Below are 56,550 nucleotides of genomic sequence, written 5' to 3'. Positions count from 1 at the left end.
CCACTCTTTGTCGAGAATAGAAAACCAGTCGGTATCCCGGTTACGGCCTTTTATGACCAGCGCCTGGCGAAAGCGCCCCTCAAACTGAAAGCCCAGACGCAGCGCCGCTTTACGGGAAGGCTCGTTCAGGCTATTGCACTTCCATTCATAACGTCGGTAGCCCAGGGTATCGAACACGTACCGCATCAGCAGATATTGCGCCTCTGTCGACCCTGGCGTGCGGCTTAACAGAGGAGAGAAGTGAACGTGCCCCACTTCCACGACCCCGTTTTTAGGATCGATCCGCATCAGGGACAGCGTCCCGACAGGAGACTCGGTCTGGTTATCCATAACGGTAAAGTGGATGGGATCGGATAACTCACTTACGCTCGCCACCCATTTGGCAAACTCTTCTGCGGTGGCATCGGGTTCACGCAGTAGCCACGTCCAGCTGCGGGTATCTTCGGCCAGGGAATAGGCGGAGAACAACGCGTGGGCATGCTCCACGCGCAGCGGCTCAAGCCGACAATAGTGACCCTGAAGGACCACCCGGGACGGGTGTTGACGAGGTTGCCAGTCGATAAGGGCTTCGCCTACAGGCTGTCCAAACTCATTGAATGTATTCATGTTTATTTCCATGTCGTTGAAAAGAACTCCAGATTAGTGAATTGCTGGTTCCTTAAAAAGAACCACCAGGCTATGTTTTTCTGGTACCACTAGGAGGAAAGATGAATATACCGGGTGATGAGCTTTACACTTTGCTCCATGCTGCGCTGAAAAAGCGTGGGCAAGAGACGCTCCAGCGCACGCTCTATCATGCTTTGCGGGAGGCGATACTGTGCGGCAGGCTTCGGTCCGGCAGCCAGCTGCCCGGTTCGCGAACGCTGGCGCAGCAGATCTCGGTTTCCCGAAACACCGTCAATGCGGCGCTGGACCAGCTCACGCTCGAAGGTTATTTGCTGCGTAACCGTCAGGGGACACGGGTGGGGCAATTCGCTCATCGTACGATTGCCCGAACGCTGCCGGAGCCTGACGTCAGGCTGACAAAACGTGTCGCCCTGCTGCCCGCCCCTGTGCCGCGCGATACCCCTGTGATGGCGTTCACGCCGGGAACGCCTGCCATTAACTATTTCCCCTTGCCGCTGTGGCGGCGATTGTACGATCGTGTTCTGCGCGAGGAGGGAAGTGCCCTGTTAGGCTATGGTGACCCGGCCGGTGAACCGTCTCTGCGGGCAGCGATTGCCCGGCATCTCGCCTTGTCCCGCGGTATCGACTGCGACGCCAGCCAGATTGTGCTCACCGAAGGTGCGCTCGAGGGGGTCAATCTCTGCACGATGATGTTAAGCGAGCCTGGCGATGTCGCCTGGGTAGAAAACCCGGGCTATAGCGGGGCAAAGAGTGCGTTTGTTAAAACCGGCCTGGCGATGACGGGGATACCGGTTGATGACGAGGGAATGTGCTGGGAAGGGCTGGATGCGCCTGCCCCCTCAATGATCTTTACATCGCCTTCGCATCAGTTCCCTTACGGGAGCGTGCTCAGCGCGCGGCGGCGGCTGGCGCTGCTTGACCTGGCCCGGCAGCACAACGCGTGGATCATTGAAGATGATTACGACAGCGAGTTCCGTTATGCCGGTGAGCCCGTACCGGCGATGCTGGGAATGGTCAACAATGCGCCCGTTGTGTATCTGGGGACGTTCAGTAAAACGCTGTTTCCGTCACTTCGCATGGGGTTCATGGTGTTACCGCCAGCGCTGGCTAAGGCGGTTCGTCCGGCCATCGGCTCGCTGTTGCGGGGTGGGCATCGTGCCGAACAGCGCACCCTGGCGCTGTTCATTGAAGAAGGTCATTACGCCCGCCACCTTGCCGCCATGCGTCGGCTGTACCGTAAACGCTACCGCCAGCTGCGGGAGGTGCTGGGCGCCGAGCTTCATACTCCGCACCGCATTCTGGCAGGCGAAGGTGGGATGCATCTGACGCTGGCGATAGACGGTATTGACGACCAGAGGCTGGTGGCGAAGGCGAGAGCGTTTCAGCTGGCACCCGCTGCACTGAGCGGGTATTACCTGGAGGCGAAGCAGGGGCAAACCGGGCTGGTTTTAGGTTACGGTAATACCTCTGCTTCTCAGTTTGCGCCGGGGATCCGACGTCTGCAGGCGTTAATTACGCAGCAGCAGGGCGAGAAAGGGTAAAGACATCATAGAATGAGAGCTGTCCTTTGGTGGAGACCATTTTCTGCAGCTTCTCTTTTTGCCCGGCTTCAACTGCCGGAGAGTGCATGATGTTTTCGATCAGCTCCTCTGGCACGTAACGCGTGTTGTACCATTCGCCGTTATAGCAGACCCGAAAATCGAGCACGTCGATATCTTCGTAACGGTAGCGCGGATTCACGTCGAAAAAGAAAAAGGCGTTAAAGACGACAAACAGTACAACCAGCAGCCAGACGGAGTCCACCAGCGTTTCGGACTTCAGCATAACAATAAGCGTCGCCAGCCAGGCGGCATACATGGCGACAAACAGGCCAGGATGTTTGCGAATAAAGCTAATGCTAAAGCGCGGGCGATTATCGCGCTTTTCGCGGAGGTTAAGATCGTCGATGGTGGCGGTAAGCAGGCGCTGTATCTCGGTCATTTTTTGCCTTCATGAGAGTTGACAATACAGGGTGTCTGCCAATTTTAGGGGAGCCATCAGGCTGAAAAAAGTAACAGTCTGGCGCTAAAAGACTATAACAGTTGACTCCCCGCGACTTCACAGCGCTTTGATAATTTTTGCCGGGTTGCCGCCAACGACGACGTTAGCCGGGACGTCTTTCGTCACGACCGCGCCGGAGGCCACCACCACATTATCACCAATGGTGACGCCAGGGTTAATGACCGCCCGGCCACCAATCCAGACGTTATTTCCAATATTGACGGGTTTTCCAAACTCCACGCCGCTGTTTCGCTCCTCCGCATCCAGCGGGTGGGTTGCCGTATAAATATGAACACCCGGCGCGAGCATACAGTTATCGCCAATATGAACAGGGCAGACATCCAGCATTACGCAGTCGAAGTTAGCGTAAAAGTTTTTGCCCAGATAAATGTTATATCCGTAGTCGCAGCGGAAGCTCGGCTCTATATAAGCGCCTGCGCTTTGTCCGAGAAGTTCCGCCAGAATGTTCTGGCGTTCTGTTTTTTCATCAGGCGCAGTGTGGTTATAGCGGTAAACCAGATGGCGGGCCCGCAGTCGGTCAGCCCGTAATGTCTCATCGCCGGGGCGATAATGTTCACCGGCAATCATTTTCTGTTTTTCTAAGCTCACTGGAAACCTCTCTGGATGTTATTACCGCAGATTAATCGGAACTGGCCAGAAGGGGAACGTTCCCGGAAAGCCGATGTGACCATCGTCACAACATTGCTGTTGTTGAACGCGTTTTACACGGAGACCTGGCGTACGCACAGGGGGCATAACGGGATAGGTAAAACTCAGAACGAGGCGTAGAACTCTACAGACACCCTTCAAAGATTAACGGACAAATTTCCACACAGAAGTAGGGATTTTGTCATACAGCTTATTCATTGTTAGTTCAGCAAGACGATGGTCAGCGGCTGAATAAAATACCGCCAGTTCATTATCAGAAAGCTCGTATTTATTCTTTTCAATGACGCGTTCAAGCGTGTCAATTGACTGACAACGTCGTAAGCGCATCAAATAATCGATCTTTGTGAGTGGTTTATCAGACATAAATTCACCTTAGTAATTGTAATAATTTTAACAGGAAAGACTCACCGGGTTAGCTCTGCTCACGTTGACGAAACAGCGGAATAGCCGATTTCCCGATTTACGCCATTTTTGCAAATCCTGAGCGTTAATGCCGTAACTACTGAACAACATAAAGGTGTCGTCCAGGTATTCATCAATTTGCTCGATGAGCTTATTATCTTCATTGTACTTAATTTTATAATTAAGTGCGAAGGTTGCGATATGCTCTATCAGCTCATTCAACTGTAAATTGATGGCAGACGTTGGATCGTTTACCCAGCCATGGTTACTTTCATCAAGATTGGCAAGGCAGTCATGGTACAAGGATTCGCAGAGAAATTTCAACTGCGCGATATCATGCCTTTTTGGCGAGTACTCGTCCATAGCGCATCCCCTTCTGAGTGATTTCTTACTCACCGAACATCATTGTCGGGATGGATACAACTGACTTAGCTACATGAGTGCTGTGTTCCTGATAACCTAACTATAAGCCACTCCTTCCTGGATTTCATCGCGCTATTACGAAAAATTACAAATAAAACCGCAGGCTGGGGGCTTGAACGCAAATGGTCGTCCTGGACTCAACGTTTTTATCCAAATTAACGACGGTGCTTTATCGCTTCCTTACGTTTCATTGGCTTAGCAAAAATGATGAGAAAAGTTCAGATTAAGACTTATCTTTGTAAGAACTTCTTATTAGGAATATTCCTAATACTTTAAGCGGGGAAATGAAATTAAAAAAATCCCGATTTCACCGATTAAGTTATCAGTTAATTATGATATGTCTATTTAAGATGGCAGAAAATAAATTGAACCACAATAAGCGTAATTTATGATTTTTTCTGAAAATGAAAAAGGCCGCTAATGCGGCCTTTTTATCATGTGAAACCGGTATCAGTGAGGTTCTACCGAATGACTGTGTTCAACATCTTCATTCTTTCGGCTAAAGCGGCGGCGAACCACCACGAAGAACACCGGTACGAAGAAGATGGCCAATACGGTCGCGGTAACCATACCGCCCATAACACCAGTACCTACTGCGTTCTGCGCACCGGAGCCCGCTCCGGAACTGATAACCAGCGGCAGTACGCCGAGGATAAACGCCAGTGACGTCATCAGGATCGGGCGCAGACGCATACGAACCGCCTCAAGCGTCGCCTCAATAAGACCTTTGCCTTCTTTCTCCATCAGATCTTTGGCGAATTCAACGATAAGTATCGCGTTCTTCGCCGACAAGCCAATGGTTGTCAGCAGGCCTACCTGGAAGTAAACGTCGTTGGTCAACCCACGGAACGTCGCCGCAAGCAGCGCACCGATAACCCCGAGTGGAACCACCAGCATAACGGAGAACGGAATCGACCAGCTCTCGTACAGTGCCGCCAGACACAGGAAGACCACAATCAGTGAAATGGCGTACAGAGCAGGGGCCTGGTTACCGGACAGACGTTCCTGATAGGACATACCGGTCCAGTCATAGCCGATACCCGCAGGCAGTTTGCTCGCCAGCTCTTCCATCAGGTTCATGGCTTCACCGGTGCTTCGGCCCGGTGCAGCCTGACCCAGGATCTCCATCGATGGCAGACCGTTATAGCGTTCCAGACGCGGTGAACCGTATTCCCAGCGTGACGTTGAGAACGCCGAGAACGGAACCATCTGACCATTGCTGCCGCGCACGAACCAGCTGTTGATATCGTTCGGCAACATACGGTACTGCGCCTCTGACATCACGTACACTTTCTTCACACGACCGCGGTCGATGAAGTCGTTAACGTAGCTACCGCCCCAGGCTGCGCCCAGCGTGGTGTTGATGTCACTGATGGATACGCCAAGCGCTTGGGCTTTCTCCTGATCGATGTCGATTTTGTACTGCGGCGTATCTTCCAGGCCGTTTGGACGTACGCCGACCAGCAGGTCAGGGTGTTTAGCGACTTCACCAAACAGCTGGTTACGCGCCTGCGTCAGTTTCTCGTGACCGAGGCCACCCTGGTCAATCAGCTGGAAGTCGAAGCCGGTCGCGGTACCCAGTTCAACAATCGCTGGCAGGTTAAAGGCGAAGACCATCGCATCTTTAATCTGCGAGAAGGTGCCCATTGCACGGCCGGTGATGGCTTCAACCTTGTTCTTTTCGCCCGGACGTTCAGACCAGTCTTTCAGAGAAACGAAGGCAATACCGGTGTTCTGACCACGACCCGCAAAGCCAAAGCCGTTAACCGCAAACACGGATTCAACGTTGTCTTTCTCTTTGGTGAGATAGTAGTCCGTCACTTCATCCAGCACTTTCTGGGTACGCTCTTGCGAGGCACCTGCCGGAAGCTGCGCCATCGTCAGGAACACGCCCTGGTCTTCATCCGGCAGGAACGAGCTTGGCAGACGAACGAACAGGAAAGCCATGCCCACCACGATGATGATATAGAGCAGCAGGTAACGACCGGTGCTGCGCAGGATGTTACCCACGCTGTCGGTGTAGTGGTGCGTGCTTTTATCGAACATGCGGTTAAACCAGCCGAAGAACCCTTTGTGCTCGCCGTGACCGCCTTTCTGAATCGGCTTCAGCATGGTGGCACACAGGGCAGGGGTCAGGATCAACGCCACCAGCACCGACAGCGCCATCGCGGAAACGATGGTAATGGAGAACTGACGGTAAATCGCACCGGTAGAGCCCCCGAAGAAGGCCATCGGAATGAATACCGCAGACAGCACCATCGCGATACCAACCAGCGCGCCCTGGATCTGACCCATCGATTTACGGGTCGCTTCCTTCGGCGGTAGACCTTCTTCTGCCATGACACGCTCGACGTTCTCGACCACCACGATGGCGTCATCCACCAGCAGGCCGATGGCGAGCACCATCCCGAACATCGTCAGGGTGTTTATCGAGTAGCCAAATATCGACAGGATCGCAAAGGTCCCGAGCAATACCACCGGCACGGCAATCGTTGGGATAAGCGTCGCACGGAAGTTTTGCAGGAACAGGTACATAACCAGGAAGACGAGGATGATCGCCTCAACCAGCGTCTTAACCACTTCGTGAATCGAAATTTTGACGAACGGCGTGGTGTCGTACGGGTAAACGATTTTCAGACCTGACGGGAAGAACGGCTCCATCTTCTTCAGCTCTGCGCGGATCGCCGTGGCGGTGTCCAGGGCGTTAGCGCCTGTCGCCAGTTTGATACCCAGACCGGAAGCCGGCTTTCCGTTAAACTTCGCGATGATGTCGTAGTTCTCACCGCCCAGCTCGACTTTCGCCACGTCGCGCAGGCGAACCTGCGAACCGTCCTGATTCACCTTCAGCAGAATTTTGCTGAATTCATCGGCAGAGGTCAGACGGGTCTGCGCGATGATCGAGGCGTTAAGCTGCTGGCCCTTCACCGGCGGCGTACCGCCTAACTGACCGGCCGCTACCTGGGCGTTCTGCGCTTTAATCGCGCTGATCACGTCAACCGGGGTCAGCTGGAAGTTGTTCAGCTTGTTCGGATCCATCCAGATACGCATCGCGTACTGGGAACCGAAGAGCTGCACGTCACCCACACCGGAAGTACGGCTGATGGCGTCCTTCATGTTGGCGCCCACGTAGTCGGAAATATCCTCCTGCGTCATGGTGCCGTTGGTGTTGATAACCCCGACAACCATCAGGAAGCTGCTGGACGATTTCTCGACGCTCACGCCCTGCTGTTGTACTTCCTGCGGCAGCAAAGGCATCGCCAGCTGCAGTTTGTTCTGCACCTGAACCTGCGCAATGTCAGCATCCGTACCTGACTGGAAGGTCAGGGTGATCTGCACCGTACCGGTAGAGTCACTGTTTGAGGACATGTACATCAGGTTATCGATACCGTTCATGTTCTGTTCGATAACCTGGGTGACGGTGTCCTGCACCGTTTTCGCATCAGCCCCCGGGTAGGTTGCGGAAATTGTCACCGCCGGTGGCGCAATCGTTGGATATTGCGCGACAGGCAGCTTCAGGATCGCAAGTCCCCCGGCCAGCATGATGATAATGGCGATCACCCATGCAAATATGGGGCGATCGATAAAGAAATTAGGCATGTCTTAACGGCTCCTGTTTAAGTTAAGACTTGGTTTGTTCTGACTGGCCAGCGGCCGAAGCTTGTTGTTTATCGTCAGATTTCACTTCCTGTGCTTTAACCTGCGCGCCAGGACGAACTTTTTGCAAACCAGTAACAATAACGCGATCGCCATCTTTCAGACCTTCCGTCACCAGCCATTTATCGCCAATCGCCTGGGTGGCGGTGATATTGCGCGTTTCGACTTTGTCATCAGCCCCAACAACCAGCGCGCTCGCATCGCCGCGTGGCGTACGGGTCACACCCTGCTGTGGAACCAGAAGTGCGGTTGGATTTGTTCCTTCCTCCAGACGTGCGCGAACGAACATACCTGGCAGCAGATTTTTGTCAGGGTTCGGGAAAATCGCACGTAAGGTGATGGAACCGGTGGTCTGGTCGACCGTCACATCAGAGAATTCCAGGGTACCTTCCTGCGGGAACTTGATACCGTCGTTGGTAATCAGCTCCACTTTTGCTTTGCCGTTTTCCTGTTTCAGGGTGCCGTTAGCCAGCTCCTGTTTCAGGCGCAGGAAATCGTTGCTGGACTGCGTCACATCAACGTAGATCGGATCGAGCTGCTGCACGGTCGCCAGCGCAGTGGTCTGACCGTTCTGCACCAGAGCCCCTTCCGTGACGGAAGACTTACCAATACGTCCGCTGATAGGGGAGGTCACTTTGGTATAGGCCAGGTTAATGCGCGCGGTTTCGACGGCCGCTTTGGCTGCCACCACGGCTGCGTTAGCCTGCTGTGCATCTGCCAGGGCGGTATCGTAATCCTGTTGGCTGATGTACTTAGTGCCGAGCAGTTTTTGGTAGCGGTTCAACGTCAGCTGAGCAATTTTAGCCGCGGCCTGTGCTTTAGCCAGATCGCCTTTCGCGCTTTCATAAGACGCCTGATAGGTTGCGGGATCAATCTGATACAGAGACTCACCGGCCTTCACATCACCGCCTTCGGTGAAGTTACGCTTCAGGATAATGCCGCTAACCTGAGGACGCACTTCCGCAATGCGGTAAGCATTTGTACGGCCTGGTAATTCGGTGGTGATTTGTAGAGGTTCAGATTTGAGCGTCACGACGCCTACTTCTGGCGCCTGCTGAGCTCCTTGTTGAGCCGGTTTGTCGTCACATCCTGTTAGCGCTAAGCTGCCTGAGAGCATCAGAACGACCGCCAGAGGCGTTAACCCTCTGTTTTTGTTCATATGTAAACCTCGAGTGTCCGATTTCAAATTGATCAAGGGTCCTGAGTCTAAAACCCATTGCTGCGTTTATATTATCGTCATGCTATGGTACATACATTCACAAATGTATGTAAATCTGACTCCTGTAAATTCACCCACCTATGGCACGAAAAACTAAACAACAAGCGCTGGAAACCCGACAACACATTCTGGATGTGGCAATACGTTTGTTCTCTCAGCAGGGTGTTTCTTCTACCTCGCTGGCGCAGATTGCTCAGGCTGCCGGTGTGACGCGAGGAGCGATTTACTGGCATTTTAAAGATAAGTCAGATCTGTTCAGTGAAATCTGGGAGCTTTCAGAGTCCAGCATTAGCGATCTCGAGAGTGAGTATCGGGCAAAATTCCCTGACGATCCACTCTCAGTATTGAGAGAAATATTAGTATATATCCTTGAAGCAACGGTAGTTGAAGAACGTCGCAGATTAATGATGGAGATTATTTTTCATAAATGCGAGTTCGTGGGCGAGATGGCGGTTGTGCAGCAGGCACAGCGCAGCCTAAGCCTGGAGAGCTATGACCGTATTGAACAGAACCTGAACCTTTGTATGCAGGCAAAACTATTACCGGCCAATCTCTTGACCCGACGAGCGGCAATCCTGATGCGCAGCTACATTTCAGGTCTGATGGAGAACTGGCTTTTCGCGCCGCAATCCTTTGACCTTAAAGAGGAAGCCCGCAGCTACGTGGCGATTTTACTGGAAATGCTGCAGCTCTGCCCCACGCTGCGCAGCGACGCGCCTTCGCTAACGCCCTGATCCCTTTCCAGGATTTATCTCAGAGGATAACGTTCGCGCTATTCTGCTTTCGGCGAGCGTGATATTCTTCACGCCGGACTATTTTCGGTCATCTTCTGACATCATTCACAACTATGCTGCCCATCAATCGCTCGCAACATCCTGTTTTTGCATTGCTCTTTGCGATGCTATTTTTCTTCGCCACGGCGCCGCTGACCTGGGCCCGCGCCGATAACAGCAACGATATTCCCTCGCGCGGCGATGTTCAGTCGCAGCTCGACACGCTGAACAAACAAAAAGATCTCTCCCCTCAGGAGAAACTCATCCAGCAGGATCTGACAGAAACGCTGGAAACGCTGGATAAAATTGAACGCGTAAAAGCAGAAACCGTCCAGCTTCGCCAGAAGGTGGCGCAGGCACCTGAAAACATGCGTAAGGCCACCGAAGCGCTGAATGCCCTCAGCGATGTGGATAACGACGACGAGACGCGCAAGACGCTCTCGACGCTCTCCTTACGTCAGCTCGAGTCCCGCGTGGCTCAACTGCTCGACGACCTGCAAACCGCACAGTCGGATCTCGCAACGTATAATAGCCAGCTTGTCTCTCTGCAGACCCAGCCCGAGCGCGTGCAAAACGCGATGTACGCTGCGTCTCAGCAGCTGCAGCAGATCCGCAACCGTCTGAACGGCACGACGGTCGGCGAAGGCACGCTGCGCCCGACGCAGCAAACCCTGCTGCTGGTTCAGCAGACCTTGCTCAATGCGCAAATTGAACAGCAGCGTAAAAGCCTGGAAGGGAATACGGTGCTGCAGGACACCCTGCAGAAACAGCGTGATTACGTCACCGCGAATATCAATCGCCTCGAACACCAGCTTCAGCTGCTGCAGGAAGCGGTTAACAGCAAGCGCCTGACGCTAACGGAAAAAACCGCCCAGGAGGCCGTATCGCCTGACGAAACCGCCCGCATTCAGGCGAATCCGCTGGTGAAACAGGAGCTCGAGGCCAACCACCAGCTTAGCCAGCGCCTGATACTGGCAACGGAAAACGGCAACTCGCTGGTTCAGCAAAATATCAAAGTGAAGAACTGGCTGGATCGCGCCCTGCAGGCTGAACGCAACATCAAAGAGCAGATCGCGGTCCTGAAGGGCAGCCTCCTGCTGTCGCGTATTCTCTACCAGCAGCAGCAGACGCTTCCGTCCGCCGACGAGCTGGAGGACATGACCAACCGCATTGCGGATTTACGTCTGGAACAGTTTGACGTCAACCAGCAGCGCGATGCCCTTTTTCAGAGCGATACCTTTGTCGCCAAAATTGAAGAGGGGCATTCCAGCGACGTGAACCCGGAAGTGCACGACGCGCTGCTCCAGGTCGTGGATATGCGTCGCGAGCTGCTGGACCAGCTCAATAAACAGCTGGGCAACCAGCTGATGATGGCCATTAACCTGCAAATCAACCAGCAGCAGCTGGTGAGCGTCTCGAAAAGTCTGCAGGAAATCCTGACCCAGCAGATTTTCTGGGTGAACAGCAACAAGCCGATGGACTGGGACTGGGTCAAATCCTTCCCTGAGACGCTGAAAACGCAGATCAAGAGCATGAAGATCACCGTAAACTGGGAGAAAGCCTGGCCTGCGGTAATGATTGCTTTCCTGGCCGGTTTACCGCTGCTGCTGATTGCCGGCCTGATCCGCTGGCGTCTGGGCTGGCTGAAAAAATACCAGGCGAAGCTGGCCTCCGAAGTAGGGCAGCTGCGCAACGATAGCCAGCTCCATACGCCAAAAGCGATTCTGATCGATCTTATCCGCGCCCTGCCGGTGTGCCTGATTATTCTGGCCGTGGGCCTGATTCTGCTCACCATGCAGCTCAACGTCAGCGATCTGCTGTGGGCGTTCAGTAAAAAACTGGCGCTGTTCTGGCTGGTGTTTGGCGTTTGCTGGAAGGTGCTGGAAAAAGACGGCGTGGCGGTGCGTCATTTCAACATGCCTGCGCAGCTGACCAGCCACTGGCGTCGGCAGATTGTGCGCATCAGCCTCGCGCTTCTGCCGCTGCACTTCTGGTCGGTTGTTTCTGAACTTTCCCCGCTACATCTGATGGATGATGTGCTGGGCCAGCTGGTGATCCTGCTGAACCTGCTGCTGATTGCGATCCTGATGTGGCCGATGTGCCGCGACAGCTGGCGTGATAAAGAGTCCCACAATATTCGTCTGGTCACCGTGACGGTGCTGGCGATCATTCCGCTGGCGCTGATGGTGTTGACGGCAACGGGTTACTTCTATACCACGCTGCGCCTGTCCGGGCGCTGGATTGAAACAGTCTATCTGGTGATCGTCTGGAACCTGCTTTATCAGACCGTGCTGCGCGGCCTGAGCGTGGCGGCCCGCCGCATTGCCTATCGCCGCGCCATCGCGCGTCGTCAGCATCAGGTGAAAGAGGGGGCCGAAGGCGCGGAGCCACAGGAAGAGCCGACCATCGCGCTGGAGCAGGTTAACCAGCAGACGCTGCGCATTACCATGCTGGTGATGATCGCCCTGTTTGCGGTGATGTTCTGGGCTATCTGGTCCGATCTTATTACCGTTTTCGCCTATCTCGATAGTATTACCCTCTGGCAATACAACGGTACCGAAGCGGGCGCTGCGGTCATGAAAAGCGTGACCATGGGCAGCCTGCTGTTTGCGCTGGTGTCGTCGGTGGTCGCCTGGGCGCTGATCCGCAACCTGCCAGGCCTGCTTGAAGTGCTGCTCCTGTCACGTCTGAATCTCCGCCAGGGGGCGTCCTACGCCATTACCACGATCCTCAACTACGTGATCATTATTGTTGGGGCGATGACGGTCTTTGGCTCGCTTGGCGTCTCGTGGGATAAACTGCAGTGGCTGGCGGCGGCCCTCTCGGTCGGTCTTGGTTTTGGCCTGCAGGAGATCTTCGGTAACTTCGTGTCCGGCCTGATCATCCTGTTCGAACGTCCGGTACGTATCGGCGATACCGTCACTATCGGCACGTTCTCGGGAACTGTCAGCAAGATCCGTATCCGCGCTACCACCATTACCGACTTCGATCGTAAAGAGGTGATCATCCCGAACAAAGCGTTCGTGACAGAGCGTCTGATCAACTGGTCGCTCTCGGATACGGTAACGCGCGTGGTGATCCGCCTGGGCGTAGCCTATGGATCGGATCTGGATAAGGTGAAAGAGGTGTTGCTGAAGGCGGCGTCTGAGCATCCGAAAGTGATGCACGATCCGGCTCCGGCGGTGTTCTTTACCACCTTTGGGCCGAGTACGCTGGATCACGAGCTGCGTTTATACGTGCGAGAACTGCGCGACCGCAGCTACACGGTGGATGAACTTAACCGTTCTATCGATCGGCTGTGCCGTGAAAACGATATTAATATCGCCTTCAACCAGCTTGAGGTTCACCTGCGTAACGAGAAAGGTGATGAGCATACGGAAGTGAAGCGCGACATTAAGGGCGACGACCCGACTCCGGCTTAATCTATTTTCCCTCTCCCCCTGGGAGAGGGTTAGGGTGAGGGGGAAGTTTCCCCTCAAAATCCCGCCGTACAATCTCCAGTGCCTTAAGCACCGTCCCGGCGGGGATCTCATGATTCTCCAGCAGCATAATCAAATCGACGGCCAGCTTGACCTCATCGGGTGCATTTTCCAGTGACATGGGTGTGGCTCCTGTTAACGGGTCAAACGTTCGATGACATGCTCAATCTCATCCAGCGCCTGACGGCAGCGGACTATACGTCCTTCCAGCGCGCTAATCTCGCGCATCAATAGCTGCTGCTCTTCCAGCGTTTCGCTGTGGTTCAGACGCACTTCGCGTTCGCGCTTCATCTCAAACAGCCGGCGCTCAAACTCCTGGTTCTCCAGCCGCTTGCGCTGCCATTTACCGAGTCCCGGCGAGGCGCTGTCCCAAGCGCGCAGCGGCCAGGCGGTAATCTCGCGATGCAGGGCGGTGATCTGCTCAGTGAGATGCTCTGCAAGCCACGCCACCTGCTCCTGCTGTTCACTCTCAACCGCATGGCGAAGCTCGTCGAGGTTCGTCTGCGCTTCAGCAAGGTAATCCTGAATGACGGTGCTGCGGGTACGAAAAAGCTGCCGGTCAAAGCGCGGCTTCAGCGTGGCGTGCCCCATTAGCGGCGTGGCCTGCTCCCGCAGAGCAATCAGCTGATTTTGCAGCCTCTCAAGAAGCAGTGCTGTTTTCAAGGCGCTCTCCAGTGGTAAAGTAGCCGTTCAGTTTGATAACGATTCGCATTATGAAGCGTACTATTTTAATCATCATTGGCTGGCTTGCGGTAGTGCTTGGCACGCTGGGGGTGTTTTTACCCTTGCTGCCGACCACGCCATTTATCCTGCTGGCGGCCTGGTGCTTCGCCCGCTCGTCGCCGCGTTTTCACCACTGGCTGCTATACCGCTCATGGTTTGGCGGCTATCTGCGGCACTGGCAAAAACACCGGGCCATGCCGCCCGGCGCGAAGCCGCGCGCGATCGCAGTGATTCTCATCACCTTCGCTATTTCATTATGGCTCGTGAAAATGATGTGGGTACGTATTCTGCTGCTGGCGATCCTGACCTGCCTGCTTTTCTTTATGTGGCGGATCCCCGTGGTTGATGAAAAGCAACAAAAGCACTGAAGCCTCATCATGGCTGTTGCAATTATCACGCGCAGCCAGTAAATTCGACCGTTTTCGAGCACAGGTGCGCCTGGTCAAAGGTTAAACAATTGTTGCCTTGGCCGACTCGTTGCGCGCTGTGAGTAACACTGTTTCATTTAGGCAAAACCGATGACCGCAACTGCACAGCAGCTTGAATATCTGAAAAACAGCATCAAAAGCATCCAGGACTATCCAAAGCCTGGCATTCTTTTCCGTGATGTCACCAGCTTGCTGGAAGACCCGAAAGCGTACGCGCTCAGCATTGAACTGCTGGTCGAGCGTTATAAAAACGCCGGGATCACCAAAGTAGTAGGTACCGAAGCCCGTGGCTTCCTGTTTGGCGCACCGGTTGCGCTGGCAATGGGCGTGGGTTTTGTGCCGGTGCGTAAGCCGCGCAAACTGCCGCGTGAAACCATCGCAGAAAGTTACGAACTGGAGTACGGCACCGATCAGCTTGAGATCCACGTTGACGCGATCAAGCCTGGCGACAAAGTGCTGGTGGTTGACGATCTGCTGGCGACCGGCGGCACCATTGAAGCGACCGTGAAGCTGATCCGCCGTCTGGGTGGGGAAGTGACCGACGCGGCCTTCATCATCAACCTGTTCGATCTCGGCGGTGAACAGCGCCTGGAAAAACAGGGTATTACCAGCTATAGCCTGGTGCCTTTCCCGGGTCACTAATCCCGGTTTTCACAACCTCGCTCAATGGGTGAGGTTGTGATAGCATTCCCCTCCATAAATTCACCTTCCAGCGTTGCAGAGCCTGCCCATGAGTTATCAGGTGTTAGCCCGTAAATGGCGACCACAAACCTTTGCTGACGTTGTCGGTCAGGAACATGTGCTGACGGCCCTGGCGAACGGCTTGTCGCTAGGTCGCATCCATCACGCCTATCTTTTTTCCGGCACCCGCGGCGTCGGCAAGACCTCTATTGCCCGTTTGCTGGCAAAAGGTCTTAACTGCGAAACCGGGATCACCGCCACGCCGTGCGGCGTGTGTGATAACTGTCGGGAGATCGAGCAGGGGCGTTTTGTCGATCTGATCGAGATCGACGCCGCCTCGCGCACTAAAGTGGAAGATACGCGCGACCTGCTGGACAACGTCCAGTACGCCCCCGCGCGCGGCCGCTTCAAGGTCTATCTGATCGATGAAGTACACATGCTGTCGCGCCACAGCTTTAACGCCCTGCTGAAGACGCTGGAAGAACCGCCCGCGCACGTGAAGTTCCTGCTGGCGACTACCGATCCGCAAAAGCTGCCGGTCACGATTTTATCGCGCTGCCTGCAGTTCCACCTGAAGGCGCTGGACGTTGAGCAGATCCGCGCGCAGCTTGAGCATATTCTTGATGAAGAGAAGATTGTCCACGAACCGCGCGCCCTGCAGCTGCTGGCCCGCGCGGCGGACGGCAGCCTGCGTGATGCGTTAAGCCTGACCGACCAGGCGATTGCCAGCGGTGACGGGGAGCTTTCCACCGAGGCGGTCAGCACCATGCTCGGCACGCTGGATGACGATCAGGCGCTGTCGCTTATCGAAGCGATGATTGCCGCCAGCGGCGAACGCGTGATGTCGCTGGTGAATGCCGCCGCTGCCCGGGGTATCGAATGGGAAGGGCTGCTGGTTGAGATGCTCAGCTTGCTGCACCGCGTGGCGATGCTGCAGCTTTCTCCGTCCGCCATCGGTGCGGATATGGCCACCATTGAACAGCGGATGCGTGAACTTGCGCGCACCGTGCCGCCTGCCGACGTGCAGCTGTATTACCAGACGCTGCTGATTGGCCGCAAAGAGTTACCGTTCGCGCCGGACCCGAGGATGGGCGTTGAAATGACGCTGCTGCGCGCGCTGGCGTTTCATCCGCGTATGCCATTGCCGGAGCCGGAAGTGCCGCGGCAGTCTTTCGCGCCGGTCGCCCCTACGGCGGTGATGTCGCCGCAGCAGGTCCCACCGCAGACGACACCGCCGCCGCAGCAAAACGTGCCGCTGTCGGATGCCACCAGTTCGGTGCTTGCCGCACGCAGTCAGCTGCAGCGTGCGCAAGGAGTAACCAAACCAAAAAAGAGTGAACCGGCAGCGCCAGGAAGAGCGCGGCCGGTGAACAACGCCGCGCTTGAACGACTGGCCTCGGTAACGGAGCGCGTACAGTCGCGTCCGGCACCGTCCTCGCTCGAGCAGAAAGCCCCGGTGAAAGAAGAGGCTTACCGCTGGAAGGCAACCACCATCACCGAAGCGGTGAAGGAAGAGGTCGCCACGCCGAAAGCGCTGAAAAAGGCGCTGGAGCATGAGAAAACGCCGGAGCTTTCCGCGAAGCTTGCCGAAGAGTCCATCGCGCGCGACGCCTGGGCCGCCGAGGTCAGTAAGCTCCAGCTACCGAAGCTGGTCGAGCAGGTCGCGCTGAATGCCTGGAAAGAGCAGGACGGCAATCAGGTACGTCTGCACCTGCGTCCAGGCCAACGGCACCTCAATTCCCCTGGCGCGCAAAAGGCGCTGGCCGAGGCGCTCGCCGCATTACAGGGTGCGCCGGTTGAATTGACTATCATTGAAGATGATAATCCGGCAGTGAAAACGCCGCTCGAGTGGCGCCAGGCCATTTATGAAGAGAAGCTCGCGCAGGCGCGCGAGGCGATAATTGCGGATAACAACATTCAGACCCTGCGCCGGTTCTTCGACGCCGATCTGGATGAAGAGAGTATTCGCCCCATTTGATCGTGAGTCTGACTTACGGTTGTAATCCCTTAAACGTGAAAGAAGAGAGAAGCCTATGTTTGGTGGAAAAGGCGGTCTGGGTGGCCTGATGAAGCAGGCTCAGCAGATGCAGGAAAAAATGCAGAAGATGCAGGAAGAGATCGCTCAGCTGGAAGTCACGGGTGAGTCCGGAGCCGGTCTGGTCAAGGTGACCATCAACGGTGCGCACAACTGCCGTCGCGTTGAAATCGACCCGAGCCTGCTCGAAGACGACAAAGAGATGCTGGAAGATCTGGTTGCAGCCGCGTTTAACGATGCAGCTCGCCGTATCGACGAAACCCAGAAAGAGAAAATGGCCTCCGTTTCCAGCGGCATGCAGCTGCCGCCTGGCTTCAAGATGCCATTCTGATGCAAACCAGTCCGCTGCTCACGCAGTTAATGGAAGCACTGCGCTGCCTGCCGGGCGTTGGCCCGAAGTCGGCGCAGCGCATGGCGTTTACGCTATTGCAGCGCGACCGCAGCGGCGGGATGCGCCTGGCGCAGGCTTTAACCCGCGCCATGTCGGAAATTGGTCACTGTGCGGATTGCCGTACCTTTACCGAGCAGGACGTGTGTAACATCTGTACGAACCCGCGTCGTCAGGAAAACGGCCAGATTTGCGTGGTGGAGAGTCCAGCGGACATCTACGCCATCGAACAAACCGGGCAGTTTTCCGGGCGCTATTTCGTGCTGATGGGGCATCTCTCCCCGCTGGACGGTATTGGCCCGGACGATATCGGTCTTGACCGCCTTGAACAGCGTCTTGAGTCCGAAACGATCAAAGAGGTGATCCTCGCCACTAACCCCACGGTGGAAGGGGAGGCAACCGCCAACTACATCGCCGAGCTGTGCTCGCAGTATGGCGTTGACGCCAGCCGCATCGCCCACGGCGTGCCGGTCGGCGGCGAGCTGGAGATGGTGGACGGCACCACGCTGTCACACTCTCTGGCCGGACGTCACAAGATTATTTTCTGACCAAACGGAGGCTGCGCGCGCGGCCTCCGCTTGAAAATTTCCCCCCGTATCCCCATCTCTCACTCAACGTTTTAAAACCCCATTAAATGGCATTGTTGAGGTCGACATAGATGAAAGGACAAGAAACCCGTGGTTTCCAGTCAGAAGTAAAACAGCTTCTGCACCTGATGATCCATTCCCTGTATTCCAACAAAGAAATTTTCCTGCGTGAGCTGATTTCCAACGCCTCGGATGCGGCGGACAAGCTGCGCTTCCGCGCGCTGTCTAACCCGGACCTGTACGAAGGCGACGGCGAGCTGCGCGTGCGCGTCTCGTTTAATAAAGAGAACCGCACTCTGACTATCGCCGATAACGGCATCGGGATGAACCGCGACGAGGTGATCGACCACCTCGGGACCATCGCGAAATCCGGCACCAAGGCGTTCCTGGAGTCCATGGGCTCAGACCAGGCGAAAGATAGCCAGCTGATCGGCCAGTTCGGCGTCGGTTTCTACTCGGCGTTCATCGTGGCGGATAAAGTCACCGTGCGCACCCGCGCGGCGGGCGACAGCGCTGAAAACGGCGTGCTGTGGGAATCCAAAGGGGAAGGCGAATACACCGTTGATGACATCACTAAAGCGGACCGCGGCACCGAAATCACCCTGCACCTGCGTGAAGGCGAAGATGATTTCCTGAACGACTGGCGCGTGCGCTCCATCATCAGCAAATATTCCGACCATATCGCCCTGCCGGTTGAGATTGAAAAACAGGAAGAGAAGGACGGTGAAGCCATTGTTTCCTGGGAGAAAATCAATAAGGCGCAGGCGCTGTGGACGCGCAACAAGGCTGAAATTAAGGACGACGAGTACAACGAATTCTACAAGCACATCGCCCACGATTTTACCGACCCGCTGACCTGGAGCCACAACCGTGTGGAAGGCAAGCAGGAGTACACCAGCCTGCTGTACATCCCGGCACAGGCGCCGTGGGACATGTGGAACCGCGATCACAAGCACGGCCTGAAGCTGTACGTGCAGCGCGTCTTCATCATGGACGATGCCGAGCAGTTCATGCCGAACTACCTGCGCTTCGTGCGTGGTCTGATAGATTCCAACGACCTGCCGCTGAACGTCTCCCGTGAAATTCTGCAGGACAGCGCCGTCACCCGTAACCTGCGCAACGCCCTGACTAAACGTGCGCTGCAGATGCTGGAAAAACTGGCGAAAGACGATGCGGAAAAATATCAGACCTTCTGGAAACAGTTCGGTCTGGTGCTGAAAGAAGGCCCGGCTGAAGACATGGCGAACGTTGAAACCATCGCCAAACTGCTGCGCTTCGCCTCTACGCACACCGACTCCTCCGCCCAGACCGTGTCGCTGGAAGAGTACGTCTCCCGCATGAAAGAAGGGCAGGAGAAGATCTACTACATCACCGCCGACAGCTACGCCGCGGCGAAGAGCAGCCCGCACCTGGAGCTGCTGCGTAAGAAAGGCATCGAAGTGCTGCTGCTTTCTGACCGCATCGACGAGTGGATGATGAACTACCTGACCGAGTTCGACGGCAAGGCGTTCCAGTCCGTTGCCAAAGCCGACGAGTCTATCGACAAGCTGGCGGATGAAGTTGACGAAAGCGCGAAAGAAGCCGAGAAGGCGCTGGAGCCGTTCATTGATCGCGTGAAAACCCTGCTGGGCGAGCGCGTGAAAGAGGTACGTTTCACCCACCGTCTGACCGACACCCCGGCTATTGTCACCACCGATGCCGACGAAATGAGCACCCAGATGGCGAAGCTGTTCGCGGCGGCGGGCCAGGCGGTACCGGAAGTGAAATATATCTTTGAGCTTAATCCGGATCATCCGCTGGTGAAACGCGCGGCGGATACCCAGGACGACGCCCGCTTTGCCGAGTGGGTTGAACTCCTGCTGGATCAGTCCCTGCTGGCCGAGCGCGGCACGCTGGAAGATCCTAACCTGTTCATTAAACGTGTGAATGCGCTGCTGCTGGCGTAATTGACCACGCCTCCCCTGGTCTTCTCCCTCTCCCTGTGGGAGAGGGCCGGGGTGAGGGCACCAGACCGCACGACTCCAAATAATCACCCCTCATTAACCGTTTCAGCCTTCCTCCCTTCCTTGAGCGATGCCCGTTCTGGTGGTATTGTTTAGCGCTTTTGAAAAATTGAAACGACTTTTGAGGGGATTTTCGCAATGCGTATTATTCTGCTTGGCGCTCCGGGCGCGGGTAAAGGAACTCAGGCTCAGTTCATCATGGAGAAATACGGTATTCCGCAAATCTCCACCGGTGATATGCTGCGCGCCGCTGTTAAATCTGGCTCCGAGCTGGGTAAACAGGCGAAAGACATCATGGACGCAGGCAAGCTGGTGACCGACGAGCTGGTGATTGCTCTGGTTAAAGAGCGCATTGCTCAGGAAGACTGCCGTAACGGTTTCCTGCTGGACGGCTTCCCACGCACCATTCCTCAGGCTGACGCCATGAAAGAAGCGGGCATCAACGTGGACTACGTTCTGGAGTTTGACGTACCGGACGAGCTGATCGTTGACCGTATCGTTGGCCGTCGCGTACACGCTGCTTCTGGCCGCGTTTACCACATCAAATTCAACCCACCTAAGGTTGAAGGCAAAGATGACGTGACCGGCGAAGAGCTGACTACCCGTAAAGACGATCAGGAAGAGACCGTGCGTAAACGCCTGGTGGAATACCATCAGATGACCGCGCCGCTGATCGGCTACTACACCAAAGAAGCGCAGGCGGGTAACACCAAATACGCCAAAGTTGACGGCACCAAAGCCGTGGCTGACGTACGTGCAGAGCTGGAAAAAATCCTCGGCTAATCGCGCGCCTCTCACCCGGTCTTCCGGGTGAGAAATATTCTCATCTTACCTATTACAGCAATGGGTTTCGTTTAAACGCATTTCCGCTACAATTGACAACCTATCAAATGGTTAAGAGGCGTGAATGAGTCAGGCGAAAACCGGCATCCTGCTTGCCAATCTGGGCACTCCAGAAGCACCTACATCAGACGCGGTAAAACGCTACCTGCGACAATTTTTAAGCGACACGCGCGTCGTGGATTTCCCGCGACTGCTGTGGTGGCCGCTGCTGCGTGGCGTCATTCTGCCGATTCGTTCCCCGCGCGTCGCCAAACTCTATCAGTCCGTCTGGATGGAAGAGGGCTCGCCGCTGATGGTCTACAGCCGTCGCCAGGAAAAAGCGCTGGCCGCCCGCCTGCCGGATATGCCCGTCGCGCTCGGCATGAGCTATGGAAAACCGTCCCTGGAAAGCGCGGTGGAATCCCTGCTGGCGCAGGGCGTGGACCATATCGTGGTGCTGGCGCTCTACCCGCAGTACTCCTGCTCGACGGTGGCCGCCGTCTGGGACGAGCTGGCGCGCATACTGGCGACCCGCCGCCGCATTCCGGGCGTGACCTTTATTCGCGACTACGCGGATAACGAGCTCTACATCAAGGCGCTTGCTAACAGCGCGCGCGCGTCGTTTGAAAAACACGGCGAGCCGGATCTGCTGCTGCTCTCCTATCACGGGATCCCGCAGCGCTTCGCCAATGAAGGGGATGATTACCCGCAGCGCTGCCGCGATACCACCCGCGAGCTGGTCTCCGCCCTTGGCCTGCCGCCTGAGAAGGTGATGATGACCTTCCAGTCGCGCTTCGGCCGCGAGCCGTGGCTGACGCCGTACACCGATGAAACCCTCAAAATGCTGGGTGAGAAAGGCGTGAAGCACATCCAGGTAATGTCGCCGGGCTTCTCGGCTGACTGTCTGGAAACGCTGGAGGAGATCGCGGTGCAAAACCGGGAATTTTTCCTGGAGGCTGGTGGCGAAAAGTACGAGTACATTCCGGCGCTTAACGACTCGCCTGAGCATATCGACATGATGGTCTCGCTGGTAACGAACGGTCGCTAATCGCACTTCGGGCCGGGTTTGTGCTACCATTCCCGGCCCATATTCTTCGTACAGTTCAGACCATGAAATTTCCCGGTAAACGCAAATCCAAACACTACTTCCCCGTCGATGCCCGCGATCCGCTCCTGCAGCAAATCCAGCCAGAAAATGAAACCAGCGCGGCCTGGGTCGTCGGTATCGACCAGACGCTGGTGGACATTGAAGCGAAAGTGGATGATGCGTTTGTCGCCCGTTATGGTCTGAGTGCCGGCCACTCGCTGGTCATTGAAGACGACGTTGCCGAAGCGTTGTATCAGGAGCTGGTGCGCGAAAACCTGATTACCCATCAGTTCGCCGGCGGTACCATCGGCAATACCATGCACAACTACTCCGTGCTGGCCGACGACCGCTCGGTGCTGCTCGGCGTGATGTGCAGCAACATTGAAATCGGCGGCTACGCCTACCGCTATCTGTGCAACACCTCCAGCCGCACCGATTTGAACTACCTGCAGGGCGTCGACGGCCCGATTGGCCGCTGCTTTACCCTGATCGGTGAATCCGGCGAGCGCACCTTCGCCATCAGCCCGGGTCATATGAACAAGCTGCGCGCCGAGAGTATTCCGGAAGAGGTGATTGCGGGTGCCTCGGCGCTCGTGCTGACTTCCTATCTGGTGCGCTGTAAGCCGGGCGAGCCGATGCCGGAAGCGACCATGAAGGCGATTGAGTACGCGAAGAAGTACGACGTGCCCGTCGTTCTTACGCTGGGTACTAAATTCGTTATCGCCGATAATCCTGAATGGTGGCAGGCGTTCCTGAAAGAGCACGTCTCGATTCTGGCGATGAACGAAGAAGAGGCCGAAGCGCTGACCGGCGAAAGCGATCCGCTGCTGGCCTCTGACAAAGCGCTGGACTGGGTGGATCTGGTGCTCTGCACCGCGGGTCCGGTTGGGCTGTATATGGCAGGCTTCACGGAAGAAGAGAGCAAACGCAAAACCCAGCACCCGCTGCTGCCCGGCGCGATTGCCGAGTTTAACCAGTACGAGTTCAGCCGCGGCATGCGTTATAAAGATTGCATTAACCCGCTGCGCATCTACTCGCACATCGCCCCTTACATGGGCGGACCGGAGAAGATCATGAACACCAACGGCGCGGGCGACGGCGCGCTGGCCGCGCTGCTGCACGACATTACCGCCAATGCCTACCACAAAACCAACGTGCCGAATTCCAGCAAGCATAAGTTCAGCTGGCTGACCTATTCGTCGCTGGCGCAGGTATGCAAGTACGCCAACCGCGTAAGCTATCAGGTGCTGAACCAGCACTCACCGCGCTTAACGCGTGGCCTGCCTGAACGGGAAGACAGCCTCGAAGAGGCTTATTGGGACAGGTAAAATAAAAACGGCAACCCAGGTTGCCGTTTTTAGTGTTTATTCCCTCTCCCTGTGGGAGAGGGCAAGGGTGAGGGGACCAGATCGCACCAAACTTACCCCGTCACCGCCTCTTCAACCGGTGGTTTCTCCAGCAGCGTCAGCATGGTGTTAGCAATCTCGCGCTCGCCCATCACCACTTTATCTGCACCGCGATCGGTAATGTACTCCACCTCGTCGTCATAGTGCGCCCGGGCGATAATCTCAATCGTTGGGCACTTCGCGCGCGCGGAGGCCACAATCTCACCCGCTTCATAGCCGTTGGGTATGGTCAGCAGCAGCCAGCGGGCGCAGTCCAGATGCGCCAGATTCATGATCTCTTCGTTCGCCGCGTTGCCCAGTACCGCACGAATACCGCGCTCGCGAAGCTCGTCGACGCGGGTGCGTGAGGTTTCAATCACCACCAGCGGAATGCCCTGCGCCATCAGCTTCTCGCCGAGCAGGCTGCCCACGCGGCCAAAGCCGACCAGCAGGGCATGATTGCAAATATCAACCGGGATCTGCTTCTCTTCTTCGATGGCTTCTTCAAGCGTCTGCTCTTCCAGCGTTTCGGTTTTATCGAGGTATTTTTCCAGCAGGGCAAACAGCACCGGGTTCAGCATAATCGACAGGATCGCCCCCGCCAGCACCAGGTTTTGTCCCGCCTGCGGCAGCAGGTTCAGGGCCATGCCCAGACCGGCCAGAATAAAGGCGAACTCACCGATCTGCGCCAGGCTGGCGGCAATGGTCAGCGCCGTCCGCGGGGAGTGGCCGAACATCCGCACCAGGAAGAAGGCGGCAAGCGACTTACCAAAAATAATGATCGCCAGCGTGCCCAGCACGGCCAGCGGCTGCTGGATCAGCACCAGCGGATCGAACAGCATCCCGACGGAGACGAAGAACAGCACGGCAAACGCATCGCGCAGCGGCAGCGTATCGTGCGCCGCACGGTGGCTCAGCTCTGACTCGTTCAACACCATCCCGGCGAAGAACGCGCCCAGGGCAAAGGAGACATCAAACAGCTCAACGGCACCAAAGGCGATACCCAGCGCCAGCGCCAGTACGGAGAGGGTGAACAGCTCGCGGGAGCCGGTCGCCGCGCTGCGGGACATGATCCACGGTACCAGACGGCGGCCCACCAGCATCATGATGGCGATAAACGCCACAACCTTACCGATGGTGATGCTCATATCCAGCGCCAGCGAGGCGAAGCCGACATTGTCTTTTTCCATCATTCCGGCGACGGCGGGCAGCAGCACCAGCGTCAGGACCATAACCAGATCTTCAACAATCAGCCAGCCAATCGCGATCTGCCCGCGCTGGCTGTCAATCAGCTGTCTCTCCTCAAGCGCGCGCAGCAGCACCACGGTACTGGCGGTTGAGAGACACAGCCCAAATACGATGCCGGTCATTAGCGACCAGCCCAGCACGGCTGAAAGCGCCATCCCAAGCAGCGTCGCCACCCCTATCTGGGCGATCGCTCCCGGTATGGCAATCGACTTTACCGCCATCAAATCCTTCAGGGAAAAATGCAGACCGACGCCAAACATCAGCAGAATCACGCCCAATTCCGCCAGCTCAGGGGCCAGTTTGGTATCCGCAACAAAACCTGGGGTAAACGGTCCCGCCAGCACACCTGCCAGCAGATAACCGACAAGAGGAGAAATACGCAGTTTATTGGCAATCATGCCGAGGATAAAAGCGAGCACAAGTCCACCAACAATGGTGGTGATAAGCGGTGTGGCGTGGTGCATTCCGTCTCCTTTCGTTGTGGGTGTTCCTTTTTGGTGAAAAACCAAAAAACCGAGTAATAGTTTATGACAATTTTTACCCTGATGTTTATGAATAATTGTTGAAGTTTGAATAAAACAGCAATATGCACGTAAAAAAGCGCATTTTGATAAATTCAACGAGTGGAGAAAGAAGAAACCCTTATGGCATCAGGGTGTCAGACAGCCAAAGTCAAACTTTGGCTGCCCGTAATTTACGCTTTGTGGCGGTTGTCAGGCAGGAATATGGTCAACATCCCAAGAAGTGGCAGGAAAGCGCAGATTTTATAAACCAGGAAGATGCTGGTGTGATCTGCAACCATCCCTAACACCGCTGCCCCAAGCCCCCCCATGCCGAAAGCGAAACCGAAAAACAGTCCGGAAACCATACCGATACGTCCGGGCAGCAGCTCCTGGGCATAGACCAGAATGGCGGAAAACGCGGAGGCGAGGATAAAACCAATAATCACGGTTAAAATGCCCGTCCATTCAAGGCTGGCGTACGGCAAAATGAGGGTAAAGGGCGCCACGCCGAGGATAGAGCCCCAAATGACATATTTCCGCCCGATCTTATCACCCACGGGCCCGCCAATGACCGTACCGGCCGCGACGGCGAACAGGAAGGCAAACAGGTGGATCTGCGCGTTTTGTACCGATAATCCGAATTTTTGCATCAGATAAAAGGTGTAATAGCTGCTGATGCTCGCCATATAGAAGTATTTCGAGAAAATCAGCACCAGAAGGACGGAAACCGCTAGGATAACCTTATTGCGCGGCAGGGGATTGATAGCCTTCGCTTTAGGTTTTCCTTTATTGACGCGATGCTGAGCGGCATACCAGCGGCTAATCTGTGCCAGCACGATAATCGCCAGCAGCGCGGCCAGCACAAACCACGCCACGTTGCCTTTACCGTACGGGGCAATAATCACCGCGGCCAGCAGCGGGCCGAGAGAGCTACCGAAGTTACCGCCCACCTGGAAAAGTGACTGCGCCAGGCCATGACGACCACCGGACGCCATGCGCGCCACGCGGGAAGACTCCGGATGGAACACGGACGAGCCTGTACCTACCAGCGCGGCGGCAATCAGCACGGCTTCAAAACTCCCCGCCATGGCCAGCAGCACCAGCCCGCTTAAGGTAAAGCACATGCCAACCGGCAGCGACCACGGCATCGGGTATTTATCCGTCCAGTAGCCCACCACCGGCTGCAGCAGCGAGGAAGCCAGCTGGAAGGTCAGGGTGATCATCCCGATCTGCACGAAGGTTAACGAAAATTCGGACTGCAGCAGCGGGTAAATTGCCAGAATCAACGACTGGATAATATCGTTGAGCAGGTGCGAGAGACTGATTGCGCCTAAGACTTTAAAGGAGGTGCGCGACGCTGGCGCGCCCGGAACGGGCTGAGTTGATTCACTGATTGCCATAGAGAGAAGTACCACGTCTTTAGTTATTAGAGGTGCAGGGTGTAATTATTATCCGACTAACATACCCGCCCGGGACATTTGAAGAAAGTCGCAATTCTGAAAACTTATTTGTCTATTCTTATTAGTCACTGTAATTTCTGCCTTTGTCTATTGGTCAGGGAGAGAGAAGATGAAGTTAATGAAGCGGGGCGTCGCGCTGGCGCTCATCGCGGCGTGGGGTCTGGTAAGCCTGCCCGCGCAGGCGTATGAAAAAGACAAAACTTATAAAATCACCATTCTGCATACCAACGACCACCACGGCCATTTCTGGCGCAGTGAATACGGCGAATATGGCCTGTCGGCGCAAAAAACGCTGGTGGACGGCATTCGTAAAGAGGTGGCAGCCCAGGGTGGCAGCGTGCTGTTGCTCTCAGGCGGCGATATCAATACCGGCGTGCCGGAATCCGACCTGCAGGACGCCGAGCCCGATTTCCGCGGCATGAACCTGATTGGCTACGACGCGATGGCCGTCGGTAACCATGAGTTTGATAATCCGCTGAGCGTCCTGCGTCAGCAGGAGAAGTGGGCCAAATTCCCGTTCCTCTCTGCCAACATTTACCAGAAAAGCACCGGCGAACGCCTGTTCAAGCCGTGGGCGCTGTTTAAGCGTCAGGATCTGAAGATCGCGGTCATCGGCTTAACCACCGACGACACGGCGAAAATTGGCAACCCTGAGTTCTTCACCGATATCGAATTCCGCAAACCGGCAGACGAAGCGAAGCTGGTGATTCAGGAGCTGCAGCAAAACGAAAAGCCGGACGTGATTATCGCCACCACCCACATGGGGCACTACGACAACGGTGAGCACGGCTCCAATGCGCCGGGCGACGTGGAGATGGCGCGCAGCCTGCCGGCGGGCTCGCTGGCGATGATTGTGGGTGGTCACTCACAGGATCCGGTATGCATGGCATCCGAGAACAAAAAGCAGGTGGACTATGTCCCGGGGACGCCGTGCGCGCCGGACCGTCAGAACGGTATCTGGATCGTACAGGCGCACGAGTGGGGCAAATACGTGGGCCGGGCGGACTTTGAGTTCCGTAACGGCGAGATGAAGCTGGTTCATTATCAGCTCATCCCGGTCAACCTGAAGAAGAAAGTGACCTACCCGGACGGGAAAAGCGAGCGCGTACTTTACACGCCAGAAATCGCAGAAAACCAGCAGATGCTCTCCCTGCTGACGCCGTTCCAGAACAAAGGCAAGGCGCAGCTGGACGTGAAAATCGGCACGCTGAACGGGCGTCTGGAGGGGGACCGCAGTAAAGTTCGCTTCGTGCAGACCAACATGGGTCACCTGGTGCTGGCGGCGCAAATGGCGCGCACCGGGGCTGATTTTGGGGTGATGAGCGGCGGCGGTATTCGAGATTCCATCGAAGGTGGAAACATCACCTATAAAGACGTTCTGAAGGTGCAGCCGTTCGGTAACGTGGTGGTCTATGCCGACATGAGCGGGAAAGAGGTTGTTGAGTACCTGACCGCCGTGGCGCAGATGAAGCCGGATTCCGGGGCCTATCCGCAGTTTGCCAACGTGAGCTTCGTAGCGAAAGACGGCAAGCTTAACGATCTCAAGATCAAAGGCGAACCGGTTGACCCGGCGAAAACCTACCGTCTGGCGACGTTAAGCTTTAACGCCACCGGCGGCGACGGCTATCCGCATATTGATAATAAGCCGGGATACGTGAATACCGGCTTTATCGATGCGGAAGTGCTGAAGCAGTTCATCGAGCAGAATTCGCCGATTGACGTGAATGCCTACGAGCCGAAAGGTGAGGTGAGCTGGCAGTAGCGTTGTGCGGCCTGATGCCCTAGCCTAACCCTCTCCCACCGGGAGAGGGCACGAACACAAAAAAACGGTAACGCCTGTTACCGTTTTGCTTTTACCTCGTAGCCGCCACCGGGCAATTTTCTCAATCCCTGCGCGCAATATCCGCAAACTTCGCGTCCAGCATTTTCGCCAGATCGCCCGCCGCCAGCTCAATATCCAGCCCGCGCTTGCCGCCGGATATAAAGATGGTGTCAAATTCCTGTGAAGGAGCATCGATCAGCGTCGGCAGGCGTTTTTTCTGCCCGAGCGGACTGATCCCGCCCACCAGATAGCCCGTGGTGCGTTGCGCCACCATGGGATCCGCCATATCCACCTTCTTCGCCCCCAGCGCTTTGGCGACCTTCTTCAGATCCAGCTGTCCTGCCACGGGAGTCACCGCGACGGCGAGGTGCTTCATATCGCCGTTCACCGCCACCAGCAGCGTTTTATAAACCTGGTCAGCGTTCAGCCCCAGCTTGCGCACCACTTCATCACCAAAGTTGGTTTCATTCGGATCGTGATCGTAGGTGTGGATCCGGAAAGAAATGTTGTTTTTTTCGAGTAATTTAACGGCGGGAGTCATAGCTATCCTTCTTACGACAGACAATTCATGCAGCCAGCATACGCCTGACGTTTGTCTAAAAAATAGCACCATCTTGCGCAATAGTATTGGCAGTGATGGTCACTTTGAGCGACAATCGGCTCAACCGAAGGTCTCCTTCGGCATAATAAAAACGATGAAATTCCTCTTTGACGGGCCAATAGAAATATTGGCCATTTTTTTATTTCAGCAACGACGGCAAGTTCCCTTCCCCGTACAAATGTAACGCCCCAACCGCCACCACGTAATGCCCCGCAGGTAAAGCATGCAGCGTCTCTCGCCAGGCTTTGTTACGCGCATTCATCAGCACATCATACAGCGATTCGCTGAACGTCGACGGTAACGCCAGCCTGCCGTCCGCGGGCGGCGCATCCAGCCACCAGCCAATCATCGTTTGCAGCAGGCGCGCGTTGGTGTGCCAGTGGGTCAGCGTATCATCCAGCAGCATCAGACCGTCGTCGGGAAGCTGCCGCAGGAGCGCAATCTGGCTGTCCGTCCCTTCCAGCTCGATGATGGGCAGACGGCGCGCCCTTGCCGCGTTCAGCAACTGGTAATCAATGCCGTAGTCACCGCGCAGGCCCAGACGCTGCGCCTGCGTGGCCTGCAGTATCATCGCGATTTGCCACAGCGGCAGGGTGTCAATCATGGAGAGCGAGACGCCCGTCTCATCGGCGACGCGCGTCAGTTCCGCAAGCTGGGTTTCATCCAGGCGTTCCGCCAGAGTGAGATCGCTTTCGAGCCCGGCAAACGGCGACTCCTGACCCGAAATGTCCGCCTCAACGACCAGCGCGTCGGCGTGTTTAAGCAGTTTTATCAGGCCCGGAGGCAGGGGAGACATATCCTGCGTGCCCATATGGATGCTGCCAACCAGGTGCAGGTGTTGCCCGCCGGGAAGCGAAATATCCAGACCGGGCCAGGCGTAACGGCGAGGGAAAAGGGCGCGAAACGATGTTTTTATACGATGAAACAGACCCATACGCGCTCCATAAACGGAAAGGTTCATGCTAGCGCGTACGGGTACAAGGTTCAATCCTTCGGTTTAAACCGCAACAGCCGATTGGCGTTGCTGACCACGGTGATGGAGGAGAGCGCCATTGCCGCACCCGCGACCACCGGGTTAAGCAGCGTGCCGGTCAGCGGCCACAAAATGCCGGCAGCAATCGGGATGCCGAGCGAGTTATAGATAAACGCCCCCAGCAGGTTCTGCTTCATGTTGCGCAGCGTGGCTTTTGAAATGGCCAGCGCGTCGGCAACGCCCATCAGGCTGTGGCGCATCAGCGTGATGGCAGCGGTTTCGATGGCGACATCGCTCCCGCCGCCCATAGCGATCCCTACGTCCGCCTGGGCCAGCGCCGGGGCATCGTTAATGCCGTCGCCGACCATCGCCACCTCACGACCCTGGCTTTGCAGTTTCTTGATGGCGTCCGCTTTGCCGTCCGGCAGTACGCCTGCAATGACCTCATCAATACCGGCTTCTTTTGCGATGGCGTTGGCGGTGGTGGGGTTATCCCCGGTCAGCATCACCAGACGGTAGCCCGCACGGTGCAGGCGCTGTAAGGCATCCACGCTGTCCTGGCGAAGCGGATCGCGTACGGCCAGCAGCGCGGCGGCTTTGCCATCCACCGCCAGCAGAACCGGGGTGGCGCCCTGTGACGCCTGCGCCTTCAGCTCGTTTTCCAGCGCGGCGGTATCAATACCGTTTTCATTGAGCAACGCCTGATTGCCCAGCAGCAGCGCGTGGCCTTCTGCTTCACCGCTCACGCCGAGCCCGCGCAGGGTGCGGAAATTGCTCACATGCGGCAGGGCAGACGCATTGGCTTTATCGAGAATGGCGCGCGCCAGCGGATGGCTTGAGCCTTGCTCCAGCGCGGCGGCAAGCCGCAGCGCCTCTTCTTCGGTAATGCCAGCGGTCGTAACGGCGACCACCTGTGGTTTACCTTCGGTCAGCGTGCCGGTTTTATCAAACACCAGCGTGTCCAGGGTGCTGGCCCGCTGCAGCGCGTCCGCGTCCCGCACCAGTACGCCAAATTCGGCCGCGCGGCCTACGCCGGAGATAATCGACATCGGCGTCGCGAGGCCCAGGGCGCAAGGACAGGCGATGATCAGCACCGTGGTGGCGATTACCAGGGTATACACAATCTGCGGCGCCGGGCCGAAGACATACCAGATCGCCGCGCTCAGCAGGGCAATGCCGACCACCACCGGCACAAAAATGGCCGAGATTTTATCAGCAAGCTGGCCAATCTCCGGCTTGCTGCTCTGGGCCTGGCGCACCATGCGAATAATACGCGACAGCGTGGTGTGGCTGCCGACGGCACTGGCGGTAAACAGCACGCTGCCGTCCTGCACCACCGTACCGGCATGCACGGCGTCGCCATCTGATTTCTGCTGGGGAATAGGCTCCCCGGTCAGCATCGCTTCATCCAGCCAGGCTTCGCCCTGGGTTATCTTGCCGTCAACGGGAACGCGGTCGCCCGTGGTCAGACGCAGCGTCATGCCGGGCTGAACCTCGGCCAATGGAACGCTCTTTTCCCCCTCGTCCGTGACCACGCGGGCCGTCGGCGGGGTTAAATCAAGCAACCTTTCCAGCGCTTTCGAGGAGCGCTGGCGGGCGCGGGCTTCCAGCATATGGCCTAAGTTGATCAGGCCGATAATCATCGCGCTCGCTTCATAATAGAGATGCCGCGCTTCCATCGGGAACCACTGGGGCCAGACGTTCACGCTCATCGAATAGAGCCACGCCGCGCCGGTACCGAGCGCAACCAGCGTATCCATCGTCGCGGTGCGGTTTTTCAGGCTCTTCCAGGCGCTGGTATAGAAATGACCGCCTGCGAATACCATCACCGCCAGGGTAATCAGACCGATCGCCAGCCACAGGGTGCGGTTGTCAGCGGTGACCATCATATTGTCACCCATCATGCCCCACACCATCACCGGAATACCCACCAGCAGGGCGACGATGGCCTGCCAGCGGAAGCGCTTCATGGTGGCGATAGCCGTTTCCTGCTGGCGCTCGCGACGCTCGGCATCGTCTTCGATGGCCTCCGCGCCGTAGCCCGCTTTCTCAACGGCCTGCACTAACTCTGCGGCGGAGGCGTTGCCCATCACCAGCGCAGTACGCTCCGCAAGATTGACCCGTGCCTGGGCGACGCCCGGTACCGCCTGCAGGGCGTTTTGTACCCGGGAGACGCAGCTGGCGCAGCTCATGCCGTTGATCAGCAGCTGTTGGCTGTCATCAATATCATCCGCTGCCGGAAGCTCAGGAGTGGCCGCTGTCAGTGCTTCCGACGGGGATGATGACTCTGCCAGCGGTTTAGCCTTTGGGTGGCTTAACTCCGCCCCGTAACCGGCCTGCTTGATAGTATCAATCAGCGCATCCGCGCTGGCGCTGCCGGTCACGGCCGCATGATCGATAGTCACGTCAGCGCTTTCCACATCAGGGCGCTGTTCCAGGCTTTCTTTAACGCGTTTGACGCAGTGGCCGCAGGAGAGGCCGTCCAGCGTCAGGTCAATAGTGTGAGACATAACAAAACTCCCGTATAATATTTTGGTCAGTTGTTGACCGGAGTAACGCTTTTCACTAACTGTTATGAAGGTTAAACCTTCCATCAAGGGGAAGGTCAAGGGGGAATTGTGAATATCAGTGACGTGGCAAAAAAAACCGGCTTAACCAGCAAAGCGATCCGCTTTTATGAAGAGAAGGGGCTGGTCACGCCGCCGCTGCGCAGTGAAAACGGCTACCGTAGCTACACGCAGCTGCATCTGGATGAGCTGACGCTGCTTCGCCAGGCAAGACAGGTCGGTTTTAATCTGGAAGAGTGCGGCGAGCTGGTTAACCTGTTCAACGATCCGAAGCGTCACAGCGCCGACGTGAAAAAACGCACGCTGGAAAAAGTGGCCGAAATTGAACGCCACATCGTCGAGCTGCAGGCGATGCGCGAACAGCTGCTGCAGCTCGCGGACTCCTGTCCGGGGGATGACAGCGCCGACTGCCCGATTATTGATAATCTTGCCGGCTGCTGCCACCGTAAAACCCACGCTTAGCAGGCTTTCACCCGCAGGGTAATGCCTTCCACGGCAATGACCTCCACCCGCGTGCCGGCGCTGAGGTCATCGTCGGCCACCACCGGCCACGAGCTGTCGCCCACCCGCATGTGTCCGCGTCCGTTCACCAGCGCGGTGTCGAGCGTAAAACGCTTGCCGACAATCTGCTGTCCGCGCTGGTTAAGGTGGGCGTCGACCGGTTTCTGCTCTTTGACCCGCCGGTTAAGCCAGCGCCACCACAGCCAGGCGGCCACCAGCGTCAGCGCGGCGAACAGCGCGCCCTGCCACGCCCAGTCCAGGGGAAGGATCCAGACCAGAAGACCCGTAATGACGGCGGCAACACCGCTCCAGAGCAGGTAGCCGTTGCCGCCCAGCATCTCCGCCGCCAGCAATAAGCCGCCGAGGCTTAGCCAGAAGGCGTGAGGATGTGCAACAATCAGCTCAATCATTTTTTACGCTCGTTTCCGCTGTCCTTGATCAGTTCGGCTATGCCCGCGATAGAGCCCATCAGGCTGCTGGCGTCCAGCGGCATCATCACCACTTTGCTGTTGTTCGCGGAGCCGATCTCTTTCAGCGCGTCGGTATATTTTTGCGCAACAAAGTAGTTCACGGCCTGGATATCACCGGCGGCAATCGCCTCGGACACCATCTGGGTGGCGCGGGCTTCCGCTTCGGCGGAACGTTCACGCGCTTCCGCCTGCAAAAACGCGGACTGACGGTCGCCTTCCGCTTTCAGGATCTGCGACTGTTTTTCCCCTTCCGCTTTGAGGATCTCCGCCTGGCGTACCCCTTCGGCTTCCAGAATGTAGGCGCGCTTGGTTCGCTCGGCCTTCATCTGGGCGTTCATGGAGGCGATCAGCTCCGCCGGCGGACGCACGTCGCGGATCTCAATACGGGTAACTTTGATCCCCCACGGGTTGGTGGCCTCATCAACAATGTGCAGCAGGCGGGTGTTGATGCTGTCGCGCTGGGAAAGCATCTCGTCCAGCTCCATCGAGCCGAGCACGGTACGGATGTTGGTCATCGTCAGGTTGACGATCGCCAGCTCCAGGTTGCTGACTTCATAGGCCGCCTTCGGCGCGTCAATCACCTGAATAAAGCACACGGCGTCGATGGTGACGTTGGCGTTATCCTTTGAGATCACTTCCTGGGAAGGAATGTCCAGCACCTGTTCCATCATGTTGATCTTGCGTCCAATTCTGTCCATGAACGGGACAATCAGGCTTAAGCCGGGCTGGAGCGTGTTGGTGTATCGGCCGAAACGCTCGACGGTCCACTGATAACCCTGAGGGACAATTTTGACGCCAGCGCCCACGATAACCAGCGCAACGAAAATAAGGACGGGAACAACGATAAGCATAAAAACCTCCTGTTTTGCATGCCGTGATGAGTGAAAGTGTGTGTTTATTGCTCGTAAGTATAGGTAAAGTCAGAGATGAAGCCATCACCCGCTTCGGCAATGGCTTTGGATAATCCCTGGTAGTAATTCTCCAGCCCCAGCGCTTCGATGCGCTGGATCTGTTCGCGAATGGGGGCGCAGAACAGAACGGCATTTCCCGCCTCAACGCGTTTGTTATTCGGTGGAAGGTCGCCCGCGATGGCTTTAAACCAGGTTCTGATGCCCTGCTTTAAATTATGCGGCGCTTTTGCCAGGTTATCCATGCCCGTCAGGATCTGCAGAGTCGGGAACTCATCGGCCAGCACGGCGGTTTTCATGCGCGCAAAGAACTGGCTGAACAGCTCGAACGATCCCAGATCGGTGACGCGGGGTTTGGTCGTTTTACCGTTTTTATTGCCGATTTTGCCTGCCGCTGACGCCGCGGCCGGAACCGCATTCACCTTTTCCAGCTCCAGCCCGAATAACAAATTACAGTGCGCACGGCGCGCTTTCAGCGGGTAGGACATCAGGACCTCAATGAACCGGGTGGCTTTCACATCCGCAAGATCGTGGTTGATAAGCCACTGTGTGCGTGAAAATTCCGCCGGAGAGACGAACCAGTCCGGCACTTCATTGAAGCGTTTTGATTTGCCTTTACCGTCAAATTCAAGGAAGTGTGTCCCGTTGTCGAAGGCGAAATAGCAATTTTTGAAGCTGCCGATCGTGGTGTTCACGATGAGCGCCTTCTTAACAAAATCGACCACCTCTGCACCTATCACAAAACGCGTGAGTTCCGACGATTTGATGACTTCCATTAATGTTTCGACATCAGGAACACCAGGCTTCAGGGAAGGAAACTCATAAAAGATATGTGCCATGCTGCATACTTCCTGTAGTGATGGTGGTGACAATTTATAAACAAAAAGTTTAACACTTGCTTCAGCGTGAGGCTATTCGCGCTGTGCGGGCGAAAGGATTATGCTACAGGCGGTTATTACACGAAGCGGTTAACGGAAGCGCAATGAACGATAAAAAAAACCTTTTGCATCTCAGGGACGTCGGGTTTCGAGTCGGGGAAAACACGATCCTGCAGCACGTCGGGTTTAGCCTGTCGCCGGGCGAGTTTAAATTAATCACGGGTCCCTCAGGCTGTGGGAAAAGCACGCTGCTGAAGATTGTGGCGTCACTCCTCAGCCCGACGGAGGGAGCCATTCTGTTTGAAGGCGAGGATATCGCGTCGCTTTCCCCGGAAAGCTATCGCCAGCAGGTCTCGTACTGCGTGCAAACGCCCGCGCTTTTTGGCGATACGGTTTACGACAACCTGATTTTCCCGTGGCAAATTCGCAATAAAACGCCGGAGCCGGAAACGTTTACCCACGATCTGGCCCGCTTTGGCCTGGCGCAGGAGACGCTGACCAAATCCATCAACGCGCTGTCGGGCGGCGAAAAGCAGCGGGTCTCGCTGATCCGCAACCTGCAGTTTTTACCGAAGGTGCTTTTGCTGGATGAAATAACCAGCGCGCTTGATGACGTTAACAAGCGCAACGTCAACGAGATAATTCATCGCTACGCCCGGGAGCAGAACATTGCCGTGCTGTGGGTGACGCACGACGCTAACGAAATAACCCATGCGGATGACGTGATTACGCTCCAGCCGCACGGCGGGAAAATGCAGGAGGCAAACCGTGGGTGAACACAACATTACCAACGAATCGCTGGCCTTTTCGATGGTGCTGGTGCTGATTGCGATTGTGGTCAGCTATCGGGAAAAGCTGGGGCTGGAAAAAGATATCGTATGGAGTATCTGCCGCGCGGTGATTCAGCTCATCATCGTCGGCTATGTGCTGAAGTATATCTTCAACGTTAACCACGCGATGCTGACGCTGCTGATGGTGCTCTTTATCTGCTTTAACGCGGCGTGGAATGCGCAAAAGCGCAGTAAATACATTGATAAGGCGTTTGTTTCATCGTTTATCGCGATTACCACCGGAACGGCGCTCACGCTGGCGGTGCTGGTACTTTCCGGCTCGATTGAGTTTACGCCGATGCAGGTTATCCCTATCTCGGGGATGATTGCGGGGAACGCGATGGTGGCCGTTGGGCTCTGTTACAACAATCTCGGCCAGCGTTTCAGCAGCGAACAGCAGCAGCTGCAGGAGAAACTAAGCCTGGGGGCGACGCCTAAAGTGGCCTCGGCGCGGCTGATTCGCGAAAGCATTCGCTCATCGCTGATCCCGACCGTGGATTCCGCCAAAACGGTGGGGCTTGTGAGCCTGCCGGGCATGATGTCGGGGCTGATTTTTGCCGGTATCGATCCGGTAAAAGCGATTAAGTACCAGATCATGGTGACGTTTATGCTGCTTTCCACGGCAAGCCTGTCGACCATCATTGCCTGCTACCTGACCTATCGGAAGTTCTACAACGCGCGCCACCAGCTGGTGGTGACGCAGTTGAAAAAGATGGGGTAATATCGGCATTTCCAGGCCCGGTAAGGCGAAGCCGCCACCGGGCTTTTTTATCAATACAACAGCGCGTAAAGCTGACGACGATACTTCGACGCCAGCGCGTCTCCGGTGCCCAGCGCGGCCAGGATCTCCTGGAACATCTTGCGCGCCTGACCGTCTGCGGCGGCTAAATCTTTTTGCAGATGGCTGAAAAGCAGCTCAAGCGCTTCTTCGTTACGCCCCACCTGATGCAGCTGCAGCGCAAGCTGGCTTGCCAGCGCGGCATCTGCCGGGTTGTCGGCTACCTGCTGCTGCAGCTGCTGAATTTCCGGGGTGTCCGCCGCCTGCTTCAGGAGCTCAATTTGTGCAACCAGCCCCTGATAGCGGGTGTCCTGATCCTGGAGCGGAACCGTTTTGAGTACGGCTTCCGCGTCTTCTGAGCGGTGCAGGGCGATCTGCGTTTCCGCCAGCAGCAGGCCAATCTGGCTGTTCTGATTCGACAGCTGCCACGCCTCTTTGAGCAGCGGCAGCGCTTCGTCGTATTTGCCTTCCTGCATCAGCGCCATGCCTTCCTGCGCTTTCAGCTCTTCTTCGCGCGGCAGCACTTTATCCAGCAGGGCGCGAATCGCCTCTTCCGGCTGCGGCCCCTGGAAACCGTCAACAGGCTGGCCGTTCTGGAACAGATAGACGGTAGGGATGGCGCGCAGGCCAAACTGAGACGCTACCATCGGCTCGGCGTCGCAGTCCAGCTTGGCGAGAATGAACTGACCGTTGTACTGGGCGGCAAGGCTTTCCAGCACCGGCGTCAGCTGCAGGCAGTGTTGGCTGCGTTCAGACCAGAAGTAGAACAGGACCGGTTTGGTCATCGACTGTTCAAGAGTCTGTTGCAGGTTAGCTTCTGTGATATTGACGATATTCTGTACGGACATGCGGCTTTCTCTTTTGTCGGTTTGTTCTTTACATGGGGATGCGCGTCGGCGCTTCAACTCAACCGCGCAAAATTTTGTCCATCATACTGCCCGGCAGCAGGCGTTTTAACCAGCCTACGGCATGGGTGACCAGCGTTACCGGATAGCGCATTTTGGGATGGTCGCTCTCAAAAGCATGGCGCACTTTGGCCACCACCGCTTCGGGCCCGAGGGTAAAACGCGCGGCGATGCCGGGGTTCTCGACCGGTTTATCCGCCTGGGTCTGGTTCACGTTTTCGGTAAAGCGGGTGCGGATCGGGCCGGGCTCAATCAGGCTGACCTTAATGCCGCTGTGGCGTAACTCCATGCGCAGGGCGTCGGACCAGGCCTCCAGCGCATATTTGCTGGCGGCGTAGGCGCCGCGGCCCGGGGTGGAAATCAGTCCCATCACCGACGACGTCATCACGATGCGCCCTTCACCGTGCGGCAGCATCGCGGGGAGCAGACGCATGGTGAGCTGATGCACGCCGAAGAAGTTGGTCGAAAACTGCTTCTCCAGCGTTTCGCGGGAGAGGGTATCCAGCGGGCCATACACGCCGTAGCCGGCATTATTAAAGAGCCCGTACAGACGATTACCGGTCAGCGCGATCACCTCATCGGCGGCGCGCTCAACGCTTTCCGGCGAGTCCATATCCAGCAGCACGCCGGTAAAGCCCAGACCGTTCATGCGTTCGACGTCGTCAGGTTTACGACAGGCCGCCAGAACCCGAAATCCCTGGCGCTTCAGTTCGAGCGCGCTTTCCAGGCCGATTCCACTGGAACATCCTGTAATTAAGACCGATTTTTGCATAACTTTACCTGTCAGGATCTCCGCTTAATCAGGAGTCATGTTTAACTAAAGGAGCCAGCCGCGTTGCCATCCAGTCGGCAATAAACGGCTGCGCATCGCGATTGGGGTGGATCCCGTCGTCTTGCATCCACTCGGGTTTGAGATAGACCTCTTCCATGAAAAATGGCAGCAGCGGAATATCAAACTCTTTGGCAAGCTTAGGGTAGATCGCGCTAAAGGCCTCATTATACCGACGACCGTAGTTGGCGGGCAGGCGAATTTGCATCAGCAGCGGCTGGGCGTTTGCCGCCTTGATGTCCTGCAAAATGGTACGCAGCGTTTGCTCGGTTTGCTGAGGCTGGAAACCGCGCAATCCATCATTACCGCCAAGCTCAACCAGCACCCAGCGTGGCTGATGCTGTTTGAGCAGCGCAGGCAGGCGCGACAGGCCCTGCTGCGAGGTATCGCCGCTGATGCTGGCGTTGATTACAGCGGTCTTGCTCTGCCATTTGTCATTGAGCAGGGCGGGCCAGGCCGCGCTGGCCGCCATGCGATAGCCTGCGCTCAGGCTGTCGCCGAGAACCAGTAACGTGTCCGCTGCCGCCGCGCGGAAGGTCATCAGAATCAAAAACAGGAAGGGCAAATGCCAGCGGAAAACAGTGTTGAAGTTCATCATCTTAAGAAGTCCGTCGGTCAGGGGGAACACGAGCTTTCCATCCTTACCGGAGTTGAACTCGTTGTCAAACGCGCTGAAACCATCGCGCTGATTGGCGAATCCGGTTCCGGCAAGTCCACGCTGCTGGCGATTTTGGCCGGTCTGGACGACGGCAGCAGCGGCGAGGTCCATCTTGTCGGACAGCCGCTGCATCAGCTTGATGAAGAGGCGCGGGCCGCGCTGCGCGCGCGTCACGTTGGTTTTGTCTTTCAGTCCTTTATGCTGATCCCGACCCTGAACGCGCTGGAAAACGTCGAGCTCCCGGCGCTGCTGCGCGGTGAAAATAGCCGTGAAAGCCGCGCTCACGCGAAGGCGCTGCTGGAACAGCTCGGTCTGGGGAAACGTCTCAACCATCTTCCCGCCCAGCTTTCCGGCGGTGAGCAGCAGCGCGTGGCGCTGGCCCGCGCGTTTAACGGCCGCCCTGAGGTGCTGTTTGCCGATGAGCCTACCGGCAACCTTGATCGTAACACCGGAGACCGGATTGCCGACCTGCTGTTTTCGCTCAACCGCGAGCACGGCACCACGCTGATCCTCGTGACCCACGATCCGCAGCTCGCCGCGCGCTGCGACCGTCGCCTGCGGCTGGTGAACGGCGTTCTGCAGGAGGAAGCATGATTACCCGCTGGTTCTGGCGCGAGTGGCGCTCCCCCTCGCTGCTGATTGTCTGGCTGGCGCTAAGCCTGGCAGTGGCCTGCGTGCTGGCGCTCGGCAGCGTCAGTGACCGCATGGAAAAAGGGCTCAGCCAGCAGAGCCGGGAGTTTATGGCGGGGGACAGGGCGCTGGAAAGCTCCCGCCCCGTGCCGTCGGGCTGGATTGAATCAGCGCGCAAAGAAGGGCTGAAGGTGGGGGAACAAATCACCTTCCAGACCATGACCTTCGCGGGCGACACGCCGCAGCTGGCGAGCGTCAAGGCCGTCGATGATATCTACCCGATGTACGGTGACTTACAAACCAGCCCGCCAGGGTTAAAGCCGACGCCCGGTACGGTGCTGCTGGCATCGCGTCTGATGGCGCTGCTGAACCTGAAACCTGGAGACAGTATCGACGTCGGCGACGCCACGCTGAAAATCGCCGGGGAAGTGGTGCAGGAGCCCGACGGCGGTTTTAACCCGTTCCAGCTTGCGCCTCGCCTGCTGATGAACACCGCGGATGTCGCGGCCACCCATGCCGTACAGCCGGGCAGCCGCGTCACCTGGCGCTATAAATTTGGCGGCACGCCCGCCCAGCTTGCCGCTTATGAAAAATGGCTTATGCCGCAGCTCAAACCAGAGCACCGCTGGTACGGGCTGGAGCAGGACGAGGGGGCGCTCGGTAAATCTCTGGAGCGCTCTCAGCAGTTCCTGCTGCTGTCGGCACTGTTAACCCTGCTGCTGGCGGTGGCGGCGGTGGCCGTGGCGATGGGGCACTACTGCCGCAGCCGCTACGACCTGGTGGCGATCCTCAAAACCCTGGGGGCGGGCCGGGCGCAGCTGCGCAAGCTGATTGTCGGCCAGTGGCTGATGCTTCTGGTTCTGTCGGCGCTGACCGGCGGCATAATGGGGCTGCTGTTTGAAAAACTGCTGATGGTGATGCTGAAACCGGTGCTCCCTGCCGCATTGCCGCCTGCCAGCCTCTGGCCGTGGCTGTGGGCGATGGGCGCGATGACGGTGATCTCGGTGCTGGTGGGGCTCCGACCCTACCGCCTGCTGCTCGCCACTCAGCCGCTGCGCGTGCTCCGCAACGATGTGGTGGCGAACGTCTGGCCGCTGAAGTTCTACCTTCCGGTGATTATTGCGGTGGCGGTGGGGCTGCTGGCGTGGCTGATGGGGGGCAGCACGCTGCTGTGGGCGGTGCTGGCCGGGGCGGTTGTGCTGGCGCTGCTGTGCGGTGTGCTGGGCTGGATCCTACTCAACCTCCTGAAAAGGGTGACGGTAAAATCGCTGCCCGTGCGCCTGGCGGTCAACCGACTGCTGCACCAGCCCTGGTCTACGCTCAGCCAGCTGTCGGCGTTCTCGCTTTCGTTTATGCTGCTGGCGCTGCTGCTGGTGCTGCGCGGCGATCTGCTCGATCGCTGGCAGCAGCAGCTTCCACCGGAAAGCCCGAACTATTTCCTGATCAATATCGCGCCTGAGCAGGTTACGCCGCTTAAGGGCTTCCTGTCGGAGCATCACATCATTCCCGAGTCGTTCTATCCCATCGTTCGCGCGCGTCTGACGCAGATCAACGGGCATCCAACGGAGGGGAACAAGGACGAGTCGCTTAACCGCGAGCTGAACCTGACCTGGCAGGAGAAACGCCCTGACCACAACCCGATAACCGCCGGCACCTGGCCGCCAAAAGCGGGGGAGGTGTCGATGGAGGAGGGGCTGGCGACGCGCCTGAACGTGAAGCTGGGGGACAGCGTCACCTTCACAGGCGATACGCAGGATTTCACCGCGAAGGTCACCAGCCTGCGTAAGGTGGACTGGGAGAGCCTGCGGCCCAACTTCTTCTTTATCTTCCCCCCGGGGGCGCTGGACGGGCAGCCGCAGAGCTGGCTGACCAGCTTCCGCTGGGAGAACGGCAACGGCATGCTGACCCAGCTTAACCGGGAGTTTCCGACGGTCAGCCTGCTGGATATCGGCGCGATCCTCAAACAGGTGGGGCAGGTGCTGGAGCAGGTAAGCCGCGCGCTGGAGGTCATGGTGGTGCTGGTAACGATCTGCGGCGTGCTGTTGCTGCTGGCCCAGGTGCAGGTGGGCATGCGCCAGCGCCATCAGGAGCTGGTGGTTTACCGTACGCTGGGGGCCGGAAAGCGGCTGCTGCGAATGACGCTCTGGAGCGAGTTTGCGCTGCTGGGGCTGGTGGCCGGTCTGGTGGCCGCCATTGGCGCAGAGACGGCGCTGGCGGTGCTGCAGACAAAGGTCTTCGACTTCCCGTGGGAGCCTGACTGGCGTCTTTGGTTGATCCTGCCTCTGTGCGGCGCTGCGCTGCTTTCTCTCTGCGGAGGCTGGCTCGGCACGCGGCTGTTAAAGGGCAAAGCCCTGTTCCGTCAGTTTGCCAGTTGATTTAGCACTGTGATAATTACGCGTCGGTTTTTAATTCCGGCGCGTAGTATTAAAATGGCACAAAGTGATAATACCCACTCATTTAGTAGCACAAAACATTAAAAAACCGACCACACGGCCCGATTATTTCCAGTTAATATTCACCCGCTAAATATTTAGCAGCGTGTCTATTAAGGGAAAAATAATGACTATAAAAAAATCAGCGCTGGCGGTAACGATCGGCGCGGCAGTGGCATTGACTACCTTCGCTTCTCAGGCGGAAATCACGGTTCTTAAGCAGGATCCTCAGGCGGGTAACCCGCTGAGCCGCCTGAACTTCACCGTTGGCGGCAGCATTCGTCCTCAGTTCCAGAACATGACCGGCGACGACGGTAAAAACAGCTACAAGCGTAACGGTTTTGACGGCGGTACCCGTTTCCGTTTCGCAGCAGATTACTACCTGTTTGATGACATCAGCTGGGTAAGCTACTACGAGCTGGGCGTGAACTTCCCTGCAATGTTCAACTGGGATAACCACTACAGCGAGAGCGACCACGACACGACGCGTCGTATGCTCTACACCGGTCTGAAGAGCGACACCTGGGGTACGCTGACCTTCGGCCAACAGAACAGCGTTTACTATGATGTGGTGGGTGCGAAAACCGATATCTGGGACTACGACATGATCGGTCAGGCGCCGGGTAACGGGATCAAAGGCGATTACGACGGTTCTTACCGTTCACGTAAGATGCTGAAATATAAGAAAACCGTGGGCGATGCTGACATCTACGCATCTTACCTGTTTGAAGACAGCGAATACCTGCCGGGCAACGGCCTGCGCTACAAGCGTAAAGGCGGCGGCTCGCTGGGTCTGGATTACCACCTGACCACCGATCTGACCTGGGGTGCAGCGTGGAACTACACCCGCGCTGACATGCGTAACCCGGGCAACGGCGACAGCAAAACCTACGACCAGAACATCCTTGGTACTGCGCTGAGCTGGAAGCCAGACAACTGGACCTTCTCCGTTGGCGGCGGCTGGTATCAGAACTTCCTGACCACCAAAAAAGTGTCAGTTAACGACTACTTTGCGGGCGACGCGTGGGGTATTGAGTACTTCGCCGGTTATAAATTCCCAGTCGGTCAGTACGCGGTGAAATCCATCCAGCCTTACTTCATGGGCGACCGTATTGACTACGTGAACGGCCGTAACTACCAGCGCATCGACAACGGCGTGGGTATCAGCTTCCAGCTGGATTACGGTTTCCGCGTGGATTACGAACACGTGTTCACTTCTAGCACCGACAACCTGGGCGACATGAACCTGGTGCGTCTGCGTTACGACTTCTAAGTCGTGTTGTAGGGTGCGGCCTGATGCCCTCACCCTGACCCTCTCCCACGGGGAGAGGGAAAAAACATTAAAAACGGCAACCCAGGTTGCCGTTTTGCTTTTACCTCGCCACCCGGCTTTTTTTCAGCGATTAAGCCAGTCAGCGACCTCGCCGTACGTCCCGCGATAGACAATCTTCTCCGCCTTTTTCTCCAGCTGATAGCCGTACATCGGGTCGTAATAGTCGTTCAGCAGCGGCGCAAGCCAGCTGAAGTGCGCGTCCGTGCGGCCAGATCGTTGCTGTTCCAGCAGCGCGGAATCTAACAGCACGGTGAATTCTGCATACCGCTGTAGCCCCAGGCGGCGACGAATGGCGAACAGGCCGTGATGCAGGTACTCGCTGTATTCTTTCCATCCCGCTTCTTCACCGTAGGCCGCAGAAAAATCCGCCCACATGTGGTCGAAATACTCTTCGCGCAGCCGTTCAAGACGGATCTCAAACGGATCCTCGACCACCACGATAGGGGCTTCAACCATGCGGTCGCGCAGGCACTCCGGCAGGTGGTTGGAGCCAATCATCCGGCCTTCGTCTTCCAGCACCCAGCGTGCGGCGTCTTTTTTCAGGAGCTCAGCCGCAAGGTGATTTTCAAAGCTGGCCTGGGAAAGCTGCGGCGTGAGCGTGCGGCCAAACGACGAACCGCGATGGTGCGCCAGCCCTTCCAGATCGATACCCTGCGCGTGCTGCTTCACCAGCAGGGTTTTACCGTTCCCGGTACAGCCGCCAATAAGCACCATCGGCTTTTGCGACTGCTCAATGGTCACCTGAATCGCCGTCTGGCGCAGGGCCTTATAGCCGCCGCGGATCAGCGGGTAGTCGATACCCGCCTCTTTCAGCCAGGCCTGCGAGATATGCGAGCGCTGGCCGCCGCGCGCGCAGCAGAGAAAGCCCTCAGGATGGGCAAGGCTGGCTTCCCGCCAGGCGTTGATGCGTGCTTCACGCGTGTCGCCGTTCACCAGGCGATGGCCGAGCGCCAGCGCGGCCTCGGGGCCCTGGCGTTTATAGCAGGTGCCGACGGCCGCGCGCTCGTCGTCGTTCATTAAAGGCAGGTTGATCGCCGCAGGCATCGCGCCCTGGGCAAATTCGATCGGCGCGCGAACGTCGATTAAAGGGGTATCAGACGCGAGGATCGCGCGATAGTCCGTTCCATCGTTCATGGTTATTCCAGAAGAAAACTCAGCAGCAATGGGCGGGGATTTTACGCCGGGGAAGGGGAAGGTCAACTCCCCGGCGCAGATGTCTTACTTGAGCTTTGACTGTGCCCAGACAATACCGCTCGCGTATTCCGGCGGCAGGAGAGGGATCATGGCTTCCAGGGTGGCGCTCAGGCGGCCCGTGTCGCTGTCGTTCAGGTTCAGGTGACCGACCTTACGACCCTCGCGAACCTCTTTGTCATACCAGTGCAGATGCACGAGCGGCAGCTTCAGCCAGTCGTAGTTCAGATCGGTGCCGATCAGGTTGATCATCACCGACGGGCTATTGACCACCGGCTGCGGCAGCGGCAGGTTGGTGATGGCGCGCAGGTGCAGTTCGAACTGGCTGATGGACGCGCCATTTTGCGTCCAGTGGCCGCTGTTGTGCACGCGCGGTGCCAGCTCGTTGATTAGCAGACCAGACGGCGTCACAAAACACTCCATCGCCATGACGCCCACGTAGCCCAGCTCGTGCATGATGGCAGAGAGCATCTCTTCCGCCTGCGCCTGCTGGTCAGCATTGGCGTGCGGGAAGGCGACGCTGGTGCGCAGAATGCCGTCCTGATGCAGGTTATGCGTCAGCGGATAAAACACCGTGCGGCCGTCATGCCCGCGCGCGCCAACCAGCGAGACTTCACCGCTGAAGTTAATGCCCTGCTCAACGATGCATTCGCCGTAGCAGTCGTCCGGCAGCTCGGCGGTGTCGTTTGCGCGCAGGCGCCACTGGCCGCGGCCATCGTAGCCGCCCACGCGGCGCTTCACAATCGCCAGCTCGCCCAGCATGGCGAAGACGTCGTTCCACTCGCTTTTATCGGACAGGAGCTGCCACGGTGCGGTCGGCAGACCGAGCTTGTCGAACAGCTGCTTTTGCGTCAGACGGTCGGCAATGATTGGGAACACGTCGCGGTTAACAAAGGCGTTGTGAAGCGCCAGCTCGCGGGTCAGAGCGGTCTCCGGCCAGCGTTCGATCTCGGCGGTGATCACGCTCTGGTGGAATGGGACGGCTTCCGGCTCGGCGTCCAGCCCGACGGGCCAGACGGCAATCCCCAGCGGTTCACCGGCCTGACGCAGCATTCGGCCTAACTGGCCATTACCGAGGACGCAAACCTGCTTCATGCCGCACCCCGCGGGTCTGGATTGTCCAGCACTTCGTCGGTCTGGGCTTTACGCCACTCTGCCAGACGCTGATGCAACGCTTTATCGTGTGTCGCCAGGATCTGCGCAGCCAGCAGGGCGGCATTGGCGGCACCCGCTTTGCCAATAGCCAGCGTGCCGACAGGAATACCGCGCGGCATCTGGACGATAGAGTAGAGGCTATCCACACCGCTTAACGCGGCGCTTTGTACCGGGACGCCCAGAACCGGTACCAGGGTTTTGGCGGCAATCATGCCCGGCAGATGTGCTGCGCCGCCCGCGCCGGCAATGATCACCTCATAACCGTTCTCTTCGGCGCTTTCTGCGAAGCTGAACAGTTTGTCAGGCGTACGGTGCGCGGAGACCACTTCAACGTGGTGCGGAACATTCAGGATTTCAAAGATTTCGGCGGCGAACTGCATGGTAGCCCAGTCGCTTTTGGACCCCATCACGATGGCGACACGCGCCGGATTATTGCGGGAAGACATGCGTCTTAAAACTCCTGTGGTGCGAAACACACTGCTTTCGAGGGCACAGAGAATAGCATGTTATACGGGCAAGGAAAACGGTTGCGCGGTTAAATCTTGAGCCGTTGTTGCCGTCAATTCATAACAAAACAGACCGCATTCTGGCGGTCTGTTTTAGTCGATGGGCAATCATTATTTCGTCAGTTCTGCGGTCATATAGACGCGGTTGTCGACCTTCGCGCTGGTGATTTTGTAAGACGCACCCTGTTCAGCAGCCTGTGCAGCGATTTTCGCTTCTGCGCGGTCAAGAGTAGAGGCAGTTGCGCTCACGCTTTGAGCGAAAGAACCGAAAGAAGCCAGAGAAAGAGCAGCAACTGCAACGAAATTTTTGATGGATTTCATGGTCGTATTCCTTAAGTATTTTGTCTGGGATAGGGCGTTTTGCCCTGATGTGATAAATAGTAGACCGACCACGGACTGATTAAAATCGAAACAATTTGCCGATATTGTTCAAAAAAACAGAATGATTTTTGAGGGGTTAAAACGGGAAAGCGATCAGCTCGACGCCCTCTGGCGTGACTTTGACCATGGAGCCTTCGGTGTGCCAGGCACCCAACACCACGCGATGGGCCGGTTCGCCGTTGGCGATAAGGGAATGGACGTCTGGACGATGGGTATGACCGTGTATCAACCACTGAACGCCATGCTTTTCCATCACGCTCACCACGGCCTGGGGATTCACGTCCATGATGGTCATGGATTTGCTGCTGTTGGCGGCTTTGCTGCCTGCGCGCATTCTGGCGGCGATACGGTTGCGGATAAACAGCGGCAGGGCAAGGAACACCTTCTGGATCCACGGGGTGTGGACCTTGGCGCGAAACGCCAGGTAGCCGGTATCGTCGGTGCAGAGCGTGTCGCCGTGCATGATCAGGACCTTGCGACCATAGAGGTCCAGCACCTGCTCTTCCGGCAGCAGCGTCATGCCGCTTTCGCGGGCGTAGCGCTTGCCGATCAGAAAATCACGGTTGCCGTGAATGAAGTAGCAGGGGACGCCGGAATCTACCAGCGCGTGAAGGGCGGCTGCCATTTCACTGTGCAGCGGGTTAGGGTCGTCGTCGCCAATCCAGGCTTCAAACAGGTCGCCCAGGATGTACAGCGCATCGGCGCTTTTCGCTTCACCGCGTAAAAAACGCAGAAAACCGGCGGTAATCGCCGGTTCTTCTGTTTGCAGATGCAGATCTGCAATAAAGAGTGTCGCCACCAATTACTCGCTGACGGTCACGCTTGTAATCACAACGTCTTCTTTAGGAACGTCCTGGTGCATACCGCTGCGGCCAGTAGCGACGGCTTTGATCTTGTCAACCACGTCCATACCTTCAACCACTTCTGCGAATACGCAGTAGCCCCAACCCTGCAGGCTTTCGCCGGAGAAGTTCAGGAAGTCGTTGTCAGCCACGTTAATGAAGAACTGCGCGGTAGCAGAGTGAGGTGCCTGAGTACGCGCCATCGCCAGCGTGCCGCGGGTGTTTTTCAGGCCGTTGTTCGCTTCGTTTTTGATCGCTTCTTTGGTGGCTTTCTGGTTCATGCCAGGTTCGAAACCGCCGCCCTGGATCATAAAACCGTTGATCACGCGGTGGAAAATGGTGTTGTTGTAGAAACCTTCGCGGCAGTAGTCCAGGAAGTTTTTAACTGTTTCAGGCGCTTTGTCATCAAAGGTTTTGATTACGATATCGCCATGATTAGTGTGGAAAGTAACCATTTTTGCATCCTGTTCCGTTATTGTGGTACGTCGACCCGCCTTCGGGTCATCTATAGGGGCTTGTTATAGCATAACCACAGGATGCGATCACCTTGCATTGTGTGCTGCTTCGGGTTTGAATTACGGGTAGAATAGCCGGTTTTCAACCACACACGTGTTTACATGGAATCTTCGATGTTAAAAATCTTTAATACAATGACGCGCCAAAAAGAGGAATTTAAACCTATCCATGCCGGGGAAGTTGGCATGTACGTGTGTGGTATTACGGTTTACGATCTCTGTCACATTGGCCATGGCCGTACCTTTGTCGCCTTCGACGTGGTGTCTCGCTACCTGCGTTTTCTGGGGTACAACCTGAAATACGTGCGCAACATCACCGACATCGACGATAAGATCATCAAGCGCGCCAATGAAAACGGCGAAAGCTTTGTCGCGCTGGTGGATCGCATGATCGCTGAGATGCACAAAGACTTCGACGCCCTGAATATTCTGCGTCCGGACAGCGAGCCGCGCGCGACCCACCATATTCACGAAATCATCGAGATCACCGAAAAGCTGATCGCCCGCGGTCATGCCTACGTTGCGGACAACGGCGACGTCATGTTCTCCGTGCCGACGGACCCCACCTACGGTGCGCTTTCCCGTCAGGATCTGGACCAGCTCCAGGCCGGTGCCCGCGTTGACGTGGTTGACGTGAAGCGTAACCCGATGGACTTCGTGCTGTGGAAGATGTCCAAAGAGGGTGAACCAAGCTGGCCATCCCCGTGGGGCGATGGCCGTCCGGGCTGGCACATTGAATGTTCCGCGATGAACTGCAAACAGCTGGGCAAGCACTTCGACATTCACGGCGGCGGCTCGGACCTGATGTTCCCGCACCACGAAAACGAAATTGCGCAGTCTACCTGCGCCCACGGCGGCGAGTACGTGAACTACTGGATGCACTCCGGGATGGTAATGGTTGACCGCGAGAAGATGTCGAAATCGCTGGGTAACTTCTTCACCGTGCGTGACGTGCTGAAGTACTACGACGCGGAAACCGTGCGCTACTTCCTGATGTCCGGCCACTATCGCAGCCAGCTGAACTACAGCGAAGAGAACCTGAAACAGGCGCGCTCGGCGCTGGAGCGCCTGTATACCGCGCTGCGCGGTACCGACAGGTCTGTTCCTGCGGCAGGCGGCGAAGCGTTCGAAGCTCGCTTCGTTGAGGTGATGAACGACGACTTCAATACCCCGGAAGCCTACTCCGTGCTGTTCGACATGGCGCGCGAAGTGAACCGCCTGAAGTCAGAAGATATGGCGGCCGCGAATGCGCTGGCATCTCATCTGCGTAAGCTCTCTTCCGTTCTCGGCCTGCTGGAGCAGGATCCGGACGCGTTCCTGCAGAGCGGTGCGCAGGCGGATGACGGTGAAGTGGCGGAAATTGAAGCGTTGATCAAAGCGCGTCTGGAAGCGCGTCAGGCGAAAGACTGGGCGGCGGCAGATGCGGCGCGCAACCGTCTGACCGAGATGGGCATAATCCTCGAAGACGGCCCGCAGGGAACGACCTGGCGCCGTAAGTAAGTCTGGTGCGCGCTGATGCCCTCACCCCAGCCCTCTCCCACAGGGAGAGGGTGCAAACACTAAAAACGGCAACTTGAGTTGCCGTTTTGCTTTTACCTCCGCCTCCACCACAACATCCCCATCAGTACGATCCCCGGCAGCCACACCCACAGCAGCTCTGAAATAATCACCTGATGCCCGTACGGCGTGGTATAGCGCGACAGCGCAAACGGCGCGACCTTAATCACCTGCCACGGCGCAAAGAAGCGTTCATCTGACCACGGCCACAGCCAGCCGACGCCTTTCCCGCCCGTGGTAATCGAATCCAGCAGGCTGTGCGACAGCAGTGACACGGTTAAAAACAGCCAGCACCGCATCAGGCTGGTCCTGAACCATCGTCGTCCAGTCAGCACGCAAAGTATCGGCACTACAAAGGCAAACAGCAGGGAGTGGGTAAAGCCGCGGTGGCCGAAAACATTGCCGTACGCGACACCAAACTTAAATGCCAGCACGTCGGCATCCGGAAGCATGGCGAGGATAATCCCGGCAAACAGCAGGCGGGGAGGAATCACTTTGGTTCCCAGGCCTAAGCCCAGGCAAAGCGGAACAGCAGCGTGCGTAATAACGGTAGGCATTGTAATTATCCATGGCAAATCATGGAAATATAGCAGTCATCCCGCGCTAAAAAACCTGTGCGAAATTCTGAATTTACGCCGACTCGCGAGCGATAAGCTGTCCGGAAAGCGTAATACGCTGGGTTTGCAGCGTCGGCTCCTTCAGCGTGCGAATAATCAGCCCGGCCGCCTGACGCCCCGTCTCTTCGCTGGCGGACGAGACGTAGGTAAACGAGGGTGAGGTGAGGTTAACGTGGAGCATATCTTCGAAACCGACCAGCGCGACCTGCTGCGTCAGAAAGACATCTTTACCCACCGTACGCCCGACCTGATGAATACCGGAAATGGAGCCAATCATGGCATCCGGCGAGTGGCAGAGCAGGGCGGTGATGGTGTTGTTTTTTTCCAGCAGCTGGCGGGTGGCGAAACCCGCGGCCAGCGTGTCATCGCTGCAGGCCGGGGAGTATTCATCGCGCCAGACCAGCCCGTTTTGCGCCATCGCGCTGCGAAAACCGAGCAGGCGCTGCTCGCGGATAAGGCAGCCTTCGCGTCCGCCAATGTAGGCAATATTGCGATGGCCGCGCTCGATAAGATAACGCACCGCCAGATTTGCCGCCTGACGGTTGTCGCGCATCACCAGATTGCATTTTTCATCCAGCAGCGACTGCGAGACCACCACCAGCGGCAGCGGGCAGCGGCGAATCTGTTCCGGCAGGGTAGACGTGCGGGTATCCGAGGCCAGATAGATAACTCCGGCGACGCCCTGCTGCTTAAACGACAGCAGGCAGCGCTCAAGATGGTCATGGTCGTTCTGGGGCTGACCGAGAAAAACCATATACCCCTGTTTTTCGAGATCCTGAACGATGCTCGCCATCACCTTGATGGAGAAACTGTCGCTAAAGTCACGGAGGATCAGGCCAATCAGATTGGACGTATTGGCGCGGAGGTTGGCAGCGGCAACGTTATGAACATAGCCCAGCGTATTGATGGCAGCGTTGACCTTCTCGATCGTTGCCTCTGAGATTTTCCCTTTCTGGCGCAGCACCAGCGAGACGGTTGATACCGACACGCCCGCGTGCTTTGCGACATCAATAATGCTGACTTTCTTCAAAACCGCTCCCTGAAATTTACCGATTATCAGCCAGATAAAACACGTCTCCCAGCGTACAGGAGACGTGTCGTTCAGGCATCTTATTATTTGCCGATCATGGTGGACATGGTCTGGGCGATAAACTGTGCTCTGGCACCGAAAATCACCTGAATACCGTTGTCGCCGACAAACACCACGCCGCGCGCGCCGAGTCCGTTCAGACCGTCTTTATCCACCACCTCGCTTTTTGTCACTTCCAGGCGAAGACGGGTGATACAGGCGCCGACGGAGTCGATGTTATGCGCCCCGCCCAGCAGGGAGATGATCTCTGTCGCGAGTTCGGAATCCGATTTCTCATCCGCGTTAGCGGTCACTTCAGTGCGGCCCGGCGTTTTCACGTCGAAACGACGGATCACAAAGCGGAACGTGAAGTAATAAATCAGGCCCATTGGAATGCCGATGATAATGGCGCTCAGGAAGTGGGTCTGGTAGCCGTTAAAGGACGGCAGGATCCCGAATGAAAGATAGTCGATAAAGCCCGCGGAGAACGACTTGGCGATATGCGCATGCAGCAGGTACATGGTCATGTAGGCCAGGCCCGCCATGATGGCGTTAAAGACGTACAGGATCGGCGCCACGAAGATAAAGGTAAACTCAACCGGTTCGGTGATCCCCGTCAGGAAGCAGGTCAGCGCCGCGGAGAACAGAATACCGGCCGCGATTTTTTTATTCTTCGTATGGGCTTCGTGATACATCGCCAGGCATGCCGCAGGCAGCGCAAACAGCATCAGCGGGAATTCACCCTGCATAAACTTACCAGCGTTCTGGTAGGTGTCGCTGCTGAAGGATTTCACCCCTTCTTCCAGCATCTTGAACCAGATGGTCTGGTCGCCGTGGATCACCTGGCCTGCCTGGGTGGTGTAATCCCCAAACGAATACCAGAAGGACGGATACCAGATATGGTGCAGACCGAGCGGGATCAGCGCGCGCTCTACCAGACCGAAGATAAAGGTCGACGCCGCCTGATTATCACCGTTCACCACCACGGAGAGCGCGTCGATACCGGCCTGAATATGCTGCCAGACGTATGGCAGCAGCAGCCCCATCAGGAACGAGAGGAACGCCGTTGCAATCGCCACGAAGCGCTTGCCGGAGAAGAAGCCCAGGAATTCCGGAAGCTGCATGGTGTGGAAGCGGTTATAGCACCAGGCCGCGAGAATACCGCAGATCAGGCCGCCGAAGACGCCCATCTGCAGCGTCGGAATGCCCACCACCATGGCGTATTTCCCGCCCTGAGAGGCCATTTCCGGCGTGATGCTCAGCACGGTGCTGATGGTGATATTCGTGACAAACACCGATACCGCCGCAGACAGCGCCGCGATGCCGGATTCTGACGCCAGACCCACGGCGGAGCCAATGGCAAACAGCATCGGCAGGTTATCAAAAATAACCCCGCCCGCGTTCATCATCAGCGGCAGATGGAACTTATCGCCGAAGGCCAGCAGCAGGCCCGCAGCGGGAAGCAGTGAAATTGGCAGCATTAAGGCGCGACCAATCATCGATAACTTAGACAGCGATTTAACAAACCCTGATATCAGACTCATGCTGATTTCCCCCGAGTAGCGCTTTTTTTGCGCTGTTATTGTAAGTAGAACGTTTTAGTAGAACGTTCTACTTATCGTGGGCAAAGAGTGAAAAACGCGCAACTGAATTTTCACTTTTCAACAGATGAAATAGTGATTATTTGAAGTGGATCGATAAATAACCGCGATGGGAGTGAGGGGATTTTAAATCCCCTCTCCCTGTGGGAGAGGGTTAGGGTGAGGGCATCAAACGGCTCAGGCCGTAACGGTTACGCTCTGTCCTTCAAAGCTCACGGTCTGACCCGCGACAATCTTGCAGCGCTTGCGCGTTTCTACCACGCCGTCGACTTTTACCAGCCCGTCGGCGATAACGATTTTCGCCTGTGCGCCGCTTTCGCTCCAGCCTTCCAGCTTGAGCAGGTCGCACAGCTCAACGTGCGGGTGTTTACCTAATGAAAAAGTCGCCATCTTACGCGTCCTCTACGTCGTGATATTCTTCGCACGCCTGCAGCGTATTCTGAATCAGCGTTGCTACGGTCATCGGGCCTACGCCGCCCGGTACTGGGGTAATGTAAGACGCGCGCGCGGCGGCATCTTCATACACCACGTCGCCGACCACTTTGCCGTTTTCCAGACGGTTAATTCCGACGTCCACGACAATCGCACCCTCTTTAATCCACTCGCCAGGAATAAAGCCTGGCTTGCCGACCGCGACGATCAGCAGATCGGCGTTCTCAACGTGGTGGCGCAGGTTTTTGGTGAAGCGGTGGGTGACGGTGGTGGTGCAGCCGGCCAGCAGCAGCTCCATGCTCATCGGACGGCCCACGATGTTGGACGCGCCGATGACCACGGCATTCAGACCGTAGGTGTCGATATTATAACGCTCAAGCAGCGTCACGATACCGCGTGGCGTGCAAGGACGCAGACGCGGCGCACGCTGGCACAGGCGGCCAACGTTGTACGGGTGGAAACCGTCCACGTCTTTATCCGGTGCGATACGCTCCAGCACCTTCACGTTGTCGATACCAGCGGGTAGCGGCAGCTGAACCAGAATACCGTCGATTTCTTTATCGGCGTTCAGGGTGTCAATAAGTTCCAGCAGTTCTGCTTCGCTGGTGGTTTCCGGCAAATCGTAAGAGCGGGAGACGAAGCCCACCTCTTCACACGCTTTGCGCTTGCTGCCGACATAAATTTGCGATGCCGGGTTGCTGCCAACCAGCACAACGGCCAGCCCGGGGGCGCGTTTTCCGGCAGCTTTACGCGCCTTCACTTTTTCCGCGACCTCAGAGCGCACCTGCTGCGCAATCGTTTTACCGTCAATAATCTTTGCTGCCATCAGAGAGAAGATTCCGTCTGTAACGTTTGAAAGGGGGGATGGCGTGTATTTTGTCAGAAGCGAGCGTCGCTGTCAGTCACCCTTTACGCGTTTTTATCAGCGTGACGCAAAAACCCTTCTTAAGGGATGGTCAATTTCTTAGGCGGGATTAGGATGTGACCTGGCGAAATGGCAGCGTTTTGACATATTTAAAAACCGTGTACTGAGCTACTTTGTCTCCTCCGAAATAAGCTTTCAATTCATCAATTGAACGTATTTCTTATTCCCGATTATTCGCGGGAAGGGTTATTTACATTTTAAAGGAATAGACATGAAACTCAGCAACATTGCTTCTACTGTTATTGCAACTTTGGCCCTGGTTGCGGGTGCCGCAAATGCAGCGGATCCTGCTGCGCCGGTTTCCGTAAATGGCGGTACCGTACATTTTAAAGGTGAGCTGGTTAATGCTGCTTGTTCAGTAAATACTGATTCTTCCGAGCAGACCGTTAATCTGGGTCAGTATCGTACCGCGAAATTCACCAAAGTGGGCGACACCACCTCTAATATCCCATTCAACATTGAACTGAACGATTGCGATCCGCTGGTTGCCAAAACTGCAGCCGTTGCGTTCACCGGTCAGATCGACCCAACCGACAAAACCCTGCTGGCCGTCACCTCCGGTAACAACGACAACACCGCGAAAGGCGTGGGTATCGAGATCCTCGACAGCAAATCCAGCGTTCTGACCCCAGACGGCGCGACCTTCTCTGCTGCGCAGACGCTGATCGAAGGGACCAACACCCTGAAGTTCACCGCGCGTTACAAATCAACGGCTGCCACCACTGAGCCAGGCCAGGCGAACGCTGACGCCACCTTCGTAATGAAATACGAATAATTCCTCCGCACAGGGATGTTCAGGCCTCAGGGACGAGGCCCGTCATACGCTAATGCCAGGAACGAAGGATGACAAGGACTGGAACACTACTGCTGTTAACCCTTGCGATGGCTTGCCCGGCATCGGCGCATACCGTGGTGATCGAAGGCGGCAAGGTTCATCTCAGAGGTGAACTGGTGAACGGCGGCTGCGCCGTGGCGCCCGACAGCCAGAATATGCGCATCGACATGGGCCAGTACCGAACCAATTCATTTTCCGGTGTGGGCAGTTTTTCCACGGTGAATGTGCCTTTCACCGTACGGCTGCTGGACTGCAGCGTTGATGTTTCGCGCACCGTGGGGATCCAGTTTCAGGGCGTCACGCCCGCAGAGGATCCGCAGGTCTTTCTGGCGACATCGCGGCCGGGTGAAACACCTGTCAGCAGCGGCGTCGGGCTGGCGCTCTTTGACGAACAGCAACGTCAGATAATCCCAAACGCTACGGCCGTCAGCTGGCTGCCTGTCGATACCCGCGAGCTCGCGTTCCATTTTAGCGCCCGCTATCGGGCTATTTCCGAACATCTCGAGCCAGGCAAAATTCAGTCGGATGTCTGGTTTACGTTGATTTATCCATAACACCTGCGAACACATTATTAAAGGTACGGTTGTGATGAATACCCTAATTAAACCAGGACTTTTTTTATCGTTTATTTTGATGATGGTTTCTGCATGCGCAAATGCATCCGGCGGTATTGCACTGGGGGCCACGCGCGTTATTTATCCGGCAGAGGCGAAGCAAATGTCGCTGGCGATCACCAACAGCAACAAACAGGAACGTTATTTAATTAACGCGTGGATCGAAAATGCAAGCGGGCAAAAAGAAAAAACGTTTGCAGTCACTCCGCCCCTGTTTGTTAGCGAGCCGAACAGCGAAAACACGCTGCGTATTATTTACGCCGGGCCGGCGCTGCCTGCCGATCGCGAATCGCTCTTTTACATGAACGTGAAGGCGATCCCGTCGGTGAACAAAGCGAAAACGGAAAACAATAACGTGCTGCAGCTGGCTATCCTTTCACGCATCAAGCTGTTTGTGCGCCCGAACAACCTGGCGATGCAGCCGGAAGAGGCGCTTTCCCAGCTGCGGTTTGAGCGCACGGGGGCTTTGTTGAATAAATCAGATTTCGGGTAAGTCTCCCCCGTAGCGGGTTGTGTTTTCAGGCAATACGCACGCTTTCAGGCATACCTGCTTTCGTCA

Annotated in this window: 53 protein-coding genes, 1 pseudogene and 1 other annotated feature (1 of these 55 only partly in view); of the genes and pseudogenes, 23 read left to right on the top strand and 31 right to left on the bottom strand. The window is 56.7% G+C overall.

Translation table 11 applies throughout. The annotated features are described in order from the left end of the window. Window positions 1-606: the 5' portion of a GNAT family N-acetyltransferase gene (locus ACWYRJ_RS04065; protein ID WP_115874370.1), read on the bottom strand. The gene continues 105 nt to the left of window position 1, outside the view; 606 of the gene's 711 nt are visible here — the first part of the coding sequence; its start codon is at window positions 604-606; its stop codon lies off the left edge, out of view. Window positions 607-707: 101 nt separating this feature from the next. On the opposite strand from ACWYRJ_RS04065, the gene pdxR reads away from it, so the two are divergent. After that, window positions 708-2,168, top strand: coding sequence for a MocR-like pyridoxine biosynthesis transcription factor PdxR (gene pdxR, locus ACWYRJ_RS04060; protein WP_149366105.1), 1,461 nt, complete (start codon window positions 708-710; stop codon window positions 2,166-2,168). On the opposite strand, the gene ACWYRJ_RS04055 is transcribed toward pdxR, so the two are convergent. The 6 genes from ACWYRJ_RS04055 to acrA all read right to left on the bottom strand — a co-directional run bounded on the left by ACWYRJ_RS04055 (window position 2,140) and on the right by acrA (window position 8,974). Further along, a complete protein-coding gene (locus ACWYRJ_RS04055; protein ID WP_023310598.1) occupies window positions 2,140-2,607 on the bottom strand; it encodes a YlaC family protein in 468 nt (155 codons plus the stop codon). The two genes, pdxR and ACWYRJ_RS04055, sit on opposite strands and share 29 nt — an antisense overlap. Before the next feature lie 117 nt (window positions 2,608-2,724). After that, a complete protein-coding gene (gene maa, locus ACWYRJ_RS04050; RefSeq protein WP_111963392.1) occupies window positions 2,725-3,276 on the bottom strand; it encodes a maltose O-acetyltransferase in 552 nt (183 codons plus the stop codon). A gap of 204 nt (window positions 3,277-3,480) precedes the next feature. Next, a complete protein-coding gene (locus ACWYRJ_RS04045) occupies window positions 3,481-3,699 on the bottom strand; it encodes an HHA domain-containing protein (RefSeq protein ID WP_008499287.1) in 219 nt (72 codons plus the stop codon). 27 nt (window positions 3,700-3,726) lie between these two features. Beyond that, complete coding sequence (tomB, locus tag ACWYRJ_RS04040) at window positions 3,727-4,101, bottom strand: Hha toxicity modulator TomB (protein WP_008499288.1); 375 nt, start codon at window positions 4,099-4,101, stop codon at window positions 3,727-3,729. 510 nt (window positions 4,102-4,611) lie between these two features. After that, window positions 4,612-7,758 (bottom strand): multidrug efflux RND transporter permease subunit AcrB, encoded by a 3,147-nt coding sequence (gene acrB / locus ACWYRJ_RS04035; protein ID WP_029741964.1) that lies wholly within the window; start codon window positions 7,756-7,758, stop codon window positions 4,612-4,614. A 22-nt stretch (window positions 7,759-7,780) separates the two neighbouring features. After that, window positions 7,781-8,974 (bottom strand): multidrug efflux RND transporter periplasmic adaptor subunit AcrA, encoded by a 1,194-nt coding sequence (acrA, locus tag ACWYRJ_RS04030; protein ID WP_023310601.1) that lies wholly within the window; start codon window positions 8,972-8,974, stop codon window positions 7,781-7,783. A 140-nt stretch (window positions 8,975-9,114) separates the two neighbouring features. Here acrA and acrR point away from each other — a divergent pair, with 140 nt between their 5' ends. Then, window positions 9,115-9,768 (top strand): multidrug efflux transporter transcriptional repressor AcrR, encoded by a 654-nt coding sequence (gene acrR / locus ACWYRJ_RS04025; RefSeq protein ID WP_111963391.1) that lies wholly within the window; start codon window positions 9,115-9,117, stop codon window positions 9,766-9,768. Between the two features lie 113 nt (window positions 9,769-9,881). Beyond that, window positions 9,882-13,229 carry a mechanosensitive channel MscK gene (gene mscK / locus ACWYRJ_RS04020; RefSeq protein ID WP_111963390.1) on the top strand — a complete coding sequence of 1,116 codons (3,348 nt, stop codon included), beginning with the start codon at window positions 9,882-9,884 and terminating at the stop codon, window positions 13,227-13,229. A gap of 1 nt (window position 13,230) precedes the next feature. Here the strand turns inward: mscK and rsmS are convergent, their stop codons facing one another. Continuing rightward, a complete protein-coding gene (gene rsmS / locus ACWYRJ_RS04015; protein ID WP_111963389.1) occupies window positions 13,231-13,407 on the bottom strand; it encodes a pleiotropic regulatory protein RsmS in 177 nt (58 codons plus the stop codon). A 14-nt stretch (window positions 13,408-13,421) separates the two neighbouring features. Then, window positions 13,422-13,949, bottom strand: coding sequence for a primosomal replication protein N'' (gene priC / locus ACWYRJ_RS04010; RefSeq protein WP_111963388.1), 528 nt, complete (start codon window positions 13,947-13,949; stop codon window positions 13,422-13,424). Window positions 13,950-13,999: 50 nt separating this feature from the next. Between priC and ACWYRJ_RS04005 the strand changes: the two genes are divergently transcribed. The 9 genes from ACWYRJ_RS04005 (at window position 14,000) to ACWYRJ_RS03965 (ending at window position 23,368) form a co-directional block, all read left to right on the top strand. Continuing rightward, window positions 14,000-14,377, top strand: a complete 378-nt coding sequence (locus ACWYRJ_RS04005) for a DUF454 family protein (protein ID WP_024906851.1) — start codon at window positions 14,000-14,002, stop codon at window positions 14,375-14,377. 150 nt (window positions 14,378-14,527) lie between these two features. Beyond that, window positions 14,528-15,079, top strand: a complete 552-nt coding sequence (apt, locus tag ACWYRJ_RS04000; protein WP_000127359.1) for an adenine phosphoribosyltransferase — start codon at window positions 14,528-14,530, stop codon at window positions 15,077-15,079. 88 nt (window positions 15,080-15,167) lie between these two features. Then, complete coding sequence (dnaX, locus tag ACWYRJ_RS03995) at window positions 15,168-17,096, top strand: DNA polymerase III subunit gamma/tau (protein WP_455507456.1); 1,929 nt, start codon at window positions 15,168-15,170, stop codon at window positions 17,094-17,096. Next, window positions 16,426-16,490 (top strand) — a sequence feature (DnaX frameshifting element). It overlaps the preceding gene by 65 nt. 55 nt (window positions 17,097-17,151) lie before the next feature. Then, on the top strand, window positions 17,152-17,484 hold the full coding sequence (locus tag ACWYRJ_RS03990; RefSeq protein WP_003858972.1) for a YbaB/EbfC family nucleoid-associated protein: 333 nt from the start codon (window positions 17,152-17,154) through the stop codon (window positions 17,482-17,484). After that, window positions 17,484-18,089, top strand: a complete 606-nt coding sequence (recR, locus tag ACWYRJ_RS03985; RefSeq protein ID WP_008499298.1) for a recombination mediator RecR — start codon at window positions 17,484-17,486, stop codon at window positions 18,087-18,089. Before ACWYRJ_RS03990 ends, recR begins: the two co-directional genes overlap by 1 nt. 110 nt (window positions 18,090-18,199) lie before the next feature. After that, the gene (gene htpG, locus ACWYRJ_RS03980; protein ID WP_455507455.1) at window positions 18,200-20,074 is read left to right on the top strand and encodes a molecular chaperone HtpG; all 1,875 of its coding nucleotides are present in this window, start codon (window positions 18,200-18,202) and stop codon (window positions 20,072-20,074) included. Between the two features lie 195 nt (window positions 20,075-20,269). After that, on the top strand, window positions 20,270-20,914 hold the full coding sequence (adk, locus tag ACWYRJ_RS03975; RefSeq protein ID WP_006809841.1) for an adenylate kinase: 645 nt from the start codon (window positions 20,270-20,272) through the stop codon (window positions 20,912-20,914). A 124-nt stretch (window positions 20,915-21,038) separates the two neighbouring features. Continuing rightward, window positions 21,039-22,001: a ferrochelatase gene (gene hemH, locus ACWYRJ_RS03970; RefSeq protein ID WP_249575777.1), complete on the top strand. Its 963-nt coding sequence runs from the start codon at window positions 21,039-21,041 to the stop codon at window positions 21,999-22,001. A gap of 62 nt (window positions 22,002-22,063) precedes the next feature. Next, a complete protein-coding gene (locus ACWYRJ_RS03965; RefSeq protein WP_045909745.1) occupies window positions 22,064-23,368 on the top strand; it encodes an inosine/guanosine kinase in 1,305 nt (434 codons plus the stop codon). 92 nt (window positions 23,369-23,460) lie between these two features. On the opposite strand, the gene ybaL is transcribed toward ACWYRJ_RS03965, so the two are convergent. Next, entirely contained in the window at window positions 23,461-25,137 is a 1,677-nt protein-coding gene (gene ybaL, locus ACWYRJ_RS03960) for a YbaL family putative K(+) efflux transporter (RefSeq protein WP_149366101.1), read from the bottom strand. A 230-nt stretch (window positions 25,138-25,367) separates the two neighbouring features. Continuing rightward, window positions 25,368-26,576 (bottom strand): MFS transporter, encoded by a 1,209-nt coding sequence (locus ACWYRJ_RS03955; RefSeq protein WP_455507454.1) that lies wholly within the window; start codon window positions 26,574-26,576, stop codon window positions 25,368-25,370. 169 nt (window positions 26,577-26,745) lie between these two features. Between ACWYRJ_RS03955 and ushA the strand changes: the two genes are divergently transcribed. Continuing rightward, a complete protein-coding gene (gene ushA / locus ACWYRJ_RS03950; protein WP_249575775.1) occupies window positions 26,746-28,398 on the top strand; it encodes a bifunctional UDP-sugar hydrolase/5'-nucleotidase UshA in 1,653 nt (550 codons plus the stop codon). Window positions 28,399-28,519: 121 nt separating this feature from the next. Here ushA and ybaK read toward each other — a convergent pair whose 3' ends face one another. From ybaK to copA, 3 genes are all read right to left on the bottom strand, one after another. Beyond that, on the bottom strand, window positions 28,520-28,999 hold the full coding sequence (gene ybaK, locus ACWYRJ_RS03945) for a Cys-tRNA(Pro)/Cys-tRNA(Cys) deacylase YbaK (RefSeq protein WP_023343509.1): 480 nt from the start codon (window positions 28,997-28,999) through the stop codon (window positions 28,520-28,522). Window positions 29,000-29,198: 199 nt separating this feature from the next. After that, the gene (locus tag ACWYRJ_RS03940; RefSeq protein WP_111963380.1) at window positions 29,199-29,993 is read right to left on the bottom strand and encodes a TraB/GumN family protein; all 795 of its coding nucleotides are present in this window, start codon (window positions 29,991-29,993) and stop codon (window positions 29,199-29,201) included. A 50-nt stretch (window positions 29,994-30,043) separates the two neighbouring features. Next, on the bottom strand, window positions 30,044-32,542 hold the full coding sequence (gene copA, locus ACWYRJ_RS03935) for a copper-exporting P-type ATPase CopA (RefSeq protein ID WP_455507453.1): 2,499 nt from the start codon (window positions 32,540-32,542) through the stop codon (window positions 30,044-30,046). Window positions 32,543-32,650: 108 nt separating this feature from the next. Here copA and cueR point away from each other — a divergent pair, with 108 nt between their 5' ends. Further along, window positions 32,651-33,061: a Cu(I)-responsive transcriptional regulator gene (gene cueR, locus ACWYRJ_RS03930; RefSeq protein WP_021241620.1), complete on the top strand. Its 411-nt coding sequence runs from the start codon at window positions 32,651-32,653 to the stop codon at window positions 33,059-33,061. Here the strand turns inward: cueR and ACWYRJ_RS03925 are convergent. Genes ACWYRJ_RS03925 through ACWYRJ_RS03915 form a run of 3 tightly spaced genes read right to left on the bottom strand, consistent with a single transcriptional unit; the run spans window position 33,058 to window position 35,317 of the window. Then, on the bottom strand, window positions 33,058-33,510 hold the full coding sequence (locus ACWYRJ_RS03925; protein ID WP_032656590.1) for an NfeD family protein: 453 nt from the start codon (window positions 33,508-33,510) through the stop codon (window positions 33,058-33,060). The two genes, cueR and ACWYRJ_RS03925, sit on opposite strands and share 4 nt — an antisense overlap. After that, on the bottom strand, window positions 33,507-34,421 hold the full coding sequence (locus ACWYRJ_RS03920) for an SPFH domain-containing protein (protein ID WP_008499312.1): 915 nt from the start codon (window positions 34,419-34,421) through the stop codon (window positions 33,507-33,509). Before ACWYRJ_RS03920 ends, ACWYRJ_RS03925 begins: the two co-directional genes overlap by 4 nt. Window positions 34,422-34,465: 44 nt before the next feature. Next, window positions 34,466-35,317 carry a hypothetical protein gene (locus ACWYRJ_RS03915; protein WP_252092607.1) on the bottom strand — a complete coding sequence of 284 codons (852 nt, stop codon included), beginning with the start codon at window positions 35,315-35,317 and terminating at the stop codon, window positions 34,466-34,468. Between the two features lie 143 nt (window positions 35,318-35,460). Between ACWYRJ_RS03915 and fetA the strand changes: the two genes are divergently transcribed. Both fetA and fetB read left to right on the top strand, forming a co-directional pair. Further along, complete coding sequence (gene fetA / locus ACWYRJ_RS03910; RefSeq protein ID WP_111963377.1) at window positions 35,461-36,132, top strand: iron efflux ABC transporter ATP-binding subunit FetA; 672 nt, start codon at window positions 35,461-35,463, stop codon at window positions 36,130-36,132. Beyond that, the gene (gene fetB / locus ACWYRJ_RS03905; protein WP_455507452.1) at window positions 36,125-36,907 is read left to right on the top strand and encodes an iron efflux ABC transporter permease subunit FetB; all 783 of its coding nucleotides are present in this window, start codon (window positions 36,125-36,127) and stop codon (window positions 36,905-36,907) included. The genes fetA and fetB overlap by 8 nt, the downstream gene beginning before the upstream one ends. Window positions 36,908-36,957: 50 nt before the next feature. On the opposite strand, the gene ACWYRJ_RS03900 is transcribed toward fetB, so the two are convergent. Genes ACWYRJ_RS03900 through tesA form a run of 3 tightly spaced genes read right to left on the bottom strand, consistent with a single transcriptional unit; the run spans window position 36,958 to window position 39,293 of the window. After that, the gene (locus tag ACWYRJ_RS03900; protein ID WP_023310624.1) at window positions 36,958-37,812 is read right to left on the bottom strand and encodes a co-chaperone YbbN; all 855 of its coding nucleotides are present in this window, start codon (window positions 37,810-37,812) and stop codon (window positions 36,958-36,960) included. A 58-nt stretch (window positions 37,813-37,870) separates the two neighbouring features. Beyond that, window positions 37,871-38,641, bottom strand: coding sequence for an SDR family oxidoreductase (locus ACWYRJ_RS03895; protein WP_455507451.1), 771 nt, complete (start codon window positions 38,639-38,641; stop codon window positions 37,871-37,873). Between the two features lie 28 nt (window positions 38,642-38,669). Next, window positions 38,670-39,293, bottom strand: coding sequence for a multifunctional acyl-CoA thioesterase I/protease I/lysophospholipase L1 (tesA, locus tag ACWYRJ_RS03890; RefSeq protein ID WP_188035077.1), 624 nt, complete (start codon window positions 39,291-39,293; stop codon window positions 38,670-38,672). Between tesA and ybbA the strand changes: the two genes are divergently transcribed. The 3 genes from ybbA to ACWYRJ_RS03875 all read left to right on the top strand — a co-directional run bounded on the left by ybbA (window position 39,264) and on the right by ACWYRJ_RS03875 (window position 43,691). After that, window positions 39,264-39,950, top strand: coding sequence for a putative ABC transporter ATP-binding protein YbbA (gene ybbA / locus ACWYRJ_RS03885; protein ID WP_111963489.1), 687 nt, complete (start codon window positions 39,264-39,266; stop codon window positions 39,948-39,950). The two genes, tesA and ybbA, sit on opposite strands and share 30 nt — an antisense overlap. Beyond that, the gene (ybbP, locus tag ACWYRJ_RS03880; RefSeq protein ID WP_223581480.1) at window positions 39,947-42,361 is read left to right on the top strand and encodes a putative ABC transporter permease subunit YbbP; all 2,415 of its coding nucleotides are present in this window, start codon (window positions 39,947-39,949) and stop codon (window positions 42,359-42,361) included. The genes ybbA and ybbP overlap by 4 nt, the downstream gene beginning before the upstream one ends. 184 nt (window positions 42,362-42,545) lie before the next feature. After that, window positions 42,546-43,691, top strand: coding sequence for a porin (locus ACWYRJ_RS03875; protein ID WP_455507450.1), 1,146 nt, complete (start codon window positions 42,546-42,548; stop codon window positions 43,689-43,691). 123 nt (window positions 43,692-43,814) lie between these two features. On the opposite strand, the gene mnmH is transcribed toward ACWYRJ_RS03875, so the two are convergent. The 6 genes from mnmH to ppiB form a co-directional block, all read right to left on the bottom strand. Beyond that, window positions 43,815-44,885, bottom strand: a complete 1,071-nt coding sequence (mnmH, locus tag ACWYRJ_RS03870; protein WP_149366092.1) for a tRNA 2-selenouridine(34) synthase MnmH — start codon at window positions 44,883-44,885, stop codon at window positions 43,815-43,817. An 84-nt stretch (window positions 44,886-44,969) separates the two neighbouring features. Continuing rightward, entirely contained in the window at window positions 44,970-46,037 is a 1,068-nt protein-coding gene (gene purK, locus ACWYRJ_RS03865) for a 5-(carboxyamino)imidazole ribonucleotide synthase (protein ID WP_223581482.1), read from the bottom strand. Next, window positions 46,034-46,543, bottom strand: a complete 510-nt coding sequence (gene purE, locus ACWYRJ_RS03860; RefSeq protein WP_014882834.1) for a 5-(carboxyamino)imidazole ribonucleotide mutase — start codon at window positions 46,541-46,543, stop codon at window positions 46,034-46,036. Before purE ends, purK begins: the two co-directional genes overlap by 4 nt. Window positions 46,544-46,714: 171 nt before the next feature. Next, the gene (locus ACWYRJ_RS03855; RefSeq protein ID WP_455507449.1) at window positions 46,715-46,924 is read right to left on the bottom strand and encodes a YdgH/BhsA/McbA-like domain containing protein; all 210 of its coding nucleotides are present in this window, start codon (window positions 46,922-46,924) and stop codon (window positions 46,715-46,717) included. 136 nt (window positions 46,925-47,060) lie between these two features. Continuing rightward, window positions 47,061-47,783, bottom strand: a complete 723-nt coding sequence (gene lpxH, locus ACWYRJ_RS03850) for a UDP-2,3-diacylglucosamine diphosphatase (RefSeq protein WP_455507448.1) — start codon at window positions 47,781-47,783, stop codon at window positions 47,061-47,063. A gap of 3 nt (window positions 47,784-47,786) precedes the next feature. Beyond that, window positions 47,787-48,281: a peptidylprolyl isomerase B gene (gene ppiB, locus ACWYRJ_RS03845; protein WP_111963369.1), complete on the bottom strand. Its 495-nt coding sequence runs from the start codon at window positions 48,279-48,281 to the stop codon at window positions 47,787-47,789. A gap of 174 nt (window positions 48,282-48,455) precedes the next feature. On the opposite strand from ppiB, the gene cysS reads away from it, so the two are divergent. Then, window positions 48,456-49,841: a cysteine--tRNA ligase gene (cysS, locus tag ACWYRJ_RS03840; protein ID WP_249575768.1), complete on the top strand. Its 1,386-nt coding sequence runs from the start codon at window positions 48,456-48,458 to the stop codon at window positions 49,839-49,841. 92 nt (window positions 49,842-49,933) lie between these two features. Here the strand turns inward: cysS and ACWYRJ_RS03835 are convergent, their stop codons facing one another. From ACWYRJ_RS03835 to folD, 5 genes are all read right to left on the bottom strand, one after another. After that, a complete protein-coding gene (locus tag ACWYRJ_RS03835; RefSeq protein WP_249575767.1) occupies window positions 49,934-50,455 on the bottom strand; it encodes a metal-dependent hydrolase in 522 nt (173 codons plus the stop codon). A 73-nt stretch (window positions 50,456-50,528) separates the two neighbouring features. After that, complete coding sequence (gene malI, locus ACWYRJ_RS03830; protein WP_090417966.1) at window positions 50,529-51,545, bottom strand: Mal regulon transcriptional regulator MalI; 1,017 nt, start codon at window positions 51,543-51,545, stop codon at window positions 50,529-50,531. Between the two features lie 83 nt (window positions 51,546-51,628). Next, window positions 51,629-53,128, bottom strand: coding sequence for a PTS transporter subunit EIIC (locus ACWYRJ_RS03825; RefSeq protein WP_111963366.1), 1,500 nt, complete (start codon window positions 53,126-53,128; stop codon window positions 51,629-51,631). Between the two features lie 234 nt (window positions 53,129-53,362). Then, complete coding sequence (ybcJ, locus tag ACWYRJ_RS03820; protein WP_023334767.1) at window positions 53,363-53,575, bottom strand: ribosome-associated protein YbcJ; 213 nt, start codon at window positions 53,573-53,575, stop codon at window positions 53,363-53,365. Between the two features lies 1 nt (window position 53,576). Beyond that, on the bottom strand, window positions 53,577-54,443 hold the full coding sequence (gene folD, locus ACWYRJ_RS03815) for a bifunctional methylenetetrahydrofolate dehydrogenase/methenyltetrahydrofolate cyclohydrolase FolD (protein WP_008499332.1): 867 nt from the start codon (window positions 54,441-54,443) through the stop codon (window positions 53,577-53,579). Window positions 54,444-54,753: 310 nt separating this feature from the next. On the opposite strand from folD, the gene fimA reads away from it, so the two are divergent. From fimA to ACWYRJ_RS03800, 3 genes and pseudogenes are all read left to right on the top strand, one after another. After that, window positions 54,754-55,317, top strand: a complete 564-nt coding sequence (fimA, locus tag ACWYRJ_RS03810; protein ID WP_023310641.1) for a type 1 fimbrial major subunit FimA — start codon at window positions 54,754-54,756, stop codon at window positions 55,315-55,317. A gap of 68 nt (window positions 55,318-55,385) precedes the next feature. Further along, window positions 55,386-55,931, top strand: coding sequence for a type 1 fimbrial protein subunit FimI (gene fimI, locus ACWYRJ_RS03805; RefSeq protein WP_133293923.1), 546 nt, complete (start codon window positions 55,386-55,388; stop codon window positions 55,929-55,931). Between the two features lie 34 nt (window positions 55,932-55,965). Beyond that, window positions 55,966-56,475 (top strand): annotated as a pseudogene (locus ACWYRJ_RS03800) (fimbria/pilus periplasmic chaperone); the annotation flags it as partial. Window positions 56,476-56,550 lie beyond the last annotated feature (75 nt).

The sequence above is a fragment of the Enterobacter sp. genome (assembly GCF_977039595.1).
Note: the sequence above shows the minus strand (reverse complement) of the source record. Positions and strands in the feature narration are given on the sequence as shown.

Excerpts from the sequence above, each read along its gene's own strand:
- pdxR (WP_149366105.1), top strand. The coding sequence starts at position 708 with ATGAATATACCGGGTGATGAGCTTTACACTTTGCTCCATGCTGCGCTG.
- ACWYRJ_RS04055 (WP_023310598.1), bottom strand. The coding sequence starts at position 2,607 with ATGACCGAGATACAGCGCCTGCTTACCGCCACCATCGACGATCTTAAC.
- ACWYRJ_RS04045 (WP_008499287.1), bottom strand. The coding sequence starts at position 3,699 with ATGTCTGATAAACCACTCACAAAGATCGATTATTTGATGCGCTTACGA.
- tomB (WP_008499288.1), bottom strand. The coding sequence starts at position 4,101 with ATGGACGAGTACTCGCCAAAAAGGCATGATATCGCGCAGTTGAAATTT.
- acrB (WP_029741964.1), bottom strand. The coding sequence starts at position 7,758 with ATGCCTAATTTCTTTATCGATCGCCCCATATTTGCATGGGTGATCGCC.
- acrA (WP_023310601.1), bottom strand. The coding sequence starts at position 8,974 with ATGAACAAAAACAGAGGGTTAACGCCTCTGGCGGTCGTTCTGATGCTC.
- acrR (WP_111963391.1), top strand. The coding sequence starts at position 9,115 with ATGGCACGAAAAACTAAACAACAAGCGCTGGAAACCCGACAACACATT.
- mscK (WP_111963390.1), top strand. The coding sequence starts at position 9,882 with ATGCTGCCCATCAATCGCTCGCAACATCCTGTTTTTGCATTGCTCTTT.
- rsmS (WP_111963389.1), bottom strand. The coding sequence starts at position 13,407 with ATGTCACTGGAAAATGCACCCGATGAGGTCAAGCTGGCCGTCGATTTG.
- ACWYRJ_RS04005 (WP_024906851.1), top strand. The coding sequence starts at position 14,000 with ATGAAGCGTACTATTTTAATCATCATTGGCTGGCTTGCGGTAGTGCTT.
- apt (WP_000127359.1), top strand. The coding sequence starts at position 14,528 with ATGACCGCAACTGCACAGCAGCTTGAATATCTGAAAAACAGCATCAAA.
- dnaX (WP_455507456.1), top strand. The coding sequence starts at position 15,168 with ATGAGTTATCAGGTGTTAGCCCGTAAATGGCGACCACAAACCTTTGCT.
- ACWYRJ_RS03990 (WP_003858972.1), top strand. The coding sequence starts at position 17,152 with ATGTTTGGTGGAAAAGGCGGTCTGGGTGGCCTGATGAAGCAGGCTCAG.
- recR (WP_008499298.1), top strand. The coding sequence starts at position 17,484 with ATGCAAACCAGTCCGCTGCTCACGCAGTTAATGGAAGCACTGCGCTGC.
- htpG (WP_455507455.1), top strand. The coding sequence starts at position 18,200 with ATGAAAGGACAAGAAACCCGTGGTTTCCAGTCAGAAGTAAAACAGCTT.
- adk (WP_006809841.1), top strand. The coding sequence starts at position 20,270 with ATGCGTATTATTCTGCTTGGCGCTCCGGGCGCGGGTAAAGGAACTCAG.
- hemH (WP_249575777.1), top strand. The coding sequence starts at position 21,039 with ATGAGTCAGGCGAAAACCGGCATCCTGCTTGCCAATCTGGGCACTCCA.
- ACWYRJ_RS03965 (WP_045909745.1), top strand. The coding sequence starts at position 22,064 with ATGAAATTTCCCGGTAAACGCAAATCCAAACACTACTTCCCCGTCGAT.
- ybaL (WP_149366101.1), bottom strand. The coding sequence starts at position 25,137 with ATGCACCACGCCACACCGCTTATCACCACCATTGTTGGTGGACTTGTG.
- ACWYRJ_RS03955 (WP_455507454.1), bottom strand. The coding sequence starts at position 26,576 with ATGGCAATCAGTGAATCAACTCAGCCCGTTCCGGGCGCGCCAGCGTCG.
- ushA (WP_249575775.1), top strand. The coding sequence starts at position 26,746 with ATGAAGTTAATGAAGCGGGGCGTCGCGCTGGCGCTCATCGCGGCGTGG.
- ybaK (WP_023343509.1), bottom strand. The coding sequence starts at position 28,999 with ATGACTCCCGCCGTTAAATTACTCGAAAAAAACAACATTTCTTTCCGG.
- ACWYRJ_RS03940 (WP_111963380.1), bottom strand. The coding sequence starts at position 29,993 with ATGGGTCTGTTTCATCGTATAAAAACATCGTTTCGCGCCCTTTTCCCT.
- copA (WP_455507453.1), bottom strand. The coding sequence starts at position 32,542 with ATGTCTCACACTATTGACCTGACGCTGGACGGCCTCTCCTGCGGCCAC.
- ACWYRJ_RS03925 (WP_032656590.1), bottom strand. The coding sequence starts at position 33,510 with ATGATTGAGCTGATTGTTGCACATCCTCACGCCTTCTGGCTAAGCCTC.
- ACWYRJ_RS03920 (WP_008499312.1), bottom strand. The coding sequence starts at position 34,421 with ATGCTTATCGTTGTTCCCGTCCTTATTTTCGTTGCGCTGGTTATCGTG.
- ACWYRJ_RS03915 (WP_252092607.1), bottom strand. The coding sequence starts at position 35,317 with ATGGCACATATCTTTTATGAGTTTCCTTCCCTGAAGCCTGGTGTTCCT.
- fetA (WP_111963377.1), top strand. The coding sequence starts at position 35,461 with ATGAACGATAAAAAAAACCTTTTGCATCTCAGGGACGTCGGGTTTCGA.
- ACWYRJ_RS03900 (WP_023310624.1), bottom strand. The coding sequence starts at position 37,812 with ATGTCCGTACAGAATATCGTCAATATCACAGAAGCTAACCTGCAACAG.
- ACWYRJ_RS03895 (WP_455507451.1), bottom strand. The coding sequence starts at position 38,641 with ATGCAAAAATCGGTCTTAATTACAGGATGTTCCAGTGGAATCGGCCTG.
- ybbA (WP_111963489.1), top strand. The coding sequence starts at position 39,264 with ATGCCAGCGGAAAACAGTGTTGAAGTTCATCATCTTAAGAAGTCCGTC.
- tesA (WP_188035077.1), bottom strand. The coding sequence starts at position 39,293 with ATGAACTTCAACACTGTTTTCCGCTGGCATTTGCCCTTCCTGTTTTTG.
- ybbP (WP_223581480.1), top strand. The coding sequence starts at position 39,947 with ATGATTACCCGCTGGTTCTGGCGCGAGTGGCGCTCCCCCTCGCTGCTG.
- ACWYRJ_RS03875 (WP_455507450.1), top strand. The coding sequence starts at position 42,546 with ATGACTATAAAAAAATCAGCGCTGGCGGTAACGATCGGCGCGGCAGTG.
- mnmH (WP_149366092.1), bottom strand. The coding sequence starts at position 44,885 with ATGAACGATGGAACGGACTATCGCGCGATCCTCGCGTCTGATACCCCT.
- purK (WP_223581482.1), bottom strand. The coding sequence starts at position 46,037 with ATGAAGCAGGTTTGCGTCCTCGGTAATGGCCAGTTAGGCCGAATGCTG.
- purE (WP_014882834.1), bottom strand. The coding sequence starts at position 46,543 with ATGTCTTCCCGCAATAATCCGGCGCGTGTCGCCATCGTGATGGGGTCC.
- ACWYRJ_RS03855 (WP_455507449.1), bottom strand. The coding sequence starts at position 46,924 with ATGAAATCCATCAAAAATTTCGTTGCAGTTGCTGCTCTTTCTCTGGCT.
- ppiB (WP_111963369.1), bottom strand. The coding sequence starts at position 48,281 with ATGGTTACTTTCCACACTAATCATGGCGATATCGTAATCAAAACCTTT.
- cysS (WP_249575768.1), top strand. The coding sequence starts at position 48,456 with ATGTTAAAAATCTTTAATACAATGACGCGCCAAAAAGAGGAATTTAAA.
- ACWYRJ_RS03835 (WP_249575767.1), bottom strand. The coding sequence starts at position 50,455 with ATGCCTACCGTTATTACGCACGCTGCTGTTCCGCTTTGCCTGGGCTTA.
- ACWYRJ_RS03825 (WP_111963366.1), bottom strand. The coding sequence starts at position 53,128 with ATGAGTCTGATATCAGGGTTTGTTAAATCGCTGTCTAAGTTATCGATG.
- ybcJ (WP_023334767.1), bottom strand. The coding sequence starts at position 53,575 with ATGGCGACTTTTTCATTAGGTAAACACCCGCACGTTGAGCTGTGCGAC.
- folD (WP_008499332.1), bottom strand. The coding sequence starts at position 54,443 with ATGGCAGCAAAGATTATTGACGGTAAAACGATTGCGCAGCAGGTGCGC.
- fimA (WP_023310641.1), top strand. The coding sequence starts at position 54,754 with ATGAAACTCAGCAACATTGCTTCTACTGTTATTGCAACTTTGGCCCTG.
- fimI (WP_133293923.1), top strand. The coding sequence starts at position 55,386 with ATGACAAGGACTGGAACACTACTGCTGTTAACCCTTGCGATGGCTTGC.